Source organism: Paenibacillus sp. IITD108, from assembly GCF_036541265.1.
Taxonomy (GTDB): Bacteria; Bacillota; Bacilli; order Paenibacillales; family Paenibacillaceae; genus Pristimantibacillus.
Genome location: NZ_JAZHCT010000004.1, coordinates 115,343 through 173,013, shown reverse-complemented (window position 1 = coordinate 173,013; position 57,671 = coordinate 115,343). Strand labels below are relative to the sequence as shown.

General features: G+C 45.6%; 52 protein-coding genes (1 of these 52 cut by a window edge). 36 read left to right on the top strand and 16 right to left on the bottom strand.

Annotated elements, in window-relative coordinates; translation table 11 throughout:
* Positions 1-488: 488 nt before the first annotated feature.
* Positions 489-1,352 (top strand): VOC family protein, encoded by an 864-nt coding sequence (locus V1L65_RS05125; protein ID WP_331698001.1) that lies wholly within the window; start codon positions 489-491, stop codon positions 1,350-1,352.
* Positions 1,353-1,432: 80 nt separating this feature from the next.
* Positions 1,433-2,044, top strand: coding sequence for a nitroreductase family protein (locus tag V1L65_RS05120; RefSeq protein ID WP_432506150.1), 612 nt, complete (start codon positions 1,433-1,435; stop codon positions 2,042-2,044).
* 158 nt (positions 2,045-2,202) lie between these two features.
* Here V1L65_RS05120 and V1L65_RS05115 read toward each other — a convergent pair whose 3' ends face one another.
* From V1L65_RS05115 to V1L65_RS05100, 4 genes are read right to left on the bottom strand one after another with little or no spacing between them, the layout of a single operon-like run.
* Positions 2,203-2,895 carry an LrgB family protein gene (locus V1L65_RS05115; protein WP_331698000.1) on the bottom strand — a complete coding sequence of 231 codons (693 nt, stop codon included), beginning with the start codon at positions 2,893-2,895 and terminating at the stop codon, positions 2,203-2,205.
* The gene (locus V1L65_RS05110; protein ID WP_331697999.1) at positions 2,892-3,248 is read right to left on the bottom strand and encodes a CidA/LrgA family protein; all 357 of its coding nucleotides are present in this window, start codon (positions 3,246-3,248) and stop codon (positions 2,892-2,894) included. Before V1L65_RS05110 ends, V1L65_RS05115 begins: the two co-directional genes overlap by 4 nt.
* Before the next feature lie 34 nt (positions 3,249-3,282).
* Complete coding sequence (locus V1L65_RS05105; RefSeq protein ID WP_331697998.1) at positions 3,283-3,693, bottom strand: bactofilin family protein; 411 nt, start codon at positions 3,691-3,693, stop codon at positions 3,283-3,285.
* On the bottom strand, positions 3,680-4,666 hold the full coding sequence (locus tag V1L65_RS05100) for a M23 family metallopeptidase (protein ID WP_331697997.1): 987 nt from the start codon (positions 4,664-4,666) through the stop codon (positions 3,680-3,682). The genes V1L65_RS05105 and V1L65_RS05100 overlap by 14 nt, the downstream gene beginning before the upstream one ends.
* A 216-nt stretch (positions 4,667-4,882) precedes the next feature.
* Here V1L65_RS05100 and hisJ point away from each other — a divergent pair, with 216 nt between their 5' ends.
* Positions 4,883-5,713, top strand: a complete 831-nt coding sequence (gene hisJ / locus V1L65_RS05095; protein WP_331697996.1) for a histidinol-phosphatase HisJ — start codon at positions 4,883-4,885, stop codon at positions 5,711-5,713.
* 52 nt (positions 5,714-5,765) lie between these two features.
* Here hisJ and V1L65_RS05090 read toward each other — a convergent pair whose 3' ends face one another.
* From V1L65_RS05090 to thiD, 3 genes are all read right to left on the bottom strand, one after another.
* Complete coding sequence (locus tag V1L65_RS05090; protein ID WP_331697995.1) at positions 5,766-6,203, bottom strand: DUF2500 domain-containing protein; 438 nt, start codon at positions 6,201-6,203, stop codon at positions 5,766-5,768.
* Positions 6,204-6,510: 307 nt separating this feature from the next.
* On the bottom strand, positions 6,511-7,656 hold the full coding sequence (locus V1L65_RS05085) for a ParB/RepB/Spo0J family partition protein (RefSeq protein ID WP_331697994.1): 1,146 nt from the start codon (positions 7,654-7,656) through the stop codon (positions 6,511-6,513).
* A 92-nt stretch (positions 7,657-7,748) separates the two neighbouring features.
* A complete protein-coding gene (gene thiD, locus V1L65_RS05080) occupies positions 7,749-8,600 on the bottom strand; it encodes a bifunctional hydroxymethylpyrimidine kinase/phosphomethylpyrimidine kinase (RefSeq protein WP_331697993.1) in 852 nt (283 codons plus the stop codon).
* Positions 8,601-8,724: 124 nt separating this feature from the next.
* Here thiD and V1L65_RS05075 point away from each other — a divergent pair, with 124 nt between their 5' ends.
* Positions 8,725-9,231: a CYTH domain-containing protein gene (locus tag V1L65_RS05075; RefSeq protein WP_331697992.1), complete on the top strand. Its 507-nt coding sequence runs from the start codon at positions 8,725-8,727 to the stop codon at positions 9,229-9,231.
* 52 nt (positions 9,232-9,283) lie between these two features.
* On the opposite strand, the gene V1L65_RS05070 is transcribed toward V1L65_RS05075, so the two are convergent.
* On the bottom strand, positions 9,284-10,660 hold the full coding sequence (locus V1L65_RS05070) for a DUF5808 domain-containing protein (RefSeq protein WP_331697991.1): 1,377 nt from the start codon (positions 10,658-10,660) through the stop codon (positions 9,284-9,286).
* A 208-nt stretch (positions 10,661-10,868) separates the two neighbouring features.
* On the opposite strand from V1L65_RS05070, the gene V1L65_RS05065 reads away from it, so the two are divergent.
* Complete coding sequence (locus tag V1L65_RS05065; RefSeq protein ID WP_331697990.1) at positions 10,869-11,858, top strand: Gfo/Idh/MocA family protein; 990 nt, start codon at positions 10,869-10,871, stop codon at positions 11,856-11,858.
* A gap of 383 nt (positions 11,859-12,241) precedes the next feature.
* On the opposite strand, the gene V1L65_RS05060 is transcribed toward V1L65_RS05065, so the two are convergent.
* On the bottom strand, positions 12,242-13,234 hold the full coding sequence (locus V1L65_RS05060; RefSeq protein WP_331697989.1) for an aldo/keto reductase: 993 nt from the start codon (positions 13,232-13,234) through the stop codon (positions 12,242-12,244).
* A gap of 151 nt (positions 13,235-13,385) precedes the next feature.
* Here V1L65_RS05060 and V1L65_RS05055 point away from each other — a divergent pair, with 151 nt between their 5' ends.
* From V1L65_RS05055 to trhA, 13 genes are all read left to right on the top strand, one after another.
* Positions 13,386-14,375, top strand: a complete 990-nt coding sequence (locus V1L65_RS05055; protein WP_331697988.1) for a lipoate--protein ligase — start codon at positions 13,386-13,388, stop codon at positions 14,373-14,375.
* Positions 14,376-14,556: 181 nt separating this feature from the next.
* A complete protein-coding gene (locus V1L65_RS05050) occupies positions 14,557-17,070 on the top strand; it encodes a heparinase II/III family protein (RefSeq protein WP_331697986.1) in 2,514 nt (837 codons plus the stop codon).
* A 1,227-nt stretch (positions 17,071-18,297) separates the two neighbouring features.
* Positions 18,298-19,566, top strand: coding sequence for an aminopeptidase (locus V1L65_RS05045; protein WP_331697985.1), 1,269 nt, complete (start codon positions 18,298-18,300; stop codon positions 19,564-19,566).
* Positions 19,567-19,732: 166 nt separating this feature from the next.
* Positions 19,733-20,779 carry a fatty acid desaturase gene (locus tag V1L65_RS05040; protein ID WP_331697984.1) on the top strand — a complete coding sequence of 349 codons (1,047 nt, stop codon included), beginning with the start codon at positions 19,733-19,735 and terminating at the stop codon, positions 20,777-20,779.
* A 163-nt stretch (positions 20,780-20,942) separates the two neighbouring features.
* The gene (locus V1L65_RS05035) at positions 20,943-22,079 is read left to right on the top strand and encodes a sensor histidine kinase (RefSeq protein ID WP_331697983.1); all 1,137 of its coding nucleotides are present in this window, start codon (positions 20,943-20,945) and stop codon (positions 22,077-22,079) included.
* A complete protein-coding gene (locus tag V1L65_RS05030; protein WP_331697982.1) occupies positions 22,076-22,681 on the top strand; it encodes a response regulator transcription factor in 606 nt (201 codons plus the stop codon). The genes V1L65_RS05035 and V1L65_RS05030 overlap by 4 nt, the downstream gene beginning before the upstream one ends.
* A 151-nt stretch (positions 22,682-22,832) precedes the next feature.
* A complete protein-coding gene (locus V1L65_RS05025; protein WP_331698085.1) occupies positions 22,833-24,293 on the top strand; it encodes an ABC transporter substrate-binding protein in 1,461 nt (486 codons plus the stop codon).
* A 279-nt stretch (positions 24,294-24,572) separates the two neighbouring features.
* Positions 24,573-26,525 (top strand): ATP-binding protein, encoded by a 1,953-nt coding sequence (locus V1L65_RS05020; RefSeq protein WP_331697981.1) that lies wholly within the window; start codon positions 24,573-24,575, stop codon positions 26,523-26,525.
* A gap of 389 nt (positions 26,526-26,914) precedes the next feature.
* Positions 26,915-27,478 (top strand): hypothetical protein, encoded by a 564-nt coding sequence (locus V1L65_RS05015; protein ID WP_331697980.1) that lies wholly within the window; start codon positions 26,915-26,917, stop codon positions 27,476-27,478.
* Positions 27,479-27,679: 201 nt separating this feature from the next.
* Positions 27,680-28,072 (top strand): LapA family protein, encoded by a 393-nt coding sequence (locus V1L65_RS05010; RefSeq protein ID WP_331697979.1) that lies wholly within the window; start codon positions 27,680-27,682, stop codon positions 28,070-28,072.
* 89 nt (positions 28,073-28,161) lie between these two features.
* Complete coding sequence (locus V1L65_RS05005) at positions 28,162-28,368, top strand: hypothetical protein (protein ID WP_331697977.1); 207 nt, start codon at positions 28,162-28,164, stop codon at positions 28,366-28,368.
* Between the two features lie 158 nt (positions 28,369-28,526).
* The gene (locus V1L65_RS05000; RefSeq protein WP_331697976.1) at positions 28,527-29,225 is read left to right on the top strand and encodes a hypothetical protein; all 699 of its coding nucleotides are present in this window, start codon (positions 28,527-28,529) and stop codon (positions 29,223-29,225) included.
* 65 nt (positions 29,226-29,290) lie between these two features.
* Positions 29,291-29,935, top strand: coding sequence for a PAQR family membrane homeostasis protein TrhA (gene trhA / locus V1L65_RS04995; protein ID WP_331697975.1), 645 nt, complete (start codon positions 29,291-29,293; stop codon positions 29,933-29,935).
* Positions 29,936-29,945: 10 nt separating this feature from the next.
* On the opposite strand, the gene V1L65_RS04990 is transcribed toward trhA, so the two are convergent.
* From V1L65_RS04990 to V1L65_RS04975, 4 genes are all read right to left on the bottom strand, one after another.
* Positions 29,946-30,782, bottom strand: coding sequence for a lipase family protein (locus tag V1L65_RS04990; protein WP_331697974.1), 837 nt, complete (start codon positions 30,780-30,782; stop codon positions 29,946-29,948).
* Between the two features lie 132 nt (positions 30,783-30,914).
* Positions 30,915-32,099, bottom strand: a complete 1,185-nt coding sequence (locus V1L65_RS04985; RefSeq protein WP_331697973.1) for a CorA family divalent cation transporter — start codon at positions 32,097-32,099, stop codon at positions 30,915-30,917.
* 107 nt (positions 32,100-32,206) lie between these two features.
* Positions 32,207-33,418, bottom strand: a complete 1,212-nt coding sequence (locus tag V1L65_RS04980; RefSeq protein ID WP_331697972.1) for an NAD(P)/FAD-dependent oxidoreductase — start codon at positions 33,416-33,418, stop codon at positions 32,207-32,209.
* A gap of 48 nt (positions 33,419-33,466) precedes the next feature.
* On the bottom strand, positions 33,467-34,348 hold the full coding sequence (locus V1L65_RS04975; protein WP_331697971.1) for an AraC family transcriptional regulator: 882 nt from the start codon (positions 34,346-34,348) through the stop codon (positions 33,467-33,469).
* 195 nt (positions 34,349-34,543) lie between these two features.
* Between V1L65_RS04975 and V1L65_RS04970 the strand changes: the two genes are divergently transcribed.
* The 4 genes from V1L65_RS04970 (at position 34,544) to V1L65_RS04955 (ending at position 39,861) form a co-directional block, all read left to right on the top strand.
* On the top strand, positions 34,544-35,716 hold the full coding sequence (locus V1L65_RS04970; RefSeq protein WP_331698084.1) for a galactokinase: 1,173 nt from the start codon (positions 34,544-34,546) through the stop codon (positions 35,714-35,716).
* A 30-nt stretch (positions 35,717-35,746) separates the two neighbouring features.
* Positions 35,747-36,733: a UDP-glucose 4-epimerase GalE gene (gene galE / locus V1L65_RS04965; RefSeq protein WP_331697970.1), complete on the top strand. Its 987-nt coding sequence runs from the start codon at positions 35,747-35,749 to the stop codon at positions 36,731-36,733.
* A gap of 23 nt (positions 36,734-36,756) precedes the next feature.
* Positions 36,757-38,322, top strand: coding sequence for a UDP-glucose--hexose-1-phosphate uridylyltransferase (locus V1L65_RS04960; protein WP_331697969.1), 1,566 nt, complete (start codon positions 36,757-36,759; stop codon positions 38,320-38,322).
* 1,095 nt (positions 38,323-39,417) lie between these two features.
* Complete coding sequence (locus V1L65_RS04955) at positions 39,418-39,861, top strand: hypothetical protein (RefSeq protein WP_331697968.1); 444 nt, start codon at positions 39,418-39,420, stop codon at positions 39,859-39,861.
* A gap of 109 nt (positions 39,862-39,970) precedes the next feature.
* Here V1L65_RS04955 and V1L65_RS04950 read toward each other — a convergent pair whose 3' ends face one another.
* On the bottom strand, positions 39,971-40,195 hold the full coding sequence (locus tag V1L65_RS04950; protein ID WP_331697967.1) for a DUF1128 domain-containing protein: 225 nt from the start codon (positions 40,193-40,195) through the stop codon (positions 39,971-39,973).
* 252 nt (positions 40,196-40,447) lie between these two features.
* Here V1L65_RS04950 and V1L65_RS04945 point away from each other — a divergent pair, with 252 nt between their 5' ends.
* The 14 genes from V1L65_RS04945 to V1L65_RS04880 all read left to right on the top strand — a co-directional run bounded on the left by V1L65_RS04945 (position 40,448) and on the right by V1L65_RS04880 (position 55,903).
* On the top strand, positions 40,448-41,635 hold the full coding sequence (locus V1L65_RS04945) for a class I SAM-dependent methyltransferase (protein ID WP_331697966.1): 1,188 nt from the start codon (positions 40,448-40,450) through the stop codon (positions 41,633-41,635).
* 23 nt (positions 41,636-41,658) lie between these two features.
* Positions 41,659-43,362, top strand: coding sequence for a histidine kinase N-terminal 7TM domain-containing diguanylate cyclase (locus V1L65_RS04940; RefSeq protein ID WP_331697965.1), 1,704 nt, complete (start codon positions 41,659-41,661; stop codon positions 43,360-43,362).
* A 77-nt stretch (positions 43,363-43,439) separates the two neighbouring features.
* Positions 43,440-44,522 (top strand): HD-GYP domain-containing protein, encoded by a 1,083-nt coding sequence (locus V1L65_RS04935; protein ID WP_331697964.1) that lies wholly within the window; start codon positions 43,440-43,442, stop codon positions 44,520-44,522.
* 226 nt (positions 44,523-44,748) lie between these two features.
* Positions 44,749-45,813, top strand: coding sequence for a thiamine-phosphate kinase (gene thiL / locus V1L65_RS04930; RefSeq protein ID WP_331697963.1), 1,065 nt, complete (start codon positions 44,749-44,751; stop codon positions 45,811-45,813).
* Between the two features lie 12 nt (positions 45,814-45,825).
* Positions 45,826-46,329, top strand: coding sequence for a tRNA (adenosine(37)-N6)-threonylcarbamoyltransferase complex ATPase subunit type 1 TsaE (tsaE, locus tag V1L65_RS04925; protein ID WP_331697962.1), 504 nt, complete (start codon positions 45,826-45,828; stop codon positions 46,327-46,329).
* The gene (tsaB, locus tag V1L65_RS04920) at positions 46,313-47,200 is read left to right on the top strand and encodes a tRNA (adenosine(37)-N6)-threonylcarbamoyltransferase complex dimerization subunit type 1 TsaB (RefSeq protein WP_331697961.1); all 888 of its coding nucleotides are present in this window, start codon (positions 46,313-46,315) and stop codon (positions 47,198-47,200) included. Before tsaE ends, tsaB begins: the two co-directional genes overlap by 17 nt.
* Positions 47,200-47,697 carry a ribosomal protein S18-alanine N-acetyltransferase gene (gene rimI / locus V1L65_RS04915; protein WP_331697960.1) on the top strand — a complete coding sequence of 166 codons (498 nt, stop codon included), beginning with the start codon at positions 47,200-47,202 and terminating at the stop codon, positions 47,695-47,697. Before tsaB ends, rimI begins: the two co-directional genes overlap by 1 nt.
* Positions 47,698-47,699: 2 nt before the next feature.
* Positions 47,700-48,755, top strand: a complete 1,056-nt coding sequence (gene tsaD / locus V1L65_RS04910) for a tRNA (adenosine(37)-N6)-threonylcarbamoyltransferase complex transferase subunit TsaD (protein ID WP_331698083.1) — start codon at positions 47,700-47,702, stop codon at positions 48,753-48,755.
* A gap of 19 nt (positions 48,756-48,774) precedes the next feature.
* Complete coding sequence (locus V1L65_RS04905; protein WP_331697959.1) at positions 48,775-48,924, top strand: hypothetical protein; 150 nt, start codon at positions 48,775-48,777, stop codon at positions 48,922-48,924.
* A gap of 1,733 nt (positions 48,925-50,657) precedes the next feature.
* Positions 50,658-51,386, top strand: a complete 729-nt coding sequence (locus V1L65_RS04900; RefSeq protein WP_331697958.1) for an ABC transporter ATP-binding protein — start codon at positions 50,658-50,660, stop codon at positions 51,384-51,386.
* A gap of 211 nt (positions 51,387-51,597) precedes the next feature.
* Positions 51,598-52,527: a polyprenyl synthetase family protein gene (locus tag V1L65_RS04895; RefSeq protein ID WP_331697957.1), complete on the top strand. Its 930-nt coding sequence runs from the start codon at positions 51,598-51,600 to the stop codon at positions 52,525-52,527.
* Positions 52,528-52,667: 140 nt separating this feature from the next.
* Positions 52,668-52,838, top strand: a complete 171-nt coding sequence (locus V1L65_RS04890; protein WP_331697956.1) for a hypothetical protein — start codon at positions 52,668-52,670, stop codon at positions 52,836-52,838.
* A 40-nt stretch (positions 52,839-52,878) separates the two neighbouring features.
* Positions 52,879-55,275, top strand: coding sequence for a sensor histidine kinase (locus tag V1L65_RS04885; protein ID WP_331697955.1), 2,397 nt, complete (start codon positions 52,879-52,881; stop codon positions 55,273-55,275).
* Entirely contained in the window at positions 55,253-55,903 is a 651-nt protein-coding gene (locus V1L65_RS04880; protein WP_331697954.1) for a response regulator transcription factor, read from the top strand. Before V1L65_RS04885 ends, V1L65_RS04880 begins: the two co-directional genes overlap by 23 nt.
* A gap of 248 nt (positions 55,904-56,151) precedes the next feature.
* Here the strand turns inward: V1L65_RS04880 and V1L65_RS04875 are convergent, their stop codons facing one another.
* Positions 56,152-57,087, bottom strand: a complete 936-nt coding sequence (locus V1L65_RS04875; protein WP_331697953.1) for an aminoglycoside phosphotransferase family protein — start codon at positions 57,085-57,087, stop codon at positions 56,152-56,154.
* A 168-nt stretch (positions 57,088-57,255) separates the two neighbouring features.
* Positions 57,256-57,671, bottom strand: the 3' portion of a protein-coding gene (locus V1L65_RS04870) for an ABC-F family ATP-binding cassette domain-containing protein (protein ID WP_331697952.1). The gene runs 1,537 nt beyond the window's last position; the window shows 416 of its 1,953 coding nt (coding positions 1,538-1,953); the start codon falls outside the window, past its right edge — the gene reads right to left on this strand; its stop codon occupies positions 57,256-57,258.

Genomic DNA, 57,671 nt, shown 5'->3' with positions numbered 1-57,671 from the left:
TTTGTTGTTTAGCTCGAAATGATCCAAATGATGCGGACACTGATGACCGTTAGCGCACACTTTTCGCCAACCTCCACTTTCTAGCGGACAGAAATATCCGTTAGCGGAAAAAAAGCTAAAGAATTAGACTGAATGTTCCTCTAAAGGACATAAGTGTCCGCATATGCAACAAAAAGACTGCTTTTTACTTCTAACGGTCATTAATGACCGCACTGCAAGTAGAAGCCAGGCGGCTAAATAGATAGCGCCGTATCGTTTGTTCTTTACATGACGGCAAGTTAGGTCACCGATCGGTGATTTTGTTTTGTTACGACATATGGCAGAGTGAAAATAACTAGAAATGTTGACGCAGAAAAATATATTATGTATACTAAATATATAAAAGTAAGTAACTAACCAATAAAGAATTGAAAGACATAGACCTTGACTTGTCTGTTCAAATCAGCAATGAAATGAGATAGGCAGTCGAAAATATTTTATGGAGAGGAATGACAGCAATGCTGCATCCACAAACAAAATTAGGGGAAGTAAAATTAAAAGTAAGCAAGCTAGAGCGTTCCATTGCTTTTTATGAGCAGGTCATCGGTTTGCAGCTGTTGAGCAAGGAAGGGAATATAGCAAAGCTTACAACGGATGGGCATAATGTTTTGCTTATTTTAGAGGAAGTTGAAAATGCTATCGTTGTTCCGGAGCGCAGAATGAGCGGCTTGTATCATTTTGCTATTTTATTGCCATCTCGCGAGGCGCTCGCCATTACCTTGCAGCATTTAGTTGAAATGAATGTGCATATTGGCCAAGCTGATCATTTGGTAAGTGAAGCGTTATACTTATCTGATCCAGACGGCAACGGTATTGAAATATATCGGGATCGCCCAAGAACAGAGTGGACCTATGACGAGCAAGGCAATGTAAATATGGCTACGATTGCTATAGATTGGCAAGGCTTGCTAGCACTGGCGCAGGGGCAGACATGGAGCGGGCTGCCAAAGGATACGGTCATCGGCCATGTTCATTTCCACGTGAATAATATGACGAATTCCAAGCAGTTTTATATTGATGTGCTGGGCTTTAAGGCGGAGGCTGATCTAATGCGTCAGATGGGCGCCTTGTTCGTTGGGGCTGGCGGGTACCATCACCATATGGGGCTTAATATTTGGGCCGGCAGCAATGCTCCGATACCACCCAGCAATAGTACAGGAATTGATTACTTTACGATAATTGTACCTAATCTTGAAGAGCTTAGTCTTCTGAAAAGCAGGCTGGATGCAGCAGGAGTTGCTGTAGAGAATAAAGACGGAGCTTTATTTTTGAAAGACCCTAATGAAATTGGGATCAAACTTATCGTTGGCTGATTTGTGCATGTATGTTTGAATTTGGCCAGGGAATTATAATACAGTCTGCTATCACATTTGAACAAGAGAGGAAGTTTACATTGAATCACGAAATTACTACCAACTTTTTATCTGCTATTAAAGCAAGAAGAAGCCATTATGCCATTAATAACGAGCAGCTAATTAGCGACGAGCGTTTAGAGCAAATTATTGAATTTGCCATTAAGCATACACCCTCTGCGTTTAACTCCCAAAGCGCGCGTGTCGTATTGCTGCTAGGCGAGCAGCATACAAAGTTTTGGAGCATTACAACAGAAACTTTGCGTGCAATGGTTGATCCGGATAAGTTTGGTTCGACACAGGATAAAATGAACGCTTTTGGCGCAGGCTACGGCACCGTATTGTTCTTTGAGGATCAAAGTGTAATTGAGGGCTTGCAGCAGCAATTCAGCTTGTATGCTGACAATTTCCCAATCTGGTCGCTGCAATCCAACGGAATGCTGCAGCTAGTCGTTTGGACTGCTTTGACAGACGAGGGCTTCGGAGCATCCTTGCAGCACTATAACCCGCTTATCGATGATGCTGTAAGAAAAGAGTGGGGCCTGCCTGACAGCTGGAAGCTGCTTGCGCAAATGCCATTCGGCAAACAATTGTCTGCACCGGGCGAGAAGCAGTTCCAACCGATCGAAGAGCGCTTTAAAATAAAAAAATAATTTTCATAAAAAGGGCTTGTATCTCAGATAGAATATCTGTGAATACAGGCCCTTTGTTTCTAACATCAGTCACTTCTCTTTATAATAATTTATTAAGTCTATCAAAATAATGAGCAGCAAGATGATGAATGATTGCAACAATGGCTTTAGTAAAGAAATCAATGAAACCAACTATAAATCGGTATAAATAAAAGGCTGGTAAGTATAGCCGAAATCCCCATGGCAAAGCCGCTCGTACTTCCTGCAAGTTCTGAGTCTTGAATAATCCGCGCTGTTCCGATGCCATGCGCTGCTGTTCCCATAGCAGTGCCGATCGAAATATCGTCGCGCACGCCGGCAAATCGTAAAAGAGCGGGTCCCGCGATACTGCCGATTAAGCCCGTTAAAACGGTAAGCACAGCAGTCAGCTCCGGTATGCCGCCAGCTTGCCGCGAGATTTCGAGCGCGACTGGCGAGGTGGCGGACTTGGGCATCATTGTTGCAATAAGCTCGCTGCTGCCGCCAAGCATCCAGACGAATGCCGCCGACAATAGCAGTGCGCTGATCGAGCCTGTCGTAATGCCAGCGATAATCGGGATGATTTTCGATTTGATTTTTTCGGCATTTTTGTAGAGCGGTATGCCAAGCGCTACTGTAGCGGGTCCTAATAAAAATACTAAAATATCGGCTCCTTTGCGGTAAGATTCATAAGGAATTTCCCATATCATTAGTACAGCTATAATCGCAATGGAGCAAATGAGCAAAGGATGGAGGAAGGACCATTTTTTTTGTAGAAGCAAGGCAGCAGCATAAGCGGCTATCGTAAGTGTCAAGCCAAATAGAGGCTCCGTTGCAAACGCTTCAAAGCTCATAGCTGTTCAGTCTCCTTATTCTTGTTTTTCCCCCATTTGCTGACGGACCAGCCCGTTACGAGCAGCACCCCGAACGTGCTGAGAAATAAGCTGACGACGATAGAAACGGCATGGCTGCCTATAAATGAAAAGAAAACCATCGTGCCTACAACAATTGGCGCAAACAAAAGCATCATATGGCGTATAAGAAAAATCCCGGCTTCTTCTACCCAGTCCAGCCTAATGATTTTTAAAAATAAAGCGAGTGTAAATAATAGCAAACCAATAACGTTAGCTGGCAGTGGAATGTGCAAGACAGCCTGCAATACATAGCCGATCAAATAAAAAAGCAGTAATATAGCAAATCCAAGCATATGGAGCTCCTTTGCAATAAGGGGGTTTGGCTCGCTAAATAGCTGCCTTAGCCTGACCTTGATCGTGATGCTTTTTCTCGGAAACTGCCTGCTCCCGGTTTTGCATCACGCTTGAACCGTTGAAGATGCCGCCAGCTTCAATAATGAAAGAGCCGGCCTCAACATTTCCTTTGAGCGTACCGGTGGAGCAGATGGTCAGCTGGCCCGTTGCCTTTACATTGCCGATTAATGTTCCAGCCAGTACAAGATCGCGAGCAGTCACGCTGGAATTGGCGCTGCCGCTTTCTCCTATAATAACATCCCCGCCGCACTCAATATCACCTGTAATGCTGCCTTCAATGCGAATGCTTGCCTTCGAATGCAGCTTGCCTTCAAATACCGTTCCTTCACCGATTAATGTGTCTGTTTTGTTCGGATCAATAATACTCTTTTTACTTTTGAACATGATCATTGTCCTCTCTATCTTCATTCATATAGGGTAGCGGATTGACGGTTACGCCGTTTACGATAACCTCGTAATGCAGATGGGGGCCGGTGCTGCGGCCAGTGTTGCCCAGCTCTCCTATTATTTGACCTTTAGTGACCGTGTCGCCAACCTCGACGAGTCGCTTATTCAAATGCAAGTAGCGCGTGCTGACGCCTTTGCCATGGTCTATCGCTATGTAATTTCCGTAAGGATATTCACGCTCCGAAATGGTCACCTTGCCTCCTGCTGCTGCATAGATCGGATCTCCTCTGTTTCCGCCTAAATCAATGCCGGAATGATAGGTGGACCGCCTGGTGATAGGGTCTTTTCGAATACCGAATTCAGAGGTGATTTTACGTGAATCGGCCGGCCATAGGGTCGGCGTTTTTTCAAGTATTTGCTTATGCTTGATAGCAGCCAGACGGGTTGCCTCTAAACTGGGCTGCAGTTGATCAATGCGCATATCAATAGCTGAATATTTAACTTGAGCGGCTTCGGTCAGGGAATGAAGGGAATACTCCGATATCGGCAGCTCTTCGCCGCCTTGTCCTCCGCTTGCAAGATTAGAGCGCTCATTGGCGGCTGTATCGGATAAGCCGATCATTTCTTTCAGCTCCAGCTCCAGCTCATTAATTTCGCTGAGCTTGCTTTCAATAGCTTGGGCTTGCTCGGAAAGCGTTAACAATTCAGCTTGCATATGAGCAATTTGTTCATTCTTATTGTGCAGCTGATCTTGATAAACAGATTCCGCTGCATGAAGCTGCGATTCCAACTGCTTCGTCAGCCGATTTTGATTCGAATAAAGCCATGTTATAAAAATAACTGCCGCTATCAATAAAATAACGACAGCAGGCAAGGCAATTAAAAAAAGTCCGGGCAGGCGAAAACGCCGGACAGATTGATTCGCACTCGGAATAACAACGAATGTGAATGATTTGAACCATCCGTTCATACTGAGCCTCCTATAACAATATACAATGCCAAGGGCATACTGAGCTGGAAACTTCTCCAACCCATTTCATTCGACATAAACATTGTAAAATCCTGCTAGCAGCTATGGTGAAAATTGATTGAAAATGTTGATTGCTGGAGCAAGATGTGCAGTCAAGCATAACGTGACTTTCTAAACGGTTGATGATAGGATGAAAAATATAGGGGAAGTAAGGAGATGATGGCTATGCTGAAGTGGGATGGACATACGCATACTAGATTTTGTTATCATGGCAGCGATGCTGCCTCGGAGCTATATATTGATCGTGCGATAGAGCTCGGCTTTGAGCGCTATACCTTAAGCGAGCATCCTCCATTGCCGGCAAACTATGTGGATGATGCGAGCTTATTCGCGGAGCTTGCGATGCCGATGGAGCAATTGCCAGATTATTTTCAATATGTGAAGGAAATGAAGGAGAAGTATGAAGGCGCAATCGAAATTACGGCTGGACTGGAACTGGATTATTTGCAGGGACATACCGATTTTACAGCTTCCATAGTGGACCGCTGGCAGCATGAGCTGCAGGATGTTGTATATTCTGTTCATTACTTGCCAGGTGTTGGCGGGATGAGATGCATTGATTTCACGCCCGACGACTTTAAGACAAATTTGCTTGCTTATTACGGCACAATGGAAAAAGTAGTGGATGAATATTATGATCATGTCGAGCAGGCTATTGCTGAAGCGTCCAAGCTGCCCATGCGCACGAGAATTGGGCATATAAACCTGATTCAAAAGTTTCAGACTGTACTGCCGCCATTGGATGAAGAACAATTAAATAAGCGCATGCGTGCACTGCTGCCGCTGCTGGCCGGCAGCAAGGTAGCTGTCGATATCAATACTGCAGGGCTCAGGGTAGCTACCTGCGGCAATGCTTATGTGCCGCCATGGTTTATGCAGGAATGTATTTCCCTTGGCATTGCCTGTGTCTATGGCTCCGACGCTCACAAGCCTGAGCAGGTAGGCTTTGGCTATGATTATTACGAACAGCATTATTTGAAACGATAACTTACAATTGAATACCGCTATCTTCATTAAATAACGGAAGCCGGGCGCTCAGTTAATACTGAGTATCCCGGCTTCCGTTATTTCTTTCAAACGCTACGATCCATTCTCCTTGTGTCAGCGCATAACCGATGTCGCCTTCCACTACAAGCCCATACAAGTTTTTGACATCAAGATACTCTTTGCGTTGGCCGTTTTCGAATTCCAACGTAATATAGTAATACGTTCTGGACGAATGGGTCGTATGCATATGGCCGGCATCATTCATATGGTTATGATGATTGCTATGGCTGCGTACTTCCGTTCGCTTGGCAACTACTCTGGCATAGACGCTTTCTTTGGGAGAGCTGGCATTATTGAAATATTTTGCCGCATTAAAAATCAGCATAACAATAACGATAACAAAGACGATTCCGATTAAAACGGGGACTATGCTAAACATCGCATTAAAGCCTCCTCCGAAGGAAGAGCCAAATGAGCTATCTGGAAACATGCTTTAACCTCCTTAATTGACGCAGCTATAATACGATACGTATGAAATGAAAAAATGTTGCATAAGAAGAAACGCTGCGCGGCCTCGGCTTGGGCGAAAACAAGCCTAAGGCGAAAAATCATATTTTTCTATAATAAAAAAAGTGACCCTACGGCAACGGGCCAAGGGTCTAAGGTTTATATATTATAAAAAAGGGGGTCAAGTTCAAGTATAGACGTTTATCATTAAAAACTGATGAAAGAAATATTTCATTTTCATTACAATTATTGGATAGCATTTCCTGTTTTCGTTATGCACACCAATCTTATTATTTTATAGTTGTCCAAAACGCAAGCTGCTGCTGCAGCTGACTGATCAGCGTTTGAATATTTTGCTGCAGCAGTATCAGCTCATCCGGATCGTCCTTCGCTTTACGAAGAAGCTCCTGCACATCATGCCCAGCGGTATCAGAAAGCTTAGTGACGTCCAGCAATTGCTGCAGCATTTGCAAAGGATTTTGATTAATCGGAGCAAATATGGTTACCCCAACATGATCTGAGCTGGAGTGCAAGGCTAGACCATCTAGCGCAGCAGTAACGGCAGGATTGGCCATAACCGCTTGTTCTGCAAGGCTTTTTGGCTCAAGCGCAAATGCCTGGGATGAGGACGGCACTGCTTGCTCAGCCGCTTGAGACGCTTCCTCCTCACGAAGGCGTTCCAGCTCGGCACGCTCGGCTGCTTCCGCGGCGGCGCGGGCGCGTTCCTTTTTATTTTGCTCTCGGGTAGACCAGGTTTCGATAAGGCCTGGACCATCTTTAAGCAGCAGTTTTTCTTTCGTGCTGTTGGAAATCGTTGTATCCTTAAACAGCTTGGCAATTTTTTTTACGTCGCTGACTGGCAGCTCGTCGCGCGCTGCTATTAAAGCAAGCGGATCACGGTGCTCCATTGGCAAATCCTTAAGCGGAAGCAGCTGCTCTTCGGTCAAGCAATTTTTGCGTATTTCAGTGCCGCTGACGATTAATTTTTTGACGGCATTGCTGAATTTTAACAACTCGCATTTATTTTTGATATAGCTTTCTGTCTTGCCAAGCTTGGCGGAAAGAAATTTGGTCGAGCTGCGGAATTTGGGATCATTAAGCAGCTTATGAAACGCTTCTGCTTCTTCAATCGGCGAGAAGCCCTCGCGCGTCAAGTTTTCCGCAATTTGCTCCAGATAAATATCCATTTCGGTCATAGCTTCTGATACGATGCAAGGAATCGTTTCCTTGCCCAGCCGCTGGGATGCCTTATATCTTCTATTGCCATAAATGATTTTGTAACGCCCGTCTGCTGTTGGACGAACTTTAATAGGCGAAAGCAAGCCCAGCTCTTCAATGCTGTTCATCAGCTCCTGCAAGGCCGCTTCATCGAACTGATAGCGAGGCTGATCAAGGTCCTCGTCGATCAGTTTTAAATCCAATTGAATGATTTCCATCTGCTTGTCCCCTTTCACTGTATGTTTCTTGTACGAAGCGAAGGAAGTACCCTTGCTATTATATACCAAGCAATTGGCATCAGGTAAGAAAATTATTTTTGAACAGCATTGTCAGCTGATTGAGCAAGCGATTTTTTGTAAGCAAAATGATTGGTGGGGCCTTGACCTGCGCCAAGCGGCAATCCAGCTTCAATTGCAGCTTGAATAAAGGCCTTCGCCGTGTGCACAGCTTCAAGCGGAGCATTTCCGCAAGCGAGCGAAGCTGTAATAGCCGCTGAAAAAGTGCAGCCCGTCCCATGCGTATGCCTGGAATTTATTTTTTTTCCTTCCAAATAAATAAATTGCCCGCCTTCATAATATAAATCCACTGCCATGTGCTCATTTGATTCATCGTGGCCGCCCTTGATAACGACGATACTTGCTCCCAGCTGCCGCAATCTTTTGGCGGCTTGCTCGCGTTCAGATAATGTAGATATAGTCATGCCGGCAAGAACCTCTGCCTCAGGAATATTAGGCGTAATAATAAGCGAGAGCGGCAATAAATGCTCCACGAGCGCGTCTAGCGCATCGGAACGGAGCAAGGCAGTGCCGCCTTTTGCAAGCATGACAGGATCGATGACGAGCTGCTTCCAGCCGAAATGCCGAACTGCTTCTGCAACGGCTTTAATCATGCTAGCGTTAACCAGCATGCCCGTTTTGAACGCTTGCGGCGTTAAATCCTCGCCAATAGCATGCAGCTGGCTGTGCAAGGCTTCCAGCGAAGCAGGGAAAACCTGCTTGACTCCAAGCGTATTTTGGGCAGTGATCGCAGTTATAACGGACATGCCGTATGCGCCCAGCTCCTGGAAGGTTTTAATATCGGCTTGAATGCCCGCGCCGCCGCCGCTGTCGGAGCCTGCAATGGTTAATGCTTTTGGATAATTGCACAGGGGAGAAAATGACAAAGTAGAGCCCTCCGATCCAGACGATGTTCAATATTGTAAATGTAGCATACTTGAAGAAGGATTGCTTCCGTTCGTTTAGAACACTTATACTGTTCTTAACAGGAATAGGGAAAGGGGCCCGCATATGGCACTTGAAATTGAAAGGAAATTTCTGCTTCAGCAATCGCCGCAGCAGCTGGCTGCCACCGGCATAATTACTATATTGTCTGAGCAGCGTATCGAGCAAACGTATTTGGCGATTGACAGCAATGAGGAAATAAGGGTGCGCAAAATTACGGATTTGAGCACGAAGCAAACAAGCTTTACGCATACCTTCAAACGCGGCAACGGATTAGTGAGAGAAGAGATTGAATACGAAATATCAGAAACGATTTACGGGCAAATCATGCAGGCTTTTGGCTATATCCCGTTGACGAAAAACAGGATTACTGCGCAGTTCGATAATGGATTAATAGAAATTGATATATACGATCAAATTCAGTTGACCGTGCTTGAGCTGGAATTCAGTTCACTTCAGGAGGCGGAAAGCTACAAGTCGCCAGCATGGTTCGGAGCAGATATTAGCGGTGAGAAGAAGTACAGCAATAAAAAGGTGTGGAAGCAGCTGCAGGACGGCAAATTTGAGCAATAGATCAAATAAGAATACTTTCTTAAAAATGTAAAGGAGCAGCCGCGGCTGCTCCTTATTTCTCCAAATGCTTGACAAGCTCATTAAATACTTGCTTTGTTTTATCAGGCTCCAATTCATTATAGATGACGTAGAGATCTTTCAGCTTTATGACAATATAAGGCGATGAGTGCTTAAATACATACAGCTTAGCTTTGCCAAGCTCATTAAGCTTAAAATTGCCGCGTGCATATTCCGAGGTGGCAATGCCATTGACGCGAAAGCCGCTAGGCATTTTTTCTTCCAGCAATACTTCTTCAATATCGCTCGTTTCGAATGTAAAGGAATAGGTCGTATCGGTGATGTGAACAGTGCCGGCTTCATTAACCGTCAGCTCGGGAGCTATGGAATCCGCGCGGATTATCATGACAGCTATCGGGATAACGATCGCTAGCACAAGAGCATAAGCACCGGTATATACGAACTTGCCGCCGGTTGTAGCAATGTTGACGGTAGAGCCTGCGCCGATACGCTTCGGCACCATTACTTTTTTGTCATTCGGGTTATTATAGACAAGGCCTGTTCCCCAGTAATGATCTTCATCGATTGTATCGGTCTTGCCGTTAGTATGCGCATAGCGGTATTCCAGTGTTCTAATGCGATGATAGGTATAATAGATAGACAGCAGCGGCACTAAAGAGACGATAAATATGCCGCACATCCATAGCGTAGAGCCGATTGAAGTGCCTTCTGAGAGCACAAAATATGCGACATAAGCGTTAATAGCTTCAAAGATTGCCATACAAAGCCACAGAATCGACCAATATTGCCGGGCCGCTTGGTGAATCGCCATATTGGCGAGCGGATTGCGGCTGTAAAGGCCGACACGATCGCGTGTAAATGCCAAGTTAAGCAAAAATAGGATGCCTGTCATTACCAGCGATGCAATACCTGACCAACGTACGAGCGGAAGCTCGCTGTTGGCTGCCAGGTATAACAAAGGCAGCGCTATAATGAGCGGCAGTACAAACCAGTAAGGCGGCAGAGGCCGTTTGCTTGCCAGCTGCTCCAATTGTTTCTCGATTTCAATCGTTGCTTTTTGTTTGCCAAACCAGTTCTCAGCGCGTTTGATCGCAATAGCTTTAAAATGAATATGCCTGTACGGAGCAGGTGACAGAAAAAACATCGATAATGACCAGACGATAAAATAAACAAAAGCTAGTGATGCGGATTGCTGCATCCAGTAGAACGGAAATAATGCAGCGGCCGCTATAAGCGTGTATACTACATATAGCGTTATGTATTCTTTGCGCAGCTGCTTGAATCGCTCGTCTTGAATCGCATCAGCCGGCAGCGTGACGCCGAACCACAGCTGCTTGCGAGGCACTGCTTGCATCATGTAGATTCCGACTACTGCAGCCAAAATTATTATTGCAGGAATGAGCAGCATCATAACTGTGCAAAACCTCCTGTCATAGTTGTTGGAATAAGTACTGGTATAGACGGCATGGCATTTCTTTCTTGTTTACGGTCCAATATTAATACAAAGGCTTCGATTTTGTCAAAAGAACGCGCGGCGTTTCTTCTTGGCAAATGCGTCTTCCCAATGGACGGCGCAGCGGTTTATCCTTGAAATACATAGATGCAAGGGAGCTTGAATAATGAAGATACGTTTTGGAGTTATAGGCACGAACTGGATTACAGATCATTTTATTGAAGCGGCAAGGGAGCATCAAGATTTTGTCTTGAAGGCTGTGTTCTCGCGCACGGAGGAGTCCGGCACGGCTTTTGCCAAGAAGCATGGCATTGAACATGTATATTCAGATGTAGAGGCTATGATGCAGAGCGGTCATATAGACGCTGTTTATATAGCCAGCCCTAACAGCTTTCATGCGCGCTATGCTATTGCTGCGATGCAAAACGGCGTGCATGTGTTATGCGAGAAGCCGGTTGCTTCCAACAAAGCTGAGCTGGAGCAAATGATAGAGACAGCCAAGCAGAACAAGGTGCTTTTGATGGAAGCTATGAAATCCACCTTAATGCCAGGGTTTAGTGCGATTGCTGAAAATATCGAAAGGATCGGCACGGTCAGGCGTTATTTTGCGAGTTACTGCCAATACTCTTCACGATATGATGCTTATAAGGCCGGTAATATTATGAACGCGTTCAAGCCGGAGTTTTCCAATGGCGCTCTGGTGGATATTGGGGTTTATTGTATTTATCCTGCAGTCGTGCTGTTTGGCAGGCCGAAGTCTGTCAAAGCGGTTGGCTATATGCTGGAATCAGGAGTGGATGGCGAAGGCAGCGTGCTGCTGGAATATGAAAATATGGATGCTGTCATTATGTTTTCCAAAATTACGAACTCTCAGCTGCCTTCCGAAATTCAAGGTGAAGACGGCAGCATTATAATCGAGCGCATGAATGAGCCTGTACAAATCAGCCTCAAGCTGCGCAGCGGTTTGACAGAGGATTTGACCAAGCCGACCGTCGATCGTACGATGTATTATGAGGCGGCTGAATTTATTCAGCTGCTGCAAAAGGGCAAGCTGCAATCGGACATCAATACACATGAAGCTTCGCTTATTACGATGGAAATTATGGACGAGGCACGCAGGCAAATTGGTTTACGCTATGCAGCTGACGATAAGTAAGGCATTAAGGGTGTCGATTAATTGTGGGCAACGATTGGCAAGCAAAAAAAAATTATCCTTTACAGGGGTTATTTTTTCAAAAAAATTGGACTGCAACAGCGCGGAATCCCAACCTTGATCGTAGTAACATCCCTTTCGATTGCTTACTGCCCTATCCACAATTAATCGACAGCTTTTATTTCGAAGCTAGTAGAAAATAAATAAGCGGCGTTCACTAAAAAAGGGTATCCCGTTGTCATGTAACGATGACTTCCGGGATACCTTTTTTTTATGTTGGAAGAGCCGTTTATCCTTAAAATATAAGAAAGTATAAGTTTTTTATGCCTATTCCAGTTCTTATTGTTCATCGGTAAACGCGCCTGTCCAAAGGACGGCGGAGCCGTTTATCCTTGTGTAAGCCTGTAGGAAGCAAACGGCTCGCCATGAATAAACTTTGCGCTGATCCGGTCTAGCTCCAGCATAATGTCTTCGGAAGGCTCGAACTGAACAGCCTCGCGATTGCTGCGCAGCTGGTCAGCCGATGTGGCGCCGACAATAACAGTGGAGACGGCCGGCTGCTTCATCGTCCACGCTAATGACAGAACGGCCGGCGTGCAGCCGCATGCTGCTGCAAGCTCGCTGACCTGCTGGCCAAGCTGCAGCTTGGCGGGCGATAAAAATTTTTGGAAATTCGGATCTCGTACCGCTCTTGATTGGGATGGCAGCTCGTCCTTTGAAATATATTTTCCAGTCAAAATGCCGCCGGCGAGCGGGAAGTACGGAATAATGCCCACGCCTTGATCCAGGCATAGCGGCACGATTTCGCGTTCCAGCGTGCGATCGGCAAGGGAATAGCTTTGCTGAATGGAGATATAGCGGCTGATGCCGAGCCGTTCGCTTATCCCGAGCGCCTTCATAAGCTCCCATGCCCAATAATTAGAAGCGCCGATATAGCGTACCTTGCCGGATTGGACCATCGCTTCGAGCGTCCGCAGCGTTTCTTCGAGCGGCGTGTAAGGGTCGAAGGTATGGATTTGATACAAATCAATATAATCAGTCTGCAGCCGCTTGAGGCTGTGCTCCAGCTCCTGCATAAGATGCCGCCGCGAGGAACCGCGCGTGCTTGCGCCAGCTCCGCCTGCGCCTGCAGTCGGCAGCCCAGCTTTAGTTGCCAGCACGACTTCATGCCTTTTGTCCTGAAGCGCCTTGCCAATAATTCGTTCAGATTCTGTATTTGCGTATATATTTGCTGTATCGAGAAAAGTTATTCCGCTATGTATGGCCTCATCGATGATTTCTATAGAAGCCTGTTCGTCAGCACGTTTGCCAAAAGCATTCGTTCCAAGCCCTAGCTGCGATACGAACAAGCCGCTGTTGCCCAGTTGGCGGTATTGCATGCTAATCCCTCCTCATTAAGTCATTTTATTGAAGAAACATTATCGGGTGTTCTTTTATTGTGTGTTTGCTTATGCAGTTTGTCAATCCTGCCCGCCTACAGGTATAATTATTTGTGTAGCAGACAAGAAACTATGCGGGGAGGGACCTATCGTGCTTTTTGTAAGCAATAAAGGCATAACCGATCCAACGCTTAATTTGGCGCTGGAGGAATATATATTGCGGACGCTTCCGGATAATGAATATTTGCTGTTCTATATTAACGAGCCGTCTATTATTATCGGCAAAAACCAAAATACAGCGGAAGAAATAAATGCGCAGTATGTGGAAGATAACAATCTCCATGTTGTGCGCAGACTGTCGGGTGGCGGAGCTGTTTATCATGACCTTGGCAATTTGAATTTCAGCTTTATTATGAAGGACGACGGTCAGTCATTTCATAACTTTAAAAAGTTTACGGAGCCAGTCGTGACGGCCTTGCGTCAAATGGGCGTGGAGGCTGAGCTGACGGGCCGCAATGATTTGCAAATTGGCGAGAAGAAGATTTCCGGCAACGCCCAGTTTCAGACGAGAGGCAAAATGTTCAGCCACGGCACGCTGCTATTCGACTCAGAAATTGAAAATGTAGTGTCTGCGCTAAAGGTGAATGCAGAAAAGTATGTTTCAAAGGCTACCAAATCAATTCGCAGCCGAGTAGCCAATATTTCTGAATACTTAAAGGAGCCAATGACGATCGAACAATTCCGTGAGACGCTGTTAAAATCATTGTTCGCCGAGCATGGCGAGGTGGTTGAGTATGAGCTGACGGAAGAGGATTGGGCTAATGTCAGAAAGCTTGCAGACGAGAGGTACCGCAGCTGGGAATGGAATTACGGACGTTCCCCTGCCTTCAATATGCAGCAAAAAAAACGGATCGAAGGAGCCGGCACATACGATGTAAGGCTGCAGGTAGAGGATGGCGTCATAAAGAACGCTGTTATTTATGGCGATTTCTTCGGCCGCGGAGACAGCAGCGAGTTTGCTGATAAGCTGGTAGGCATCCGATATGAGGCGGCTGCGCTGAAGGAAGTAGTAAGCGGCGTCGATTTGACTTATTATTTTGGGCCAGTGACGGAAGAAGCTTTTCTTGAGTTATTGATGTAACGGTCTAAAAGGATGTGCGGCATAAAGAGCTTGCACATCTTTTTTTTGCTATCTTATACCTGTATTTTACCTGTATATATTTATCTTGATCTCACTCTTCTTCTGTGATATATTCCAAATGAGTTCCAAGCTGTAAGCGGATTCAGATATCATAATTTTAATGGATGTGGGGGGATTCAGGTTGAATAAGGCTGCTGCAATTGCAGGTATTGAGCTGTTGGAAATTGGCTTTTTGGAGCCGGGAGAGCGAGCAAAAATATATATAAAAGCCTATGATGCCGATCGCAAGTATGTAGAGGAACCTGGGGAGCTGCAAGTGAAAATAGCGGCTGGCGATGCATCGGTTATCCAGGTTGAGGATGAGGCTGTTATAGGCGTCCGAGCAGGCAGATCGGTAGTAGATGTATGGGTGAAATTGCCGCAGGGACAACAATTTTATAAAAGCTTGAATGTGCAGGTTATTGAGCAAGCATCCAAGCAATACTCAAATCTCTCAAATGCGGCAGAGCGTCCTCGCATTATGTTGACGAAGGAGGAGTGCGGCTTGCTTAGGAGCAGAGTGAGCCAGCCGAGTGACAGTGCGCTGCGTATCGATGTTGGCGCGATTTGGGCGGAGCTTAAGGAGGAGGGAGACCGCTTCCGCGATGAGAGCGGATTTACAGTTTCGTATGGCAACGCGTCCGATGTTATTCCGATTGCCTATCCGCTTGTTCAGCTTGCCCCGCGGCCGGAACCGGCCGGCTATATTGACTATCCGTTCTGGACAATGTATTCGCGCGGCATTGAGCATCGTCTCGTTACTTTATCTCTAATGTATGTGCTAACGAATGAAACAGGCTATGCTGATAAAGCAAAATCGATGCTGCTGGAGCTTTCAGCATATCATCGCTGGTATGAGTTTCCCCATCGCGGCGCTGAGGGCAATCTGAGCAATGCCCACTTTACGATCGGAGCGGCAACTGCTTATGATATGCTGCACTCTTATCTCAATGAAGCTGAGCGTCTTGCGGTCCGTACAGCCATTTTGGAGAAGGGGCTTCGTCCGATGTCGATTGATTTCGGTAAAGATGATCAGCACAATATCGTTGTTGCCAAGCATGTGGCGATGATGATCGGCGCATTGTCCATTCTGGAAGAGGAGCCCGTTGCCGCGAAGTATGTGGAGCAAACTTATCATTATATGAAAACTTATTTGGACCGGCGCGTTGAAGCCGAGGAAACAGAAGGCTTGATGTACAACAATGTGGCAGCCAGGCATTTGGCGCAGGCAGCTGCTGCGTATAAGAAAACGACCGGCGATGCTTCACTTATTGAGCATCCGTTTCTGACAGTCTTTTTGCCAAAGCAGTTTTTTTATTTTCAATCGGCGGGCTATCAGCCGACGTTCGCTAATTTATCCGACAGCCATCCAAAGCTGGACTTGTCCCATATGATGTCTATGTTTGCAGAGTTTGCCTCCAACGGGGCGGCGATGTGGTATATCCAGCAGTATGAAGCGAATAAGCAGTCGGTGCTGCTAAATGTTATCAAAGGTACCGAGGCTGTTCCGCCAGAGCAATATTTTGCAGGGAAGCTGTCCAAGGTGTTCCCGCGTATTGGCTGGGCTGCGCTGCGAAGCGGCTGGGGGATGGAGGATCATCTAGTCGCCTTTACATCAAGCCCTTCTTGCCGTGATCATAATCATTTCGATCAAAACCACTTCATTATGAATGTTGGCGGAGAATGGTTGATTACCGATCCGGGCTATCAGGATTATAGGCCTGGTCCCAAACATGAAGTTACGGTCGGGTCGGTGGGTCATAACGTGTTGCTGGTCAACGGGCAAGGGCAGGTTAAGCGAGGAGGCGGAACAATTGTTCAGTCTCATACGTCGCCAAGCTTTGATGCTGTGCGCGGCGATGCGACCGCCAGCTATGATGGCGCGCTGAAGGGCTGGCACAGGACAGTTGTGCATGCAGCATCAAAGTATATTGTTGTTATTGATGAAATTGAGCTGAACAACGCTGAACATTGTGCCGAGCTGCTCTTGCATACGACGGCTGAAATACAGCCTGTTGAATCAGAGCAGGGAGCATACACGATCAGGGGGGAGCAGGCAGCGATATATGTAAAAGCTGCTTCGACCTCTGGCTTTAACGCAAAAATAACGCAATACGAGGGCGCAGAGGAGTATGGACAGTATGCCGTGTATCAGTTGCGTTCCGACGAAGCGGGCAGAGCTCGAATGATTACACTGCTTGAGCCGAACGCAGCAGCTGCTGACAAAGGGAAGCCGAAACTTGACTGGAAGGTGGAATGGCAGGAGGATACGGCGATTGTTACAGTGGGGGAAAGCGACCTTTTGCGTGCAGCGGCATTGACAGACGGCGGCGCTATCGAATGGCAGCGGAGAGCTGCTGCAGACGAACCTGTTATATATGCCATGTTCTCAGGAAAGTCGCTGCAGGCGGACGGTAATATGCGGATGACATTCTCTCAGCCCGCCAGCGCGACAGTAGAGCTTTATAAACAGGCTTGCTGCATTGCGATTACGCTCATTGATGCATGCCAAGTGCGTATAGCTATACCGGGGGCGATTGCAGTATATGATGCGGTAAGTAAGGCTGTTCTAGGAACCGTTCTTGATACATCTAACGAGATTATCGTAGATCTGCCGGCAGGAGAGCATCGTTTGAAAACGGATATGGCATTATAAAAAGAAAGAGCCGATAGCGGGTTGAATGCTGTTGGCTTTTTTGCTGCTGCGTGAACTACAACGAATATAAAATGTCTGTCGCTTTATTATGGGCAACAGTCTCTTTCCGCTCAGAATGACCATTTCGCATCATTACCGCGTCGAGTGTCCCTCCGCCCAAACTCAATCCAAGTACATTCCTATTCAATCGCTTGTTACCTTATCCCACCCCAACTAATGGTCCGTCATCCTAGCTGGTCAGTCGTTCCCAACTAATGGGCCGTCTCGCTAGCTGGTCAGTCGTTCCGCTAATACGCCCAAAATCGTAGTTTTGAAGTGGTAAAGTGACAGACGTTCCGCTATTGGTCAATAAATCGCATAAAAAGCCACATCTAGAGCCAAATAGCGGAACGTGTGGCCGCGAAATAAAAAAAATGGCGGTATTAAGGCAAATAGCGGAATGTGTGGCAGTGAAATTAAAAAAATGGCGGTTTTAAGGCAAATAGCGGAATGTGTGACCATTTCGCTTCACTACCGCCCCGCTTTTCCTTTTCCGTGCTACCATTAGAAATTTTCTGGTATAACAAAATGTTTGTAGGAGTAAATAATTTGTATGAGTAAATAATCAGAATGCTGAAATCAATCATGCAACAATGTTATAATTGTAGGAAATAATAACCGCATAGCTTACAGCTGAATTAGCAGCCTGGCAGAATAGGCGGTATATGCTGCAGATTGCAAAATATATGAAAGTATAAGGCTATTACCATATATCCGTTCTTATATTTTCACCGGTAAATGCGCTCGCCCAAAGGACAGCAAAGCTGTTTATCCTTGGCCAGCCGGATTACACTTGCCATAAGTAAGCATAGTGTACAGGTATATGTATAGGCATAGTATTCGTGCATAGTGTACAAACACATTGTTGAGGTAAGTGTACAGGTATGTGTAAGGCATAGTATTCGTGCGTAGTGTACAAACACATTGTTGAGGTAAGTGTACAGGTATATGTATAGGCATAGTATTCGTGCATAGTGTACAGGCACATTGTTGAGGTAAGTGTACAGGTATATGTATAGGCATAGTATTAGTGCATAGTGTACAAACACATTGTTGAGGTAAGTGTACAGGTATGTGTATAGGCATGGCGTACGTGCATAGTGTACAGGCACATTGTTGAGGTAAAGTGTACAGGTATGTCTGTAAGCGTAGTGTGCAGGCATACAGGTATAAACAATATCGTTTTTCATGAAGGAGAGAATGATGATGACCGTATCGGGACAGCAAATGAATTTAGAGCAGCAGTTGGACAAATATGCAGAGTTAATCGTACGCACAGGCGTTAATGTGCAGTCTGGCCAAGATGTGTTTATTACGTCTACTATTGAATCGGCGGGGCTTGTGCGCCGAGTTGCGAAGCAAGCATATGCTGCCGGTGCAAGCAATGTGCACGTGGATTGGAGCGATGACGAATTATCGCGTCTGAAATATGAAAAGGCGGCTGATGAGGTGTTTGCCAGCTTTCCAGCTTGGGAAACAGCCAAGCGCGGCGATTTTGTTGAGCGCGGAGCCGTTTTTATTTCGATCGTGTCCTCCAGTCCTGATCTCCTGAAGGGCATTGATCCAAACCGCATTGCCAGCTATCAAAAATCGGCAGGCCAAGGGTTGCAGCAGTTCCGCAGAGCGATACAAGCGGATAAGGTGAGCTGGACAGTCGTTGCCGCTGCAGGCAAGGAATGGGCGCAGAAGGTTTTTCCCGAAGCGAACAGCGAGCTGGCAATCCAGCAGCTTTGGCAAGCGATATTCGATGCTGTGCGCCTTCATGAGGCGGACCCGGTAGCCGCTTGGGTGAAGCATAACGAAACGCTTCATGAAAAGGCAGAAAAGCTGAACCAGCTGAAGCTGCATAAGCTTCATTACAAAGCGCCAGGCACGGACTTGACCGTGGAGCTGCACGAGAAGCATCTGTGGGTCGCTGCAGGAAGTACGAATGAAAAGAATGTTTCCTTCATGGCCAATATGCCAACGGAAGAAGTATTCACGGTTCCCTACAAAGACGGCGTCAATGGTTTTGTATCCAGCACGAAGCCGCTTAGTTATGGCGGAAATATTATAGACGGCTTTAAGATCACGTTTGAAAAAGGGCGTATTGTGGGCTATGAAGCAGAGGAAGGGCAACAGTTTTTGCAAAAGCTGGTCGAGATCGATGAAGGCTCTCATTACCTTGGCGAAGTAGCGCTGGTTCCGCATCATTCGCCTATTTCGGAGTCCAATATTTTGTTCTACAATACCCTTTTCGATGAAAATGCGTCCAATCATCTTGCCATTGGAAGCGGCTATGCCTTTAATATTGAAGGCGGAAAAACCATGTCGCCAGAGGAGCTCGCGGCGCATGGCGTGAATGCGAGCATTACTCACAATGACTTTATGATCGGCTCGGCAGCCATGGATATTGACGGGATTACGCATGACGGCACAATTGTACCGATATTCCGACAAGGTAATTGGGCAATCTAATGAGTATGGCTGTCAATTTGTAATGAATTGACAGCCATACTGTTGTTTATATGACAAATGTCATGCTTATACACTGACAGGTATGACTATGCGCTTTCCTTCAAACTTCTTACAATTAAAGTAGTAAGAAGTGCCTGATTTTAAGGCCCCGAATTGGAGGAACAGCATGTCTGAGCTAAAACAAGCGCAATTGAAAAAAACGATGTCTCCATACGAGGCAACCAGTGTAAAAACAAGTGTTATTCAGCTGGTTAATACGATTTTACCTTTAGTTGGCCTTTGGCTGCTTGCCTATTACAGTTTATCGGTTTCCTATTTCCTTACTTTTGCTTTTAGTATTGCTGCGGCATTCTTCTTAGTGCGCACATTTATTATTTTTCATGATTGCTGTCACGGATCGTTTTTCAAAAATCGCAAAGCGAATGATTTTTTTGGGATGCTGACGGGAGTGCTCACGCTAGTGCCTTACATGCAATGGAAAAATGCTCACGGCATTCATCATGCGACAAGCAGTAATTTGGATAAGCGGGGAGTCGGCGATCTTTGGATATTGACGATCGATGAGTTCGCAGCTGCATCAAGATGGCGCAGATTTGCATACCGTGCCTATCGTAATCCGTTAGTGATGTTCGGGCTGGGTCCTATCTTTGTTTTTGTGCTGCAATACCGCTTTAATCGCTCAGGCGCCCGCCGCAAGGAAAAAATCAACACGTACGTTATGAATGCGCTAATTGTAAGCTTCTACACGCTGCTCGGTCTTGTTATCGGCTGGAAGGCACTGCTGCTTGTTCACTTTCCGATCATGTATTTGGCCGGCATGCTTGGCATATGGCTGTTTTATGTACAGCATCAATTTGAAGAATCATACTTCGAGCATGATGAGGAATGGAGCTATGTGCTTGCTGCTGTGGAAGGAAGCTCTTATTACAAGCTGCCAAAGCTGCTGCAATGGCTGTCGGGCAATATCGGCTTTCATCATGTGCACCATCTTAGCCCTAAAATTCCGAATTATTTGCTGGAGAAGGCTCATAACGAAACACCGCCGCTGCATAAAGCGACGACGATTACCATTAAAGAAAGTCTGCAATCGCTTCGCTTCAAGCTTTGGGATGAGCAGAACAGAAAGTTTGTCAGCTTCAAAATGGTAAAGCATCGTATCTCTAAAAAGCTGGCCACTAAAACTTCCAAGCAGGGAACGCTGAAGGCGAGCTGAATATAGAGAGCTGAGTCAAGAACTGAATCTAGAATTGAATCTAGAACTGAATCTAGAACTGAATTATGAGCTGAATGGAGAGCCGACATATTGGCACTCGTTAGCCATATCTAATGCATGTTATCGGCAGTTTACAGAGCTGCAAATTAGAAGGAGGCTTTCATTGAACAAGTGGTATCAAATTTTTCATAAAAGTACAGTGCTAAGCCCCTATGTCTGGCTAGTGTTCTGTATATTGCCGTTTTATTTTATATTTCAATCCTCATCCACGGGTGCCGTAGCTTCCGGGATTGTAATGATCGTTTTGTTTTTTGTATGCTACCGGCTGTCCTTTTTGTCAAAAGGATGGCTTGTCTATTTTTGGACAAGTGTGCAAATTATTATTTCGATCACAATGACTGTACTATTCAGTTACGTGTATTTTTCAATTTTTCTAGCCTTTTTTATTGGAAATGTTCAAAATCGGGCTGGATTTATAACCTTATATACGATCCATCTGATTACGACCTTTATCGCAGTCAATTATGGTCTGGTGACGATGAAGACGCTGTTTTTCACACAATTCCCTTTTATATTAATCAGTTTGATCGTCGTTATTCTTCTCCCTTTCAATACGTATAACCAAAAAAAGCAGGATGTGCTGGAGGGTCAGCTGGAGGACGCCAACAAGCGGATTGCCGAGCTGGTCAAGCTGGATGAGCGGCAGCGGATTGCGCGTGATCTTCACGATACGCTTGGCCAAAAGCTTTCGCTTATAGGGCTGAAGAGTGATCTTGCGGCAAGGCTGGTAGCGAGGGAGCCTGAGCGGGCCAAGACGGAAATATTGGATGTCCAGCAAACAGCGAGAACTGCGCTGAAGGAAGTGCGGGAGCTAGTGACGCAAATGCGCGGAACGCGGCTCGAGGATGAGATGTTTCGCATTCAGCAAATCTTGCATGCGGCCGATATCAAGCTGGAGATTGAAGGTGATCCGCTGCAGGTATCGACGACTTTGCTTACCGAAAATGTGCTGAGCATGTGCTTGAAGGAAGCTGTTACAAATATTGTAAAGCACAGCAACGCGACGCTTTGCAAAATCAGCTTCCAAACGACGCCGATGGAGTTTGTCATGACGATAGAGGATGATGGCGTAGGCTTTCCCGCTAACAAAAGCGGAAGACCGGGCAATGGATTAAGAGGGATGCGGGAAAGGCTTGAATTCGTAAACGGCAACCTGGAAATAGTATCAAACGACGGCATTACGCTTAAAATGTCTGTTCCCAATGCAGTGAGACAACCGATGAAGGAGCTGAGCGAATGATTACAATTGTAATAGCGGAGGATCAGCGCATGCTGCTGGGCGCACTTTCATCGCTGCTTGATCTGGAGGACGATATGTGCGTAGTAGGACGTGCCAGCAACGGAGCTGATGCGCTGCAGCTGGTAGAGCAGCACAAGCCTGACATCTGTATTATGGATATTGAAATGCCTGTTAAAAGCGGGCTGGAGGCGGCGGAGGAGCTAAAGGATACCGAATGCAAGGTCATTATCCTTACTACCTTTGCCAGAGCAGGTTATTTTGAACGAGCGCTCAAGGCGGGCGTCAGCGGCTATTTGCTGAAGGACAGCCCCAGCGAGGAGCTGGCTAGTTCGATTCGCAGCGTTATGGCAGGCAAACGCATTTATGCCAATGAGCTTATTGATGAGGCCTATGGTCCCAGCAATTCGAATCCGTTGACAGAGCGGGAGAAAGAGGTGCTGGGCCTTGTTGCAGACGGGAAAAATACGAAGGAAATTGCCAGTGAGCTGTTTATAACGACAGGAACGGTACGCAACTATATATCTGTCATATTGGATAAGCTTGGCGTCAGCAACAGGATTGAGGCGATCACGAGATTCAAGGAAAAGGGCTGGTTCAAATAGGTATAAAAGAGGATGACTGCACGCATTCATTAACAAATAATGGAATGCGCTGCAGTCTATTTTTTTAAAATTGCAACCTTATGGCTAGTCTTGTCGTATAATATATGGTACATATTGGATGAAAAAGAGGATAGGGGGAGAAGAGTTGCAAGTGAAAAGTTGGTTTAAAAAGCTGGTTGCAGGAGGACTGCTCGCAACGATGCTTGCGGGATGCAGCTTAGGCGGGGGATCAGCGCCGAAACCGGTAGAAGGTTCGTTGAAGGTTGTATATTATGATGAGGGCAGCTTCTTTCAGGACTTCGGCATGCTGTTCGCCGCTTTGAACGAAAAGATTGATATTCAAGTTGTTACGACACAAAACCTTTACCGCAATCGGGGTGATGATCCTGAGTTTGATTATGAGAAAGCATATCAAGAATTTCTAGAAGCTGAAAAGCCGGATCTTATTATGGTGGATACATCACAATATGAGAAAATGGCCTCAGAAGGCAAGCTTCATGATTTGGAAGCTTTTATGGCACAGGAAAAGTTCGATACTGAGGGCATGATACCTGGCATCGTAGAGCATATGAAGGAGCTTGGCGGCGGCAAAACGTACGGCTTCCCAACGACGTTCAGCAGCCAGGTGCTGTACTATAACAAATCTCTTTTTGACAAATATAATGTCGATTATCCGACAGATCAAATGACGTGGTCTGAGGTTATATCGCTGGCCAAGCGTTTTCCTACCGACGGCAGCGATCAAGACCGTATATACGGCCTCAAGATGGGCTGGAGCGATCAGTTTAGCCAGGTTGTCAGTATGCTTGCAGAATCAGAGGGCTTGAACTATGTGAATGCTGCTGAGAAGACGATGACGATCAATACGCCAGGCTGGAAAACAGTTGTAGAGACTGCGCTTGATGCTGTCAATTCCAAAGCGTTATATGTTGAGAACAATAATTTTTCGGGATCGCAAACCTATGAGGATTATTTGATGCGCAACCCGTTTATTTCAAACCGCTTGGCGATGACGGTTGACGCCAGTTACTTCATGGACGAAATAAAGCGGGCCAAGGAATATTTCAACGAAGAAGGAAAAACAGTTGAGGATTGGGATCTAGTCACGATGCCGGTCAGCGTGCAAAATCCAGATCAAAGCTCTTCCACCTGGTACAGTAACATATTTGCAATATCGGCACAATCCACGAACAAAGAGCTTGCCTGGAAGTTTATCTCGTATATCGCAAGTGAGGATTATGCGCGAGTAAAGGCCAAAACAGGCTTTAACGGCGGTTTCCCGGTCCGCACCAAATATATTAAAGACGAAGCGGGACGCAACTTTGAAGCATTCTATAAGCTTCGTCCGGCGTCACGGAATATGTATGAAGGTATGGACAAGCTTCCTCGGCAGTTCGGCTTCTCCTTTAATTCGCTGATGGAGGAGGAGTTCCAAGCGATTAAAGAGGATAAGAAGACGATTGACGAAGCGCTAGGCATCCTGCAGACAAAAGGCGAGGAGCTGCTGCTTCAGGAGCCGATGTCAGATGAGGAAATTCAAAAAATGATCGAAGAGAAATACGGCAATGCGAGTGGCGGCGGCGTAATAGTAGAACAAGCTGTAAGTGAATAAGTAAATCTGTAACCGAAAACTCCAGAATGGAACGGGGCATCCCTTATGTCATGGATGAATGACGATAGGATGCCTCTTTTTAATGCTGATGCTGCAATATTGCCTGTAGAGATGATTGTAATTTTTCAAAATGGCGTGTAATCCGCTTTTTTATAAAGGAATAACTGTATTTCTATTGATTTTATAGGAATGATCATCTAATAATAGAGAGGAAATGATGGCAATAGATTGAAATAAAAGAAATTATCGTATGTCAACTAGACAGGTTGAGGTGGGCCGATGAGAAATAAGAAGGCCATTGTACAGGTAATGGCAATAGTTATACTAACCGTAATCACTTCGCTTATTTCAGGAACTGCTTCGGCTCAGCTTATACAGGCTGCCGAGCAACAGCCCACAATAATTGAGCAATGGCAAACTCGTTTATTTTACTCGAATAAAAGTTTTATAAAAACTGTTAACATAGAGCAGCTTCTTGCTGGCTTGGAAAATGGCTACTTGCAATCCGATACAGAGGAAAAACGCCCCAAGCGGCTGAAGCAAAGCAGCGTTGCCTGGATCAAGTTTCAATTGCCGCAGCATCTAGACTATGAACGCCCGGCATTATACATAGACAAATTGTACGGTCAAAATATGCTGCTTGTTCTGGATAACCAAATTATGATCCAGTCTGAGCGTAATTATCCCTATATCAATAACCCGGTGCTGCTGCCTCTTACGAGTGAGGACAGCAATAAAAATGTATTTATTTTGCTGGAGACAGAAGCAAGCCGCATCGGCTTGCACAGCAGTCCAAGGATTGACAATATCGATAATCTTGAACATATGTACACGAGGCATGGCATTATGGACATTGTATCAGGCGCGACTTGTGTAATAATAGGTCTGCTTATATTGCTAGGTTCATTTATAATAGTAAGATCGAAGCTGCGCTGCTTCTACTGGCTGGGCTCCATTTTGCTGCTCAGCGGCACGCTGATCATTACGTCTTCTAACTATGTTTATTTTGTATATCCGGGTGCAGGCATCGCAGCCTATTATTTGGCGGAAGTATCCGCCTTGCTGTTACCTCTGTTTCTTTTTTACTTATTGGAGAGCTTATTTGGGAAAGGGCAGCACCAGTTGATAGCCAGAACCAAAAAAGTACAGCTTGCAATCGCATTAATTGGTTGCATCTGGCTATTCAGCAGCTTTTTTAACGCTGAAATTCTAGGCATGTACCGGCAAATCAGTATTATATTGCTTGGGCTCTCTGCGCTTGCGAGCATTTTGTTTTTAATTGTTTTTCTCATACATGCGCTGAATGAAAAAAATAAAGAGGCGCTAATTTTTATTGCAGGCTTTGCTCTGTTCGGCATTTGCATTGCTGTGGATCAGCTGCGCTTTTTGGGGCGGGAAGGAGATTACAGCCTATACTTGTGGAAGTGGGGCTTGCTGGCTCTGCTGGCAACGTTCATCCTGCTGCATATTCGATTTTTTCTTAGAAAATATGAGCAGCTGCTGTTGTACTCTGAGCAGCTCGAATCGTTGAACAATGAGCTTCAGCGTTCGGAAAAGCTGGAAATGATAAATCAAATCGCCGCTTCGGTCGCACATGAAATCCGCAATCCGATTCAAGTGACAAGGGGCTTCCTGCAGCTGCTTTCGAGCAATTCTTTAACGACCAAGGAAGTCGGTTATGTAAAGCTTGCTATTAGCGAACTGGACCGCGCAACTGAAATTATTACTGATTTTTTAAATTTTGCAAAGCCGCAATATGAAAAAAATACAATATTGAAGCTGAACGATGAGCTGGATCAAATAAAAGCGATTATTTTTCCGCTTGCGGTCGTTCACGGTCATCAAATTGAGATGAGATTGGAGCCGGAGCTTTATGTGCGCGGCTCATCATCCGATTTTAAACAAGCGCTTATAAATATTATTAAAAATAGCATTGAGGCGATTAAGGCCGAAGGCTTGATTACGATTCAGGCTTATAAACGGATAGAAAAAAATAAAATAATGATTATTATAGAAGATAACGGTGAAGGAATGAAGGAGGCAGATTTGAAGCGGCTCGGCGAGCCCTTTTACTCCCAAAAAACGAAAGGGACGGGCATTGGGCTAAGCGTAACGTTCCGAATTATTCAAGCGATGCAGGGGGAAATGCTTTTCTACAGCCAAATCGGACAGGGCACAAAGGTTAAAATTATTCTGCCGATTGCCTATGAGGATGCGGCCAGCATCAATTAGAAGCTTCAAGAGCTAACTAATATTACCGAATAAATTATGTGGTCAAGCATATGAATTAATATTGAGTTAAAAATAGAAATCCAGTAAAATGGATTATGATTCGTGCTAACTTGACTGAAAACAATTGATAGACGAAAAGCAGCTAGACTAAAGTCTAGTGAGCGTTATTACCTTAGCAGGTTAAGAATTTGTTTCTCCTGCCTTATAGTTAATACGTACAAGTTTGTTCAAATATAAGAATTTATAAGTTTTGCACACGAATCAATTTCATATTTTGCATTTTAAAATTAAAATTGATTCCTTCCTGTTCTTATATTTATGTCGGTAAACGCGCTCGTCCAAAGGACGGCGGAAGCCGTTTATCCTTGTTTAATGTGGAGGTAGTGAGCATGAGCACTGATATTTATGTACTTTTAACAGATACGGGTACAGTTCTGACTAAGATTATAAGAAGCTTTACGCGCGACCCTCTTAACCATGCCTCCATTTCATTTGACATTGATCTGAATGAAGTGTACAGCTTTGGACGTAAAAACCCTAGCAATCCTTTTTTTGCAGGCTTTGTAAAGGAAGACGTACGAGGTGAATTTTTTGAAGATTCGATGTGCGCATTGTATCGTTGTCGCTTAAGTGAAACCGAATATAATAATATACGAAGTCAAGTTATGCACTTTATTCAGCACCAGGAGCGGTATAAATATAATTTGATAGGCATGCTAGGAGTTTTGTTTAATTTTGAAATGAAACGGGAACATTCCTATTTTTGTTCGCAATTTGTAGCTACTGTATTTGAACGCAGCGGCATTAATCTAGTTGATAAATCACCGCTGCTCGTAAAACCCGGCGATCTGCAGAATACACCGCGCCTGGAGCTGGTTTATCAAGGCAAGCTGCATTCCTATGCTGCTTGCAACGATATCAAATCTGCCAATAAATCTTTTCAAACAGCATAATCAAACAAACCGGTTCAAAATGCTTCGTTGCCAATTATTGCAACGGAGTATTTTTATATGCGGATGCAGATAAGCTATGGATTTCGACAGCGATTCGCGCAGGCAGCAGGCAGATTGCCATATGGAGAACGGGAGAGCTTGATCAATTATCACTAGACTATTTGCGCCAATTATGAGAATCTATTGCTGGAGGGATTGCTCATGAAGGGACAAGGCATGCTTATAGCCGCATTTGCTTTTGCATTGTTAATTGCCATATTTGCAGTTATTAATGTTGAAGCTGTGCAAGTGAATTTTTTATTTGCCAAAACGACTACGCCTCTTATACTTGTTATTTTGGCATCAACGCTGCTTGGCGGATTGACAGTAGGCTCGTTCGGCTTGCTGCGTGAATTGAAATTGCAGCGCAAAGTGAAGCAGCTGGAGAAGCAGCTTGCTGGTATAAACACTCCTGCGGATGCGGATTCGTATTCGAAGCCTGCAGAGCTCGATGAGGAGCAAGCAGACGACAGACATAGCGCGTTAGACGACGAAGAGGTTATTGAATCAGATGCTGACAATGGCAGCTTGCCAAATCAAGAACCAGCCAAATAGCTCAGCTTATAGCCAATATACCTCTTTTAGCTCGACCGATTCTGTAGTAAAATAACAACTATATGGAAAGCTGAAATGAGGTGATTTTCATGTCTGAGCAATTGAACGAAGCTGGCGCAGAGCAGCAGTCTTCAAAGGCGCTTTCTCAGGCGGAGCGTGCCAAGCAGCTGCTGGCGCAGAAGAAACAAGGGAAATCAGGTATTCCGGGACAGAAGCATATGTCAACCGGAACAAAGGAACTGAAGAGCCAGAATACGAAGAAGGTTAATAATCAACGTAAAAAAATGGGAGTATAATGCTAGAAGCGCCGGCTCGTTGCAGCAGGGCGTTTCTTTTTTTAAATATCCTTGAGCGGATGGACGAAATTTACAGCCTATTTTGACGCATGAATTGACGCTTGTTCCCACATAATGAATGTATATGTTGGAACAGAATAGATCATGGAGGGCGCAGCATGACAGCAAAAGAAAACAATAAGCTTCATGTCTATTTGCTAGCCGGCGTAAAAACGTCAACTAGCATTTTTACAGAATGCATGGATAAGCTGAGCGACAGGCTGAGCGGAGATGGAGTAGAAGCAACCATTGAGGTTCTGCTGCCTTATGGTGATATGAGCCGCAATCTTGTTCATCAATTAATAGAGGTGCGCAGTGATTTATCCAATGGTCGGCTTGCCAGGCGTATTGGCGGCAAATATGCTTTTTCAAAAATAAAATCTTCTTTGCCGGAAGGAAGAAGAATGCTGCTGATTGGGCATAGCGGCGGGGGGGCAGCTGCCTACCAAGCAGCGCGAATGCTGGAGGTGGAGCGCGAGCAAACCGATTTTCGCATCGTGCAAATCGGCTCGCCGCGCATTCCAATCCTGCCAAAGCTGCAGCAGAAGGTCAGTTATTTCCATGCGGTTGATCAGTCGGGCAAAGGAATTGATCCTATATGCAGGCTTGGCAGCTGGGGCGGCTGGAACAAAGCGGCAAATCATATCATAAGATGGAATGCGAGAAAGTATTCGCCGGGGCATGTAGAAGGCGTGCCGACAATGGGCGGACATGCGGATTATTTCAGGCATGAACATCCCTTTATCGATCAGAACTCGGTTTGCAATCTGGATAAAATAATGGGACGTGTACATGAATGGTTGAAAGGCTGGCTTTGATTCTGTAGACTTATAAGATAATGATGTTGTTTTAAACAATGCAGGCATGGGGGGAGGAGATTGCAGTGGCGAATACTCACAGCTTTTCATGGCGGGAGGAAATGGCTAATGCCATCACGCATGGCATAGGCGCGCTGCTTAGCATTGCAGCGTTAGTATTGCTTATTGTTTTTGCTGCTTGGAAAGGAACCGCCTGGCATATTGTCAGTTTTTCTATTTATGGCACCTCAATGCTGCTGCTGTATACAGCTTCTACGCTTGTACATAGTTTCCCGGCAGGAAAGGCCAAGCGTGTATTTGAGGCTCTTGACCATTCGTTTATCTATATTTTTATTGCAGGAACCTATACGCCAATCTTGTTTCATATCGTGAAAGGCGCTTTAGGCTGGACGCTCTTTGGCATTGTGTGGGGTGTGGCAATAGCCGGCGTCGTCTTTAAATCATTTTTTGCCTCCAAGTATTTGTTTACCTCGACTATTATTTATATTGCAATGGGCTGGATCATTGTATTTGCCTGGAAGCCGCTGACTGAGCATTTGGCGCCTGGCGGGCTTAGTCTGCTAATTACCGGTGGCGTGCTGTATACTGCAGGCACGGTATTTTATATGTGGAGAAGCTTTCCTTATCATCATGCTGTTTGGCATATGTTTGTTTTAGGAGGCTCTATCGTTCATTTCTTTGCCATTCTGTTTTATGTGCTGCCTCGATAGCCATTAAAAATTAAAGCTCATCGCCCGGAAGGTCAAGCGGACACCAGCCGGGAGGCTCGGAGCAGATCGCTTGAGTCAGCTCTTCATTATCTTTGGCCAGATCATTAAAGTAGCTGCTTAGTATATGATTGCCCGATACAGAGCCCATGCGGAAAGAGCGCATGACTTCGCCTTTTACGTGCAGGTAAAAATAATTTTTTTTCGTTTTAGGCGATTGGTATACTAGCGGAGGCAGATGAGGAACAATGTCGAACTCATTTTGGAAGCGCCAGTGGCTGGCTATCGTATAATTATAAAACTTTACAAATTCCGGATCGCCTACTCGGGGTGCGCCGAACGTATAGACGAAGGGCTCGAAAAAATAAGTGTTTTTAGCAATATCAAGTGCGGCAAGAGTAGCCAGCGCACCGCCCAGACTGTGCCCGGTAATAAATAAAGGGCGATCTGGCGGCGTTTGCAGCAGCAGCTCAATTACTTGATCGCGAGCAGACATATAGATGTCGGTAAACCCTTTATGGGTTTGACCGGCATTTTTTACGGGACGATATAACGTTTGCTGTGCGATAAAGTCAGATACCCAGTCCACCGCAGAGCTGGTGCCGCGGAAGGCTATAATTGTAGCTTGATCAGAAGTGATTACAAAGCCGAACGGCTCATAGCGATTATCGTAGGAACGGGCTGTAAATGAGCCGACAAGCGTATAGGATTTGGGGACTAGAAATAAGCCATCCGTTTTATTCTCGTATTGCATATAGGTCTGCCCGCATAAGGCGGCCAGGAATATAGCATTTTGCCAGTCAGGTCCTGCCGGATTGCTGCTGCCGCGTATTTCATCGGTTGGCTGCATTGAATACCCCTCCGCTTCTCGTGATGAAAACTATAGCATTATTGTATGAGTACCGGAAGAAATAATGACCTGTATATAGAAGCGTTTCTTCACGAGAGAAGGCGCGTTAACGCAAAAAAAAGGGCCTGCCGGTTAAGGCTTGCCCTTTTTTTTGCTGCGCAGAGGCGTTGCCTCTCCATGGTTTAGTGTATTGTTTAGTGAAGCGCGCTGCTTATGGAGCGGTTCAGCGTAACTTTTGCGTCCGTTGCGCAGCTTATCATTTTTTTTGCGGTGATGGGCTCTGCTTAATACTTCATCGCCCTTCTCTGCCGCCAAGGAAGGGGCGGAGCGCAGCTGGAGACGTCTTTTGTCCTCGGACTTAGATGACCCCTTGCGATGTCCGAGCCGTATGTATAACACCGTTGTAAGCACAATGACAAAGGCAATCAGGACGGCTATCCACCATACTTGCTCCTGTCCATTCATTTTGGCGGATATAAAGCCCCACAAAATCGTTGCAATCCCTGCTGGAATGAGCAGAATAGCTGCAGTAAGCAGCGATTTGAGCATATCATTGCCGTGGAAGCTGGACATGGCTTCATCCATGGAAATAAGCGTATCAATTTCTGAGGAATAGTGGTTCAGCAGCGTTTCCATACGCTCCAGCTTATGCTCCGTACGCTTGAAGCTGTCGGCCTGCGCGAGCTCATGAATGAATGTTTCTTTGGCAGCTCCAAAAAGCTCTCTTGCCGGTACGAAAAGCTGGCTCCAATGAACGAGGTCATATCTGCGTTCTATTATCGCTTCCAATTGATGAACAGGCTGGCGGAATCGGATGCTTGCTTCCAGCTCGGCGAGCTGCTTGCTGAACTGCTCAAGTCCGGTGTGGATGACGTCTATTAACGAGCCGAGCATGATCATAAAGGCTTCCGGCGCATTGCTGCACAGCTCGTATTTGGAAGTATGCGCTATCGATTGCAAGCGAAGCGGCAGTCTCATATCCTTATGCAGTGTAATAAGCTCATGCTTGCTCATCCAATAATGGAATGGCTGTATATCATGGCGGTCATCGGATAATTGAACCATTAATGTCCCATATAATACGGGGCCAAGCTCGCTATGCTCCTGGACACGAAATTGGCTGTAGCTGCTTTCCTCGCATTGATCCAGCCATGCAGCGCATTTGGGCAGCTTGCGCTTGGCATCATATATGTTAGTGATTTCACTTTGCTCGCTGTCGGTATCTATCTGCTCGGTTGAAGCCGAGGGCTGCACTCTTGGTTGCTGCAATATTTGCCATTCCCAGCCCGCTGGATAATGAAGCATCCGATGAATCATTGGCTTTCCTCCTGCTATTCCGATATTTCCTAGTATTTGCTACTATTCATCATACCTTGAACAGCTTTGATGCACAACCAGTCCTTTAGGATGAAGCCTGTTATTATTTATCGATGCAAAGCGACAATTTGCGCTAAAGGATTGGCTTTACCCTGTATAAGATCGCGAATAAGCCCCGCTGCAAGCATACTGTAAACAGTTCCATTGCCTCCATAGCCGAGGCTGTAAAATATATTAGGCTGCAGCGGATCGGAGCCGATGAAAGGAAGGCCGTCTCTTGATTCGCCAAAAATCGCATTCCATTCATACTTGACGGGCGCGTCGAACTCAGGAAAAAAGGATTGTATTTTTTGCAGCAGCTGGCTGTTTTTCTTTAATCTGGATTGCTTGTTGTCCAGCGTGCGGCCAGCAGCCTCGTCAAGTCCGCCTGCAATAATATGCCCTTGCTCAGTAGTGCGCATATAGAAGTATGGTCTGGCGGTTTCCCATATTAATTGCCGTTCATGCCATTGCTCCAAATTGCTTTGCACATCGGTTACGATGACAAAGGTGCGGTTGAGATTGGCCTTAATGAGCTTGCTGCGCAGCTGCTCCGGCTCATAGCCGACAGCATATATAAGATGCTTGGCATCAATATGCCAGCCGCTGGATGTGTTAATGCGAAGGCTGCCATCTGAAAGCTTCTCATAGCCAGTCATTTCTGTATGTTCGTATATTTTTACGCCTTTATCGGCAGCATACTCCGATAATGAAGTAACAAACAGATAGGGATCTATTTCGGCATCTCCTTCTGTTACAATAGCTGCCGGCCTGCGAAATGGGTATTGCTCGCTTATTTGATCGGCAGTCCATAGCTTTGCCTGCAAACCTGCGGCTTGCAGGGCGCTGCATTCCTGCTTGAGCTTAGGCACGTCCTGCTCTGTAGAAGCAATGTATAAGCTGCTTCTTCTTTGAAAGCCAGCCTGTTTATATAGTTTTTCGGCAATCTGTCCGATATCATCAATAGCTTGCCTGCAAGCACGATAAAACAGCTCCGCATTGTCCTTGCCTATATTATGGGAAAGCTCTGTCAGCATAATATCATTGCAGTATTGCAGCAAGCCGGTATTGGCTGAAGAGCTGCCGGAAGCTATTTCATCCTGTTCAAGCACAATAGCAGACACGCCGCTTTGTGCCAGCAGGGCTGCACAAATCATGCCCGACATGCCGCCTCCAATAATAACAGCATCGGCAGCGTCATTATGCTGCAGGCTGGCGAAGCTTTTGCCGGCCGTATAAAGGCTGGGCCAAAACATATTACCTACATATAGCTGTTTCATGAGAGTCCCTCCTGAAGCTATTATGTCCAGTGAGAGTGCCAAGTAATATTAATCGACACTCTGCAGCTCGTTGTGACTAATGATTGCTTTGCGATACGAGGTGGGGGATTTGCCAAATCTTTTACGAAATTGCTTGGAAAAATATAATGCGTCCTGTAGACCGACAGAAGCAGAGATTTGCTCAACGGTAAGATCGAGCCGTTCACGAAGCAGCAGCTTGGCTTTGTCCAGACGCATTTTGAGAAGAAAGGAAACGGGCGTAAGGCCGGTTTGTTTTTTGAAAACTCGGGATAAGTAGGCCCGATTATAACCAAGCGCCTCTGCCATATGTTCAATAGAAACCGGCTCAGTATATTGGGTAGATAAGTAATGAACAATTTGCTCTTGCAAATGCTGCTCTCCAGACGAGCGCGCTGCAACACTCATTTGCTGGCTTGCTTCATTAGCGCTTGCGTATACACTTAATAGAAGCTGCAGCAATCCGCTCGTTCGTAATGCAGAGGCGGAGTCGCCTTGACGAAGAGCAGCATAAAGCTGCCTGAAAAGGATTGCAGCCTTGCGCTTGTCCGCAAGCATTTGCACTGGACGCAGTTCGCTGAAACCGGCCAGCTGCAGCAGCGGCTTGGCATACTCTCCCTTGAATGCGACCCATCTATAGCGCCACGGCTCATCAGTATTAGCTTCGTAGGTTATAATTTGTTCAGGCTGTATGAGGAAGGTATGTCCTGCTTGCAGCTCAAAGATTTTGTCATAAAGGGTGAAGGTTCCTTTACCGGAAAGCACAATATGCATCAAATAGAAATCATATAGCTTAGGCCCGAGGCGATGCGCAGGCTTCGTCTGGCTTTCGCCGGAAAACAGCACCTGCAGGGGCTGGCTTTGTGCAGACGCAGACTCGGATTGAGAAGCAACTGTATAAGTATATTGCATACACGAACACCTGCCTTTTGTTGAATAAAAATGCCCTTTCTTTATCATACCACGCTATTCCAGTGCTAAAACAGTCACATAAATCCATATGAGGGGCATTTCAAGCCATTACGTTCTGCATCCGCTTGAATTATACTAAGGCTAGAACAAAGAGTGCCGTTTAAAATAATGAGATAAAGGAATGTGATGATCACAATGGCAAATATTCAAGAGCTGATAGAGCAATTTGAATCCAGATATGGAGCTTCACAAGCAGAAGTCGCAGTGTTCCATGCGCCCGGTCGCGTCAACTTGATTGGCGAGCATACGGATTATAACGGCGGATATGTATTTCCGGCGGCACTGACATTTGGCACAACACTGCTTATTCGCAAGCGGGAAGATAACCAACTAGGTCTTGCTTCGACTAATTTTCCAGCAGGCAAGCATATATCGATTGAACAGGTTTCTTATGATGAAGCCGATGACTGGATGAACTATCCGAAAGGAATCGTGAATGAGCTGCATCAGCGCGGCGTAGTGTTCAGCTCCGGTTATGACCTGCTGTATCATGGCGAAATCCCGAATGGCTCGGGCTTGTCTTCTTCGGCCTCGATTGAGGTCGTAACCGCATTTGCCTTGCTGTCTATGGAGGGACAGGAGACGAACACTGTAGATATCGCTCTGCTGTCGCAGAAATCTGAAAATGAATTCAATGGCGTAAAATGCGGTATTATGGACCAGTTTGCAGTCGCCAATGGCAAGAAGGATCATGCGATTCTGCTAATGTGCGACACGCTCGAATACGAGCTTGTCCCTTTTCAATCAGGCAGCTATAAGCTCGTGATTGGCAATACGAACAAGCGCCGCGGGCTCGTTGATTCCAAATACAATGAGCGCCGCAGCCAGTGTGAGCAGGCGGTTGCTGAGCTGCGCGCCGCTTACCCGGAGCTTACCTTGCTCGGCCAGCTTACGGCGGAGCAGTTCCATGAGGCGAAGCATTTGATCCAGGATGACATCGTGCGCAGCCGCGCAGAGCATGTCGTGGAGGAAATCGCCCGGGTGCTGCAATCTAATGAAGCGCTGCGCAGCAATGATTTGCACAAGTTTGGCGAGTTGATGAATGCCTCGCATGATTCGCTTCGGGATTTATATGAAGTAACTGGAGCGGAGCTGGATGCGATGGTTGATGCTGCTAGACAAGTGGAAGGCGTGCTTGGCTCGCGCATGACTGGAGCAGGCTTTGGCGGCTGCACGGTTTCGCTTGTACACGAGGACCAGGTTGAGCAGTTCAAGCAGCATGTAGGCGAGCGTTATACAGCAGCAACCGGGCTGGTTGCAGATTTCTATGTTTGCAATATAGGTAATGGAGTAGAACGGTTGCAATAAAATAGAGACGGATGAAAGGGGTTGACCGTAATGGCAGTTTTAGTAACAGGCGGAGCAGGATATATCGGTTCTCATACTGTAGCGGCACTTCACGAGCGCGGCGAGGATATCGTAATTTTGGACAATTTGCAGCAAGGACATAAAGAAGCGGTTATAGCGGGGAAGCTGTATGTTGGCGATTTGCGCGATGCTGCTGTGCTGGACCAAATATTTCAGGAAAATAAAATTGATGCGGTTATTCATTTTGCTGCGAATTCGCTCGTAGGGGAAAGCATGAAGGTGCCAGGCAAATATTATCACAACAACGTCTACGGCACGCTTTGCCTGCTTGAAAAAATGAATGAATACGGCGTGAGCCGTATCGTATTTTCCTCCACCGCTGCAACTTATGGTGAGCCTGACCGCGTACCTATTGACGAATATGATCGTACCGTCCCAACGAATGCATATGGAGAAACAAAGCTGGCAATGGAAAAAATGATGAATTGGTTCGATGTTGCTCATGGCGTTAAATCGATTTCGCTTCGTTATTTCAATGCAGCTGGCGCGCATGATAGCGGCAAAATTGGCGAGGATCACCGCCCTGAAACGCATTTGGTTCCAATCGTGCTTGAAGCAGCGCTGGGCAAACGGCCGCATGTGTCTGTATTCGGTACAGACTACGCTACTGCGGACGGAACTTGTATTCGAGATTATATTCATGTCAGTGATTTGGCGGATGCGCATGTGCTCGCTGTAGACCGCTTGCGTTCAGGTGCTGATAGCGCAGTATACAATCTGGGCAATGGTCAGGGCTTTTCCGTTAAAGAGGTTATTGATACAGCACGCAAAGTAACCGGCAAGGAGATTCCAGCTGTATTTGAAGCGCGCCGGGCAGGCGATCCTGCTGTACTGGTAGCTTCCTCTGAGCGTGCGCGCACTGAGCTTGGCTGGAAGCCGAGCCGCGATAAGCTTGAAGATATTATCGAGAGCGCCTGGAAATGGCATGAAGCCCGCCCTAATGGGTATGCAGAATAATAATAGAGAAGGAGCTGCTTCGCATGACGATCATAAGTGAAACTGTCGCATCAGAAGCGGAGGCGAAGCTGTTCATAGAACAGTTAGTACAATACGCACGGCAAAAGCTCAATTTGGACCCGCTTGACGTAAGCGATACACGCAACCGCCTGCTGGATCTGTTCGAGTTCGCAGAGCCGGCGGATGTGCAGGCCCCGCCTGCTCCCGAGCAGGTGCAAACGATTGTTGATCCGCTTATTTCATACGGCTATTCTATTGGCTTAATTCCTGAGAATACAATTAATTATAGAGATTTGCTGGATGCCAAAATTATGGGCCTGCTGCTGCAAAAGCCTTCTCAAGTCGCCGCTGCATTTGAAGCTGCGGCAGCAAGCGAGGGAATACAAGCCGCAACAGATCGCTTTTATCAACTAAATATTAACAGCAACTATATTCGTATGGATCGTATCGCCAAAAACGAGCTTTGGCTTCATCCAACCGATTACGGCAAGCTGGAGATAACGATTAATTTATCGAAGCCGGAAAAAGACCCGAAAGAGATTGCCTTGCTGCGCACTATGCAGCAGTCTCATTATCCAAAATGTCCGCTATGCGCCGATAATGTCGGCTATGCCGGCAGACTGGATCATCCGGCAAGGCAAAATCTGCGCATTATTCCGCTGCAGTTGCAAAATGAAGACTGGTTTTTTCAATACTCGCCTTATGTTTATTACAATGAACATAGTATAGTCTTTAAAGCGAAGCATGAGCCGATGGCGATTACCCATTCCTCCTTCGCCAGACTGCTCGATTTTGTAGAAAGCTTCCCGCATTATTTCATAGGCTCAAATGCTGACTTGCCTATAGTGGGCGGATCGATTCTTAGTCACGATCACTTCCAGGCGGGCAGGCATCAATTTCCGATGGAGAAAGCAGCTGAGGAGGCGGGCTTTACCCATCCGCAGTTTGCTGATGTGAGCTGCGGCATTGTGAGCTGGCCGATGTCTGTATTGCGCATAAGAGGCGCGTCCAAGGCAGACGTTCATCGTGCAGCCTGCTATATTCTGGATCAGTGGCGCCAGTACAGCGATGCTGAAGCAGATGTGCTGGCCTGCAGCAGCGACGGCACGCCGCATAATACGATTACGCCAATTGCGAGATTGACTGCGGATCGGAAGTTTGAAATTGACCTTGTGCTTCGAAACAACCGGACTAGTGAAGAGCATCCGGACGGTATTTTCCATCCGCATAGGCAGCATCATCATATTAAAAAAGAAAATATAGGCTTGATTGAAGTGATGGGCTTGGCTGTATTGCCGGGCCGGTTAAAGCAGGAGCTAGAAGAACTGTCTGTTTATTTAACGGATCAGGCGCCCGCTGCAGGCATTCTGAAGGGAAGCCCGCTGGAGCATCATGCTGTGTGGCTGGAGGAGCTTAGAAGCAAGCATGGCGCTTCTCACACGGCACCTGCTGCAAAGCAGCTGCTGCTTTCAGAAACAGGCGACAAGTTTCTGGAAGTCTTGAAGGACGCAGGCGTGTTTAAGCGAACGAGCGAAGGCCAACGCTCCTTCAGAAGCTTCTTATACCGCATCGGCATGCAGGATGCCTAATAAAATAACCTTTGTGCGCTAATCTTTTGGCTGCGCAAAGGTTATTTTTGTCGTTTAGATCCTAATGATGCGGACACTGACGACCGTTAGCGCTCATTTTTCTCCAACTTCTACTGTCTAGCGGACAGAAATGTCCGTTAGCGGGAAAAAAGCTAGAGAATTAGACTGAATTTTCTTCTAACGGACATAAGTGTCCGCATAAGCAACAAAAAGACTGCTTTTTGCTTCTAACGGACATAAGTGTCCGCACATGCAACAAAAAGACTGCTTTTTGCTTCTAACGGTCATGGATGACCGCATTGCAAAGAGAAGATAGGCGGCTAAATAGATAGCTATGATCGTTTGTTCTTTACACACGATGAAGGCAAGTTAGGTCACCGATAGGTGATTTTGTTATTCAGCGGGTGGGCTGAGCACAAGCGCAGGGCTAAACATGATCGTAGCGGCAAGGTGCGGCGATATCCCCATTAAAGCAGTATTCTCTCTAGCTGGTCAGTCGTTCCGTTATTGCACCCAAAATCGCAGTTTAGAGGCGGCAAAGTGACAGTGGTTCCGTTATTGGTCCATAAATCATAGAAAAAGCCTATTATAACCCCGAATAGCGGAATGTGTGACTGCGAAATTGAAAAAATCGCGGTTTTAAGGCGAATAGCGGAACGTGCGACCAACAGCAGACCTATGCCCAACAGCGGCCATATACCCAACAGCAGACATATGCCCAACAGCGGATCTCTGCTCAAACTTAATCTTTGTAGCAGCATTTGCTTACCATTTCTTGTTGCCATATCCCATTGAATTGACAGTCTTTCTAGATTCGTTAGCTTCCGAAAATGTAAGAAGCGGGAGATTTTTTTTCTACTTATTGTAATCTACTAACTATTATGGTATTTTCTAAAGAATAAAGAGTAAGCGCTTTTATTTGAAATTATAAGAATTTATAAGTTTTTTCTATAAACTGTTCTTATAATTCATCGGTAAACGCGCCCTGTCCTAAGGACAGTGAAGCCGTCTATCGATGAGCCGCAGATAACAGCATTGATACGCAGAATGCAGCGTGATTCAAATAATGATTATTTTCAATGAGGGGGCTTTGCCATGTCAGAGCAAATGATGCCGCTAGAACAATTTTTAAAGCTGGATACCGATGAGCAGGTAGAAAAATTAAGAGGATGGAAGCTGACCCATACTTTGAAGGATATTCGGGAAGCGTGGAATTTCAAGCACTCTGCACAATACTACATGCTGCTGAAAAAGCTTCGCATATACGAAAGAGTAGTGAACAAATCCGATAAGCTTATTCCTATTCATGAGCCGCAAGGATATGCATATAGAGAAGACAGGCAAATTCGTGAGGAGAAAAGCGTCAAGACGCGTGAGGATCATTTTTCCTATCAGTTGAATACAACACTGAGCGGTGTTGAGCTGGCGGAGAAGCTGGAGCGGGCAGCCCATTTTTTGCGTGGAGAAAATAAAGCGATTACGATTCGTCTTCATATTGAAGCAGCAGATACGGAATCGAATACGAGCGAGTCAAGCTAAACCAATGATCAAGTAAAGCACACCCCTATATACGCAGGCTGGACGTAATTGCAATAATTTGTCCAGTGCGCATAGGGGTGTTTTTGTTGACCGGGGTCAAATCGTCAATCTATTTGCGCAGCTTGCCCAGCTCAGATACAAGCGCTTCTACCTCGCTGATACTGAAGCTGTCCTTGGACGAAACAATATCATACAAGTCCTTTATGTCCTCATATTTATCACTGTCAAAGCTGGAAGCCTGCATAGCCGCAGCAGTAGCCATGCGCAGCTTCGTTTTAATCGCGTCGATCATAAACTCTACATTTTCCAAAGAGTAGTTTTGCAAATTATTCATTCCGAATCCTCCAATCGTGTTTGACCATTATTGTACCATGTTTTGTATAGACCATGCTCATAAATGCCTGGGAAGAGCGAGGTTGGAACGGGAGAAGCGGCAGCGTTCGCCTTTGTGTAACAATTTTAACTTCTAAAGGGTTTAGCAAATATAGTGGTATTATGAATTTGTTTCGTATTACAATAGATGGATAGCAGGATATCGCACACCGATGTTAAATATAGATTAATTAAGTGGAAAAGAGGGAAATGCATGCCGGATCAGTGGCAGCAATATATTCATACCTGGGTTGAGAAAGATGAGCTGCTGCAAGCGACTTTAAGCCAGCCGCGCCGCAAAGACGGCAGTATAGCCTCAAAAACGATCGTAAGAGCCGTTTTATTGAAAAATGTGCTGCATTTTCAATTTGAATATCACGTTGATAATAAAGTGCTGCATGAAAATGTAGATAAAAGCCTGACGAGCAGTAAGCTTGTCTCATTAATCGAAGAGAATTACCGTCAAGTTCTATTTAAAACTAGACAAGAGGAGGTTCAGCTGCTGCTGAGCAAGAAAGGTAAGGCGGCGATGCGCTCGCAAAAAGCTGCAGGTAAAATGCAGCAGACAGATTTACAGCATAATCGTCAAAAGCAGCGCGTGCTCGAGGAAGGCACAGCTGTTCCATTTCTGGTCGAGCTGGGCATTATGGCGCCAGATGGAACAGTACGTGCGAAAAAGCAGGATAAATATCGCCAAATCAATCGATTTTTGGAGATGGTGTCGGATATATTGCCGGCACTGCCAGCTGATCGCCCGCTTACGATTGTAGATTTTGGCTGCGGCAAATCCTATTTGACGTTCGCGCTGTACCATTTGCTTGCGGTTCAGCAAGGCAGAGAAATTTCAATTATCGGGCTTGATTTGAAGGTCGATGTTATTGCCTTTTGCTCGGAGCTGGCGCGCAAGCTTGGCTACGACAAGCTGAAATTTTTGGTAGGCGATATCGCCGATTATGAGGAGCTGCAGTGCGCCGATATGGTCGTTACGCTGCATGCCTGCGACACTGCGACTGACGCTGCGCTTGCTAAAGCGGTACGTTGGAACGCTTCTGTCATTATGTCTGTGCCTTGCTGTCAGCATGAATTGTTTCGTCAAATTGAAAACGAAGCTTTATCACCTCTGCTGTCGCATGGCTTGCTTAAGGAAAGATTTTCAGCTCTGGCAACCGATGCAGCTAGAGGGCAGCTGCTTGAGGTAGCTGGCTATAAGGTGCAGATGCTTGAATTTATCGATGCCGAGCATACCCCTAAAAACATCATGATTAGAGCAACTAGAAGCCAGCGGCAAGGGAAGGCTTCTGCCCAATGGCAGGAGTATTTACGATACAAAGAGCTGCTCCATATTACGCCGGCATTAGAAAAAATGCTGTTTGAAGACGTTAAGTCTGAAATGGATGAATAACGGGGACGAATGGGTGAGCCGCAGTGGATTGGATTATCTGGATTGACCTAAGTATGTTTTTAGTGCTTTTGGGGCTGTTTGTATATGTATTCTCATCCAGTTCTATCACGGCGTTAAATCGTATTTATTTACTGCTGCATATGGTTTTTATGGTGTGGCCACTGACTCAGTTTGCATTGCAGGCAAGCAGCGATATATTGTATAAAAAGTTTTATTTGGTTTGCTCCTATATAGGGCTTTCTATGCTGGGATTTGCCTGGTTTATTTTTATACTGTATTTAACGGGTCGAACCAATATTTTTCGAAAAGGCCGGGCTGTATTGCTCGCGCTTCCGGCGCTTGCTTCTATAGCAGCTGTTATATGGAACCCGCAAGGCATATTCGTGTCGATTAAGCATGCGCCTGAATTCGGCAAGCAGCTCGAAAGCGGCCCGCTTTTTTGGTATATGATTGCGCAGCTGCTGCTGTACATGCTAGCCTCTTCTATTATAATGGTTTATTGCATGAGGAAGGAGCAGTCGCCCCGTTATCGGCAGATGATCAAGACGGCCATGATTGGCATGATGACATTGCTGGCTTTTTCTTTAATCGACCTGCTGCTCAATGTCGTGTATAAAGAGTTGTTTCTCAGCTATATTCCATTCATTTCGATCGGTCTCACGGTTGCAGCATGCTATATTGTTTTTGCTGTCACCCGCAACAGAGTATTTGATATAATTCAAATCGTCCAGCGCGATGTGATGAATACGATGAGCATGGGGATTATCGTGCTGGATGAATACAATATGGTAATCGATATGAACAGGGTTCTAAAATCCTACCTTCGGCTGAGAATAGGAGATATTTTCAGCGAAGATTTACTGGCTGCGCAATTGAAGTTAGGCTCAAGGGTTCAATTCGGCCATTATTTTGCCGAGCAGCGCAAGCGCCCAATGAAGCGAATAGAATTTCAATTGGAGCTGGAGATGGACGAAACGAGATATATTATTGTACAATCGGCACCTATACTCGATCCGCGCAAAAAAATAGTAGGACGTGTAATTACATTCCAGAATATTACTGAAATGCGCAAGCTGGTGGAAGAAACGAACAGGCAAAACACTTTGCTGCAGGAGCGGAATAAAGAATTGCTGATCGTACAGGATGAGCTGTACCGGGCGAACAAAAAGCTTGAATATATGGCAATTACAGATGGATTGACCGGCTGCTACAATCGGCGCTACCTCATGCAGCAGCTTGAGGATGAAATAGCGGTCAAAAAGTACAGCGTGCCTTTTTCTATTTTTATTTTTGATCTGGATCATTTCAAGCGGATTAATGACAGTTACGGCCATTTAATTGGCGATGAGATTCTTTGCAGTACGGTAGATGCAGTACGGAGCGTGCTTCGCCCTGCAGATGTGCTGGCGCGGTATGGCGGCGAGGAGTTTATGGTATATTTGCCTCGCACGAGTCATGCGCAGGCGATGGAGATTGCGCATAAAATTAGAGGACAAGTAGAAAATAACACGATTATGCTGGAAAACAGTACAGAGCTTCTGTCCGTGACGATCAGCATGGGTGTCATTTCAATCGACGAACATACCTTATTAGTACAGCCGGATTCCAAGCTTTTGCTGCGTGAACTCGTTCATGAAGCAGATGCGGCTTTATACGAAGCTAAATTCAGCGGAAGAAATCGGGTAGTAGAACGCAAGCTGGCGTCGACCAGTTATTCAGCGCAGTAGGATAGTCATTGATCTAATGTTCTGATAAAATAATTAAACGTAAGTAAAAGCTTTACTTTTTAAAGGCGGGAAAAGCTGTGAGAAGAATGCAAATCGATAGAGTTATGCCTGGAGATATAGTAGCCAGAACGATATTTCAGGAAAATGGCAGTGTGCTGCTTGGCGAAGGCGTAGAATTAAGTGATCGTTATATTGAACGATTGCGTAATTTAGGTATCGATTTTTTATTTATTGAGGACGGCAAAACGGCGGATATCGTTCCGGAAGATACGATACGGGATGAAACTCGAAAAGAGGCTGTTAATGAAATTTATAAAACGATGAATGCGTTCAAGGATGACCCGGGCATTCAAGGCCGTACGATTGCGCCGGATATGGGGAAAAATTTTCGGCGCGTCTTTGGCAGCATTATGCAGGATTTGGCTACGAGACCGACTATGCTCGTTAACTTGTCGACGATTCATTCGAATGACGCATACTTATTTCAACATTCCTTTAATGTAGCCGTGCTGGCAGGCATTATGGGCATCGCCAAGGGCTTGAATCGTAATCAGCTGGAGGAGCTCGGCATCGGCGCATTATTGTTTGATATAGGGATGACCAAGCTACCGAAGCAGCTAGTGCAAAAACCGGGCCCATTGACCGCCGATGAGCGGGCCTTGCTGCAGACTCACCCCAAAGAAGGCTTTAATATTCTTAGAAAATATCATGATATTTCGATCGTGTCTGCTCATTGCGCGCTGCAGCATCATGAGCGTTTTAATGGCTCTGGTTATCCGCGGCAGCTGCAGAGGGATGAAATTCATCTTTATGCGCAAATTGTCGGATTAGCCGATACATTTGATGCACTTACTTCGCCAAGGCCATATCGCAAGCGTTATACCGCGAGTGAAGCGATCGAATATTTATTTGCGGCAGGCGGTACTTATTTTGAGCTTGAATTAATTAAACTGTTTTGCAACCATATATCTGTTTATCCCGTTTCCACCACTTTGCTGCTTAGTACAGGCCAGACGGTAGTCGTAACCGAGAATAATGAGCTTGCCGTGCATCGCCCGCAAGTGCGTGTCATCAAGGAGGCGGATGGCAGCGAGCCGAAATCGCCATATGAAATCGAGCTGAAAAATGAAACGCATATTACGATTACAAAAGAGCTTTAAACCAAGAAGAAGCCTTTCTATTTTACAGTGATCAAGCTGTAAGTAGGAAGGCTTTATTTATAATATAGAAGTTATCGTACATATGTATCATTACGGCACATCATTAGCCAAGGATTTGAAGCGTTTCTTCTTGTATGTAAATTTGTTTTGAATATACTAGACAGTAAGGTAAAATAATGAGAAATGGGAATAGAAATGAAGCCATAAATCGAAGGAGCCGGACAAATTGGATGAATTTGCACGTATTTCATATTGGACGGATCATCGTGCTCGCGCCGAGGATGAAAAGCTTCGCGGTGTTGTGCATGGCATAGGCGATGATGCAGCAGTGCTTGATATTAGCCGGGCGCCGGAAGATGTGATTGGCGATAAGCAATTAGTAGCATCAGTTGATACGATGGTTGAGCAGATTCACTTCAACGAGCGCACGATGCGGGATGAGGATGTCGGATATAAGGCGGTAGCAGCATGTGTGAGCGATATTGCGGCGATGGGCGGCGTGCCTTTATATGCCTTGATATCTATCAGTGTACCAAGTACTTATAGTGCGGATCGTATACACAAGCTATATAATGGTATTTATGACTGCGCGAATCGTTATGAATTATCTATAGTAGGCGGCGATACGACATCAGCGCCCGAGCACCTCGTTCTATCTGTCACTGTTATTGGTGCAGTGGAGGCAGGGGCCGCTTTGCTGCGTTCCAGCGCGCAGGCAGGCCATGCCGTATTTGTTACCGGGCTGCTGGGCAAGTCGGCAGCGGGTCTGCATGCTTTGTCGTCTGGCCGCATTGAGAAAAATATAGCTGAGCAGCAATATTTATTTTCACTGGCGGAGGCTCATCAAAGGCCCAGCCCGTCCGTTGCAGCAGGACGCATTCTGCTGCAAGCCCAACGAAGCGGCGGTGGCGCGCTCAATGATATCAGCGACGGCTTGACTAGCGAGGCATGGGAAATTGCCGAAGCTTCCGGGGTTCGTATCGTGCTTGAGGAGGAGCAGCTTGTCTGCTCGGACGAGTTGATTGCTTATGCTAAGGAGCTGCAGCAAGACCCGCTGCAATGGATATTGTACGGCGGGGAAGATTATATGCTGGTAGGCACGATGAATAGAGAGCAGATTGATCATGTCGCGGAAAGTTTCAGGCAGGCAGGCTTGCCTTTTTACATAATTGGGTTTGTAGAGGCAGGCGAGCCGGAGGTTGAGCTGCTGACGAGCAGGATGAAGCAAGCGCAGGCTGGCCAGAGAAGGATTAAGCTTGCGAAGCGGGGATATAATCATTTTAATGGATAAGCAGGTGATAGTATGACGCAAATCGTTGCAGAGACGGTTTGGATCGCTAATTCCGAAGAGGAGACAAGGCAGCTGGCTCGAAAATTGGCGGGCTTGGCAGAAGCGGGCACTGTCATTGCACTCGATGGCGAGCTCGGTGCGGGGAAGACTGCTTTTTCAAAGGCTTTTGCGGAGTCGCTTGGCGTGACTGGCAATGTAAATAGCCCAACTTTTACAATAATTAAAGAATACGAGGGCACTAAGCTCCCGTTTTATCATATGGATGTGTACAGAATTTCACTGGAAGAAGCGGACGAGCTGGGGCTGGATGATTATTTTTTTGGCAAGGGTGTTACGATTGTAGAGTGGGCCAGTCTGATTGAGGAGCTGCTGCCGCAAAATCGTCTGGAGCTGTATATACACTATTTAGATGAAAATAAAAGGCAGATTGCGCTTAAAGCTCACGGGGCGCCTTATACGGACTGGTGCTTGGCGGTACAGCAGATGGGAGAAAGAAACGATGACACAAATAGATAACATAGGAAAGAAGCATGACCTTACAGTGCTTGCAATAGATACTTCTACGGCTGTAATTGCCTGTGCGGTTACACAAGGGAATGCAGTGCTTGCTGAAATTCAGTCGCTGGCTGAAAGAAATCATTCTGTTAATGCGATCATACATTTGCAGCAGCTGCTGGAGCGCAGCCAAAAAAATAAAGAGCAGTTGGATGTGATTGCTGTCGGGCATGGACCTGGCTCTTATACAGGCATGAGAATTGCTGTTACAGCAGCAAAGACGCTTGCTTGGGTGTGGGACAAGCCGCTGATTGGCATATCGAGCCTGGAGGCTGTTGCGTATGGGGGCTGGCAATCGGGGCTTGCCCGGGCCGTTCAGCCGGATGCAGGCGAATCTGCTCAAACGATCCATATCGTTAAGCCCAAACAAAATGAAGAGCATTGGATTTTGCCAGTGATGGATGCGCGCAGAGGGCAAATCTACGGGGCGGCGTTTAGCGGTCACAGCGATGGCAGCTGGAGCCGTATGAAAGAGGATGGCGTGCTGCTCATGCTGGATTGGGTGGATGTTATGCTCAGCAGGCTTGCAGAGGAAAGCAAGAGAGGCATAGCCATTCATATATGGGTAGTTGGCGATCTGTCCATGCATGAGGAGCAGGCTAACCGTCTGCGGACGGAGGCTGCGCTAATAAGCAGCGGTACAGTGGTCACACTTATGCCATATGCTCTGGAAGGGCGCTGGATCGCGGAGCTTGCCCGGAAGCAGCTGGCGGATGGACTGCCGTACAGCACGGGAGCGGAGATTCATTCGTTTGCTCCAAATTATACCCAGCTTACGGAAGCGGAAGTAAAGCTGAAAGAGAAGCATGCGCTGGAACGGAGCGGTCGATAATGGAGCAGTTGGATAAAAGCAAGCTTCGTTATCGAGCGATGACAGCCAGCGATATTGAACAAATTACCGCGATTGAGCAAGAGGCATTCACTGAGCCTTGGACAGCGGAAGCCTTTCTTAATGAGCTGGTAAATAATTTGTTTGCCAAATATATGATCGCAGAGTATGCCGGTGAGATTGTCGGTTACGGCGGCATGTGGATTATTATTGATGAAGCTCATGTCACTAATATTGCTATCCGCAGCGGCTTTCGCGGGATGGGGTTTGGTCATCTGCTGCTGACAGAGATGAAGAAGACAGCCAGCTGCTTCGGCGCATTGCGGATGACGCTTGAGGTGAGGGTATCCAATGATGTCGCGCAAAGGCTGTATGCCAAGCATGGCTTTGAAGCGTCGGGCATTCGTCCCAATTATTACTCTGACAACAATGAGGATGCCGTCATAATGTGGGCTGAGCTGGATCAAGAGCGGATGAAGATAGGAGAGAAGAAGCCGTGAGTATGCAAGCTGAGAATCGAAATGAAGCCAACAAAAAAGATTTGATACTGGCTATTGAAACAAGCTGCGATGAAACCTCTGCGGCTGTTGTTGAAGACGGAAAAAACATTTTATCGAATGTGGTCAGCAGTCAAATAGATGTGCATGTACGCTTTGGCGGAGTAGTGCCGGAAATCGCTTCTCGCAAGCATGTAGAAACGATTACGCTCATTATGGAGGAAGCCGTTAAAAAGTCAGGCTATCGCATGCAGGACTTATCCGCGATCGCAGTTACGCAAGGACCCGGTTTAGTAGGGGCGCTGCTTGTAGGCATCATTGCTGCTAAAAGCTTGGCGATGGCGCTGCAAATTCCGCTAATAGGCACACATCATATCGCAGGACATATTTATGCCAATGAGCTTGTCGATGATATTCAGTATCCTTGCATGGCTTTGGTAGTGTCTGGCGGACATACGGAGCTTGTGCATATGGAGTCTGAGGGTGTCTTCGATATTATTGGGCATACGCGCGATGATGCAGTGGGAGAAGCTTACGATAAAGTAGCCAGAGCTCTTAAGCTGCCTTATCCGGGCGGGCCTCATATCGACAGGCTGGCAGCAGAAGCGCAGTCAGCTATTGCGCTGCCTAGAGCTTGGCTGGAGGAAGGAAGCTATGACTTCAGCTTCAGCGGCCTTAAATCGGCTGTGCTTGCCGCGATTAATACGGCCAGCATGAAGGCTGAGCCGCTGGACGCTGGGGCAGTAGCGAAAGGCTTCCAGCTTTCTATAATAGATGTGCTTGTAACTAAGGCGATGCGCGCAGTGAAGCAGTACGGCTCTAAACAGCTGCTGCTTTGCGGAGGAGTAGCTGCCAATAAAGGGCTGCGGACGGCGCTTGCAGAAAGCTGTGCGGCTGCAAATGTTCCGCTGCTCGTTCCACCGTTAGCATTATGTACAGATAATGCGGCTATGATCGGTGCTGCTGCGCAGCTTAAGCTTGCAAGAGGCCAATATACATCGCTTGATATGAAGGCGGAGCCTGGATTATCATTAGAGGAATGGTCGGTAATGCAAGGATAGGAAAGGAGTGTTGTGCGAGATGGAAATAATATTTATTATGCTGTTAGTTATTATTATTTTACTTCTGCTGCATATCAATTCCAAAATTCCGCCGCGTGATTTTACGAAAGAAGCTATTCAAAAAGCTACAGAGCGAGATTTGAAAAATAAAGAGGATCATAAGCTATAAATAACACGTAACAGTAAAGCGTATGATTTCGTGCACAGGCTGCATGAAATTATACGTTTTTTTATGCATGAAACAGAATATTGCGTGTTTGGCTGCGCGAGATGGGGGCGGTTTGGCGCTTGTTAACTGTAACGAATTGTTGCAGAAGCTAACGAATTCAGACAGCGCTATTTGGCTTTAATTTGCTATTTTCAAAATCTAACGAAGATGAGAAGCCTTATAGGACCGAAAAGCGGCTCCAAATAACGGTTTGTTCACAGTTAACGCAATGTGGATTCGTTACAAGTTCAAAAGGGACATTTTTGGGGAAATAGCGCATCTCAGTTTCGTTAGAACTAAAAGTGTCAAAATGGTATGAAACAGTGGCGCAAGTGCAGGTTAGTATCGTCGTCCCTCTACTTAGTGAATGAGCCGAAATAGGTGTCTTGGTTCTTCTAAGTGGATTTTGTCTGGCTGTTTAAAAAGTATTTTTCTAACGAAGCTGGCGAGATTGTCCATTCATTGTGAATGATGCAACAAGCAATTGAAGAGGTGGCATTTCGATCAAGTTTGGGCTTACGACCGCTATCGCTTCTCCAGTCCCAATCTTGCTCTCCGTTCCCCTATTCTTTTGCTTACCAAATGTTGCCCAAAATGAATGTACATGGTCACACGTTCCGTTATTTGCCTAAAAACTGCCGTTTTTTTAATTACGCGGACACACATTCCGCTAATCGTGTCTAAATGGTACTTTTTCTTCGATTTATTGACCAATAGCGGAACGTCTGTCACTTTACCTTCTCAAAACTGCGGTTTTGGGCCAAATTGCGGAACGACTGACCATCTAGCGAAGACCAGAAACGCTATTATGCCGAAAATGCTTGTATTAAAATCTAACGAAGCTTGACGGGCTTATTCGGGGCAAAAGGGCCTAAAAACGTGGTTTGTTCACACAAAGAGCTGCTAATCTTCGTGACAATTTAGGTGGGCAAACGTTAATCTGCGTGATCAACAGGAGGGGGCTACGTCTTCTAACGAATCTAGGCAGCGCTATTTGGCCTTAATTGGATAGTTTGAAAATCTAACGAAGATGAGCAGCCTTATTGGGGCGAAAAGTGGCTCCAAGTGGCGGTTTGTTCACAGATAACGTAATGTGGATTCGTTACAAATTAAAAAGTGGCATTTTTGGGGGAATAACGCATCTCGTCTTCGTTACAGTTTTCTGAGTTTCACTTGAATCCGAAATGGATGAAATCCCATATAAAGGTGAGAGTTTTGTGCAAAAATAGCAGGTTGTGCACAAAGTTATACACAGGAGAGCACGAAATGTGCATAACTAAGTAAAAAGCTTGTAAATTCGCCCTTTTTCGGTCTATATTGCTGTGGGGTAAACGTGGATATTATTTTCAACATCTATCTGTGGATAATGTGTATAACGTGGACAAAATTGTGAATTTATTTTTTAAAACAATGAAAATAAATGAAAGTGAGTAAATAAAGCAATTATTTCAATCTATTATAGACAGAATTGACTAACAATTATCCCACTGCTGTGGATAACGCTGTGAATAATTAAATGGCTAATAATTAATAAAATTAATTATAAATACCATAAAAAGTATTTTATTTGCGGTACGCAACACATATTGCGTTAATTACTAATCACTATTTCGGTGAAAAAATATTTTTTGTGCGTTATCTTAGGGAGGAGAGAAATACGCGAAAGAGCCGGGCTGGAATGGAGATAACAAAAAATGATACGAGTTGAACAGGTCAGTAAATTATATAGGGGCAGCAAGGTCGTAGAAAACGTCTCCTTACATGTGAAGGAAGGCGAAATATTTTCCATTATAGGTACCAGCGGCGCAGGAAAAACAGCTTTGATGGAACTATTGCTGGGTCTAAGTCCAATGGATGAAGGCAAAATAACGATATTGGGCTACGATGTACAGACGGAATCTGCAAAAATTAAAAACTTTATTAATTTTTTTATGCGCAGTACTTCGTTAATCGAAAAGATGACCGTTTTCGAAGCATTAAAAACTTTTCAAAGCTTGTATAATCGGAAAAAAGATATACCTGAACTGTTGAATCTGTTTCAATTAAAAACTTTTGCACATAAAGAAGTCAAAAGGCTTTCAGGCGGATTGAGACAATTGACAATGCTGGCAATAGCTGCTGTGAATGATCCGCGTATTATTTTTTTGGATGAACCGACTACCGGCCTTGACGGACAAGCCAAGCGGCAATATTGGAGTCTGCTGAACAGCTTGCGCCAGGCTGGCAAAACAATCGTTATTATTTCTCATGATCTGACAGAGATTCATCAGTACAGCAATCAGGTCGCTGTTATGAAAGCTGGAAAGGTTATGCAATGCGGTTCTCCTTCGCAGCTTATTAAAAATTTGCCGGGAGGCGGTTTGACGATGGAGGCTGTTTATATGCATTACGCTGTTGAAAAAGAAGGGAGGACGCCAATATAGGTGCCGGAGCGTGAGCGAGACAGTAAAAGTTATTCATTGCTTTATTCGCAGCTAATCGCTAAAAGGAACGAAATGCTTGCATCGCTATTTGGAAAATTAAATAGTGACAGGAGGGAGTTTAAAGAAGTAGAGGCTTCAGCTTGCAACAAGAGATAGAAAAGGGTGAGTTCCCATAGTATAATATGGGCACAACTTTCTAAGCGGAGGAACTATGAAAAACAATTTATCCATGCAAATTAGTAGTTATATGCTTAAGTTGGCAGAGCAGTGGTTTACGACCAGCTCAATGTTACAAAATGCGACTGCGTATATTAAGGAAAAAGAAAAAGAAAATTTATTTTTTGGCCAGCTTGTTCTTTGTCACTACTATATGTTTGAAGGGCAGGCGGAAGAGGAACGTATATTTAAAGCAGCGGCAGCGATTGAACTTGCGGTATTGGCGACAGATATACTAGATGATATTCAAGATCAGGATGCGCCTCATAAAATATGGATGAAGTCGCCTGAGCCGGTGGCCCTTCATATCGCGACGTCAATGCTTACGCTATCTCAGCAAGGTTTGCTTGAAAGCGCAAATGGGCCGCTAGTACAAGCAGAGCTTGCTTTATTGATGAATAAGCAGCTTTTGCAGGCAGCTAACGGCCAAATGAGCGATATTTTGAATGAAAGTGCTGATGAGGACGATTATTTGGAAATGGTTAGAGCGAAGTCGGCCTCCTTGCTCGTGCTTGCGAGTATGGCTGGTGTGCTGCTGGCAGGCAAGCCTTGGAATGAACGAGTAGCGCAATACGCTTCTGATCTTGGAATTGCTGCGCAGCTTCGCAATGATTTGAGAGACCTGCTGCGCTGGGATGACAAGAGTGATTTTTTGCAGCGCAAAAGAAGCTTGCTGACGATGTATCTGTTAGAGGATGAGCAGGAAGAGCTGCAGTGGATTCGTGATTATTACGAGGATAAATTGACCGTAAATGATATTGCGGATAAGCGGGAGCAGTTCGAGGAAATTTGCCATCAATCGGGGGCAGTTTTGTATGGATCGGTGATGAGCAGAAAGTACTATGAAAGCTTCAAAGAAATAATAGATGAAGTAAATGTGGACGATTATTGGAGAAATCAGCTTTTAAAGCTGGTCAACGAATAGATTATATACTATAATACCACGCAAAAGCTATTTCGGAAATTACGAAACACGTTTGCGTTTTCCGCTCTATTTATTGTTGATATAGTAGAAATGTACTAATAAACATGTACTATATCAATAGTAGAAGCGGAGGAGTTCAAATGTTAAAGGAAACAATTCGTCAAATGGCAAAGAATGGTGTAAATTTCTCACTAGCTAACGGGGCGCAGCCTCAGCTTGCAGGTGTATCGGCTCTTGAGCAAAAAGCATTACTTGGTGAATTGAAGGACAAACAACATAAGAACAGTGGCTACGCTTTCGTGTGGAACTGATACTATAATTTTTTAAAAGTTTGAAGGGGAAGAGGATTACATGAAATCAACAAGGTTAAACAAAATAATTGTAATCCTTTTCCTGTTTTTAGTTGCAGCAACAGTAACTTATTTGACGGCGGTGATTTTACAAACGCCGTCTATTGGCGTTGTATTGGACAAGCAAGGTCCGGAGCTGTATGTTGTTGACTCCATAGAGCCTGCCGGTCAAGGCTATATGATGAAGATGCACATTGGCGACCGCGTTGTCGAAGTGAATGGAGCGCCTGCTCATTTGTATCATTATGTAACAAAATATTTGTCTATCGAGTATGCAGATAATGTGCTGCTTGAGAAAGCTGACGGAGAACAAGTATTTATCGAGTTCTCAAAGCTATGGTCAGGCGAGCATTCTATGCCGGAGCTGCTTGTACAGCTGTATATACCAGGAATTTCATTGATCTTGTTTTTTGCATTTTCAGTGTTTCTTTATATGAAACGCAGAAACGACCCGGCAGCTATTACCCTTATATTGTTTTTTATTTCAATCGGCATCAGCTATTTTAGCTCTGCTGCATCCTTATTGCGAGATCCAGTTGGAATATCGATTATTTATGTCGTAATCCCGAATATTCCATTACTGTTTATGATATTTATGAATCGCTATGTTAAGCGTTTCGAGGTTGAGTTCATCAGCAACAAAATACTGTATGTTCTTTTTGCAATTATTTCCATCAATAGCTTAGTGAGCCTGTTCTATATATGGACCTCCGTGTTGACGATTGAAACCTTTACTTATATTAAAGGGACATACAGCGCTGTAGTGTTTCTAGGAAATTTGGTGTGTGTCTACAAGCTGGTTGAGCATTTTATCAAGCATCGCCGAACGAAACTGAAATCGTTGTTTACGATTACACTTGTCTCGCATTTGGTAGCCTTTACGCCATTTGCCTCCATGAATCTGCTGCCTCAGCTTATCGGGGCCAAGCAGCTGCTTCCTCCAGCCTTTACCGCATTATTTTTATTTGTGCTGCCTGCGGTATACTTTTATTTAACGACGTCAAATCAATTGTTCGACATTGATTTTATACTTACCAGATTCAAGTATTACACAGCCCTGGCCTTTATCCCGGCCGTTATAGTTGCAGCAGCGGTCACAGTAGCGGTACTGCAGGAAGAAAGAGCAGTATGGCATATTTGGTTTTTGACCTTTGTATTTATATATGTGGGCATGACCTTGTTTTTATATGTAAAAGAACAAATTGACCAGCGCTACCGGCCTAAGCTTTTTAAAGCGATGTACAGCTATCAGGACAGCTTGGATCGTTTTTCCCGCAGCATAGCAAGAGTAATGAATAAGTCGGATTTGGAGACAGTGCTAAAAGGTGAAATTTCCGCCTTGCTGCCTGTCAGCAAAATTCAATTTGTTATGGTAGATTTGACTGAGCATACTGTAACGCCTATTGGCGATAGCCTTGAGGATAGTGTTACAAAGGATTTTTTGCTGAATACGATAGATTCCTTTAGCCTTGGAGAGTTAATCAGCTTGCCGTACGGATTGGGGTTAATAATCGGCAGACAGCGCACGAGAAGCCATATTTTATGGATCGGTGCTAAGACGAATCACACGAGATTCAACTCGGATGAAATACGCTGGCTGAAGACGATATCCAATTATGCCAGCATCGTTTTCGAAAATTTATTTTTAATAGAAGGCTTGATTGAGGACTTGGAAACAGAAGTGCGCAAGGAGCATACGACTTCGCCTTGGGTGCTGCGCCTGTTATTTTGCTTGTCCGAAAACGAACGCCGCAAGCTGGCTGCAGATTTGCATGATTCCGCCTTGCAGGACCAATTGCTTTGGTATCGCAAGCTGGAGGGCGTTATAATGGATTACAAGCTGACGCGAGATTTAAATGTTGAGCTGACCGACATTAAAGAAGGCTTGCTGGACGTTATTCATCAAATTAGAGAAACGTGCAATGAACTGCGCCCGCCGCTGCTAAAAGAAATGGGCATTGTGGAAGCAGTTGAATCGATTATTGAGCATACTCAAATGCGAGTAAATTTTGAAGTTGTATTTAAAGCAAAGCCGATTACAGAGCCGATGCATGAAGAAGAGATTACGGCTATTTATCGAATCGTGCAGGAATTGCTCCGCAATGCGGACAAGCACTCACAGGCCAAAGTCGTCATGATGGAACTTGAGGTGCGCAATGGCTTTATTTATTTCCACTACCAGGACGACGGAATTGGCATGGATGTCGAGAATATGGAAGAATCATTCAAGCATATGGGATTATCGGGCATTAAGGAAAGAGTAGCCAGCCTGGAAGGGGAAATTACGTTCTATTCTGAAATGGGCAGAGGTTTGGATATTACAATATTATTTCCTGAAATGTTATCCCACAAGCATTCCGAAAGGGGGATTTCTCGTGATTCGTATCTTATTAGTTGACGATCATCCTTCTGTTGGCGAAGGCACGAAGACGATGATTGAGCAGGACGAGGAGATGAAAGTAACGGTTGTTTTGTCTGCACTGGAAGCTCTTGATATTGTGCAGGTGGAGCACTTTGACCTTATATTATGCGATTTGAACATGCCGGGCATTAGCGGATTGGAGCTGACGAAGCGATTGCTGCAGCTCGATCAGGAACGCAAAATTATTATTTATTCCGGTTATGAAATCGGTTCGCATTTTAATTTGCTTATTGAATCTGGCGTATCCGGTTTTATTTCCAAAACCGTATCTCGCGAGCAGCTTCATAATTCAATTCGCTGCGCGATGCGTGGTGATGCAGTTATTCCGATTACGCTGCTTAAGCAGCTTCGAAGACAAGAGGTTTCACTTCCTCGGGCAGAGATGTCGGTGGAGGACATTTCAATAAATGAGAAGGAGCTTATGATTTTGCAGGAGGTTGCGGCAGGAATAAGCAATAAGGAGCTGTCGGCGCTGCTGCATGTAAGCCAGCGCAATGTAGAATACCAGCTTACCAAAATTTTCGATAAGCTCAATGTACGCTCGCGCTCTGAAGCGATAAGAGAAGCGAAAAGACTTGGTTTAATTACGATGGAGCAATTATAACTGTACTAGGGAGTTCCTCGCGCTGGCTGCGAGGAATTTTTTTATTGAGGGCCGCTGCAGCCTCAAAAAATAGATATGGCCACACGTTCGCGGACACACATTCCGCTATACAGCTCTAAACGGTGCTTTTCTACGATTTATGGACCAATAACGGAACGCCTGTCACTTTACGGCCTCATAATTGCGATTTTGGGCGTAATAACGGAACGTCTGACCAGCGAGATAGATTTCAGCTAGGGAGGCTGCAACTAATTGAGCTTATCAGCAAGGCTAACTGTGTACGCTTCAATACGCTCAACCATCATCTCATCCGTTAAATGGGTAATGCCGAGTGCAACCCAGCCCTGATAAACTTCTGGGGGACCAAACAGCATATCAATTAGGGATAAAATATCCCAATAAGGGTCATAGACAAACGATTTGCCGCTTACAAGCTTATATTCGTGCAAAAAACGATCTGCTGCTGCAACGCCGTGCAGCATAACTAAATTAATGCGGCAATGCCCGATATCTATGCCGGCAGGACCAATGCAGCCGCTCGTCCAATCGACAATGCCTGTTATTTTCTCATCGCTCCATAATACATTGGCAGGATGAAAGTCTCGATGAATAAAGCAGGAAGCGACAGATGGTGCCGGCTGTTTTAAACGCTGAAGCAGCTTATGCCATTGCTCCTGCTGCTTGCTCCAAGCAGGCGCTGTGAAGTGAGGAATGTTTTGATATGTTTTATAAGTCCAATAGGATGAAGGAGGTTCAGCCTGGTGCACACCTGCTGCAGCAGCTGCCAGCTGTCCCAGCCAGTCGTCCATTTGACGCGGCTGCAGCAATGGCGTTCCTTCCAGTCTCGTCATTAGCACAGAAGGCTTGCCGCAATGCTCGCCTGCAGCATCACAGGCAATGATTCGCGGGGCAGCAATTTGCCACTTCTCGCATATCTGCAGGGCGGAAGCTTCCTGGAGCGCTGCATCAGGCTGCTCGTTCAGCCAATCTTCATCATCGATCTGCCGCATCACCAGCCGAATAAGCTCGTCATTTGCACGCAGCGTTACTCCATATATGTGAGAGGAAATACCGCCAGGCAGCTGTTCGAGCATTACAATTTGCGTATTACCAGCAATAGGCTGCAGCTGCTGGCATATCCATTGCTTTGTTGCCTCTGAAAGAGTGTTGACTGATCGCTCCATAAACGAAATTCTCCTTTCAATATTACCCTCCAAAAACCTATAAAGGTTAAAATCGGCAACAAAGACGGACGCTTCTGATTCTCCAGTCCAAACTCTGCTCTCCGTTTTCCTTCCTATTGCTTATGAAAGGTCACCCCAATCAATGAATCGACAGACTTAGCTTGATAGTTAGCCATCAATTAAAGCTTCCCATTGCTCCAAGCAGCTAGTTAATTCAGCCTGCTGCTTGTCAATTTCCTGCTGAATTTCTTGGATTTTTACATAGTCATGAAAGATTTCCGGGTTAGTAATCTGTATTTGCAGCTCGGCAATCGATTCCTCCAGCTGCGAGATAGAAGCTTCCAGCTGTTCAATTTTACGCTGGCGGCTGCGCTCCTCGCGCTTTGCTTGCTTATCAGCTTCATAGCTGTTTGTCTGTGCTGAAGGGCTAGCAGTCGACATGATCGGCGAAGACTTTGCATTCGCTACGCGCTGCTGCTCAATTTCAAGCGCTGCTTCTTCTAGTTCGCGCTTTTTTTCAAGCATTTCGTCATAATTTCCCAGGAAATGCTCAGTGCCATTTGGCTTCAATTCGACAATACGCT

Excerpts from the sequence above, each read along its gene's own strand:
- V1L65_RS04975 (WP_331697971.1), bottom strand. The coding sequence starts at position 34,348 with ATGCAATATACTTATACAGTTGCTTCTCAATCCGAGTCTGCGTCTGCA.
- tsaE (WP_331697962.1), top strand. The coding sequence starts at position 45,826 with ATGACGCAAATCGTTGCAGAGACGGTTTGGATCGCTAATTCCGAAGAG.
- tsaB (WP_331697961.1), top strand. The coding sequence starts at position 46,313 with ATGACACAAATAGATAACATAGGAAAGAAGCATGACCTTACAGTGCTT.
- V1L65_RS05110 (WP_331697999.1), bottom strand. The coding sequence starts at position 3,248 with ATGCTTGGATTTGCTATATTACTGCTTTTTTATTTGATCGGCTATGTA.
- galE (WP_331697970.1), top strand. The coding sequence starts at position 35,747 with ATGGCAGTTTTAGTAACAGGCGGAGCAGGATATATCGGTTCTCATACT.
- V1L65_RS05045 (WP_331697985.1), top strand. The coding sequence starts at position 18,298 with ATGAAGGAGAGAATGATGATGACCGTATCGGGACAGCAAATGAATTTA.
- V1L65_RS04900 (WP_331697958.1), top strand. The coding sequence starts at position 50,658 with ATGATACGAGTTGAACAGGTCAGTAAATTATATAGGGGCAGCAAGGTC.
- V1L65_RS04960 (WP_331697969.1), top strand. The coding sequence starts at position 36,757 with ATGACGATCATAAGTGAAACTGTCGCATCAGAAGCGGAGGCGAAGCTG.
- V1L65_RS05090 (WP_331697995.1), bottom strand. The coding sequence starts at position 6,203 with ATGTTTCCAGATAGCTCATTTGGCTCTTCCTTCGGAGGAGGCTTTAAT.
- V1L65_RS04895 (WP_331697957.1), top strand. The coding sequence starts at position 51,598 with ATGAAAAACAATTTATCCATGCAAATTAGTAGTTATATGCTTAAGTTG.
- V1L65_RS05005 (WP_331697977.1), top strand. The coding sequence starts at position 28,162 with ATGTCTGAGCAATTGAACGAAGCTGGCGCAGAGCAGCAGTCTTCAAAG.
- V1L65_RS05015 (WP_331697980.1), top strand. The coding sequence starts at position 26,915 with ATGAGCACTGATATTTATGTACTTTTAACAGATACGGGTACAGTTCTG.
- V1L65_RS04905 (WP_331697959.1), top strand. The coding sequence starts at position 48,775 with ATGGAAATAATATTTATTATGCTGTTAGTTATTATTATTTTACTTCTG.
- V1L65_RS05125 (WP_331698001.1), top strand. The coding sequence starts at position 489 with ATGACAGCAATGCTGCATCCACAAACAAAATTAGGGGAAGTAAAATTA.
- V1L65_RS05060 (WP_331697989.1), bottom strand. The coding sequence starts at position 13,234 with ATGCAATACCGCCAACTGGGCAACAGCGGCTTGTTCGTATCGCAGCTA.
- V1L65_RS05000 (WP_331697976.1), top strand. The coding sequence starts at position 28,527 with ATGACAGCAAAAGAAAACAATAAGCTTCATGTCTATTTGCTAGCCGGC.
- V1L65_RS04945 (WP_331697966.1), top strand. The coding sequence starts at position 40,448 with ATGCCGGATCAGTGGCAGCAATATATTCATACCTGGGTTGAGAAAGAT.
- V1L65_RS05115 (WP_331698000.1), bottom strand. The coding sequence starts at position 2,895 with ATGAGCTTTGAAGCGTTTGCAACGGAGCCTCTATTTGGCTTGACACTT.
- V1L65_RS05100 (WP_331697997.1), bottom strand. The coding sequence starts at position 4,666 with ATGAACGGATGGTTCAAATCATTCACATTCGTTGTTATTCCGAGTGCG.
- rimI (WP_331697960.1), top strand. The coding sequence starts at position 47,200 with ATGGAGCAGTTGGATAAAAGCAAGCTTCGTTATCGAGCGATGACAGCC.
- tsaD (WP_331698083.1), top strand. The coding sequence starts at position 47,700 with ATGCAAGCTGAGAATCGAAATGAAGCCAACAAAAAAGATTTGATACTG.
- hisJ (WP_331697996.1), top strand. The coding sequence starts at position 4,883 with ATGATGGCTATGCTGAAGTGGGATGGACATACGCATACTAGATTTTGT.
- V1L65_RS05085 (WP_331697994.1), bottom strand. The coding sequence starts at position 7,656 with ATGGAAATCATTCAATTGGATTTAAAACTGATCGACGAGGACCTTGAT.
- V1L65_RS05010 (WP_331697979.1), top strand. The coding sequence starts at position 27,680 with ATGAAGGGACAAGGCATGCTTATAGCCGCATTTGCTTTTGCATTGTTA.
- V1L65_RS04890 (WP_331697956.1), top strand. The coding sequence starts at position 52,668 with ATGTTAAAGGAAACAATTCGTCAAATGGCAAAGAATGGTGTAAATTTC.
- V1L65_RS05065 (WP_331697990.1), top strand. The coding sequence starts at position 10,869 with ATGAAGATACGTTTTGGAGTTATAGGCACGAACTGGATTACAGATCAT.
- V1L65_RS04990 (WP_331697974.1), bottom strand. The coding sequence starts at position 30,782 with ATGCAGCCAACCGATGAAATACGCGGCAGCAGCAATCCGGCAGGACCT.
- V1L65_RS04875 (WP_331697953.1), bottom strand. The coding sequence starts at position 57,087 with ATGGAGCGATCAGTCAACACTCTTTCAGAGGCAACAAAGCAATGGATA.
- V1L65_RS04985 (WP_331697973.1), bottom strand. The coding sequence starts at position 32,099 with ATGATTCATCGGATGCTTCATTATCCAGCGGGCTGGGAATGGCAAATA.
- V1L65_RS05020 (WP_331697981.1), top strand. The coding sequence starts at position 24,573 with ATGAGAAATAAGAAGGCCATTGTACAGGTAATGGCAATAGTTATACTA.
- V1L65_RS05075 (WP_331697992.1), top strand. The coding sequence starts at position 8,725 with ATGGCACTTGAAATTGAAAGGAAATTTCTGCTTCAGCAATCGCCGCAG.
- V1L65_RS05070 (WP_331697991.1), bottom strand. The coding sequence starts at position 10,660 with ATGATGCTGCTCATTCCTGCAATAATAATTTTGGCTGCAGTAGTCGGA.
- V1L65_RS05030 (WP_331697982.1), top strand. The coding sequence starts at position 22,076 with ATGATTACAATTGTAATAGCGGAGGATCAGCGCATGCTGCTGGGCGCA.
- V1L65_RS04955 (WP_331697968.1), top strand. The coding sequence starts at position 39,418 with ATGTCAGAGCAAATGATGCCGCTAGAACAATTTTTAAAGCTGGATACC.
- V1L65_RS04885 (WP_331697955.1), top strand. The coding sequence starts at position 52,879 with ATGAAATCAACAAGGTTAAACAAAATAATTGTAATCCTTTTCCTGTTT.
- V1L65_RS04950 (WP_331697967.1), bottom strand. The coding sequence starts at position 40,195 with ATGAATAATTTGCAAAACTACTCTTTGGAAAATGTAGAGTTTATGATC.
- V1L65_RS04970 (WP_331698084.1), top strand. The coding sequence starts at position 34,544 with ATGGCAAATATTCAAGAGCTGATAGAGCAATTTGAATCCAGATATGGA.
- V1L65_RS05105 (WP_331697998.1), bottom strand. The coding sequence starts at position 3,693 with ATGTTCAAAAGTAAAAAGAGTATTATTGATCCGAACAAAACAGACACA.
- V1L65_RS04980 (WP_331697972.1), bottom strand. The coding sequence starts at position 33,418 with ATGAAACAGCTATATGTAGGTAATATGTTTTGGCCCAGCCTTTATACG.
- V1L65_RS05040 (WP_331697984.1), top strand. The coding sequence starts at position 19,733 with ATGTCTGAGCTAAAACAAGCGCAATTGAAAAAAACGATGTCTCCATAC.